Annotated in this window: 31 protein-coding genes and 1 pseudogene; 13 read left to right on the forward strand and 19 right to left on the reverse strand. The window is 40.9% G+C overall.

What is annotated here, in order from left to right; genetic code table 11:
- Nucleotides 1-183: hypothetical protein (locus FBQ94_RS15080; protein WP_285442232.1), on the forward strand; the 183-nt coding region annotated here is incomplete at its 5' end.
- Between the two features lie 268 nt (nt 184-451).
- Here the strand turns inward: FBQ94_RS15080 and FBQ94_RS15085 are convergent.
- Nucleotides 452-775 (reverse strand): hypothetical protein, encoded by a 324-nt coding sequence (locus tag FBQ94_RS15085; protein WP_007221432.1) that lies wholly within the window; start codon nt 773-775, stop codon nt 452-454.
- Between the two features lie 433 nt (nt 776-1,208).
- On the opposite strand from FBQ94_RS15085, the gene FBQ94_RS15090 reads away from it, so the two are divergent.
- A complete protein-coding gene (locus FBQ94_RS15090) occupies nt 1,209-1,679 on the forward strand; it encodes a NanQ anomerase/TabA/YiaL family protein (protein WP_007221431.1) in 471 nt (156 codons plus the stop codon).
- A 135-nt stretch (nt 1,680-1,814) separates the two neighbouring features.
- Nucleotides 1,815-2,219: a surface-adhesin E family protein gene (locus FBQ94_RS15095; protein ID WP_007221430.1), complete on the forward strand. Its 405-nt coding sequence runs from the start codon at nt 1,815-1,817 to the stop codon at nt 2,217-2,219.
- 159 nt (nt 2,220-2,378) lie between these two features.
- On the opposite strand, the gene FBQ94_RS15100 is transcribed toward FBQ94_RS15095, so the two are convergent.
- From FBQ94_RS15100 to FBQ94_RS15110, 3 genes are all read right to left on the reverse strand, one after another.
- Nucleotides 2,379-3,635, reverse strand: coding sequence for a tetratricopeptide repeat protein (locus FBQ94_RS15100; RefSeq protein ID WP_007221429.1), 1,257 nt, complete (start codon nt 3,633-3,635; stop codon nt 2,379-2,381).
- A gap of 242 nt (nt 3,636-3,877) precedes the next feature.
- Nucleotides 3,878-4,594, reverse strand: a complete 717-nt coding sequence (locus FBQ94_RS15105; protein ID WP_007221428.1) for an MgtC/SapB family protein — start codon at nt 4,592-4,594, stop codon at nt 3,878-3,880.
- Nucleotides 4,595-4,622: 28 nt separating this feature from the next.
- On the reverse strand, nt 4,623-5,468 hold the full coding sequence (locus FBQ94_RS15110) for an MBL fold metallo-hydrolase (RefSeq protein ID WP_007221427.1): 846 nt from the start codon (nt 5,466-5,468) through the stop codon (nt 4,623-4,625).
- A 546-nt stretch (nt 5,469-6,014) separates the two neighbouring features.
- Here FBQ94_RS15110 and FBQ94_RS15115 point away from each other — a divergent pair.
- From FBQ94_RS15115 to FBQ94_RS15125, 3 genes are all read left to right on the forward strand, one after another.
- A complete protein-coding gene (locus tag FBQ94_RS15115; protein ID WP_007221425.1) occupies nt 6,015-8,663 on the forward strand; it encodes a peptidase U32 family protein in 2,649 nt (882 codons plus the stop codon).
- An 885-nt stretch (nt 8,664-9,548) separates the two neighbouring features.
- Nucleotides 9,549-11,693, forward strand: coding sequence for a DNA helicase RecQ (gene recQ, locus FBQ94_RS15120; RefSeq protein WP_007221424.1), 2,145 nt, complete (start codon nt 9,549-9,551; stop codon nt 11,691-11,693).
- Between the two features lie 250 nt (nt 11,694-11,943).
- Nucleotides 11,944-12,147 (forward strand): hypothetical protein, encoded by a 204-nt coding sequence (locus tag FBQ94_RS15125; protein ID WP_285442233.1) that lies wholly within the window; start codon nt 11,944-11,946, stop codon nt 12,145-12,147.
- Between the two features lie 482 nt (nt 12,148-12,629).
- On the opposite strand, the gene FBQ94_RS15130 is transcribed toward FBQ94_RS15125, so the two are convergent.
- From FBQ94_RS15130 to FBQ94_RS15145, 4 genes are all read right to left on the reverse strand, one after another.
- Nucleotides 12,630-14,792 (reverse strand): DUF7948 domain-containing protein, encoded by a 2,163-nt coding sequence (locus FBQ94_RS15130; protein ID WP_007221422.1) that lies wholly within the window; start codon nt 14,790-14,792, stop codon nt 12,630-12,632.
- A 98-nt stretch (nt 14,793-14,890) separates the two neighbouring features.
- Nucleotides 14,891-16,276 (reverse strand): nucleotide sugar dehydrogenase, encoded by a 1,386-nt coding sequence (locus tag FBQ94_RS15135; protein WP_007221421.1) that lies wholly within the window; start codon nt 16,274-16,276, stop codon nt 14,891-14,893.
- A 425-nt stretch (nt 16,277-16,701) separates the two neighbouring features.
- Nucleotides 16,702-17,124, reverse strand: a complete 423-nt coding sequence (locus FBQ94_RS15140; protein WP_007221420.1) for a hypothetical protein — start codon at nt 17,122-17,124, stop codon at nt 16,702-16,704.
- 38 nt (nt 17,125-17,162) lie between these two features.
- Nucleotides 17,163-17,462 carry a GIY-YIG nuclease family protein gene (locus tag FBQ94_RS15145; protein WP_007221419.1) on the reverse strand — a complete coding sequence of 100 codons (300 nt, stop codon included), beginning with the start codon at nt 17,460-17,462 and terminating at the stop codon, nt 17,163-17,165.
- Nucleotides 17,463-18,183: 721 nt separating this feature from the next.
- On the opposite strand from FBQ94_RS15145, the gene FBQ94_RS15150 reads away from it, so the two are divergent.
- Nucleotides 18,184-18,756 (forward strand): peptidylprolyl isomerase, encoded by a 573-nt coding sequence (locus tag FBQ94_RS15150; RefSeq protein ID WP_007221418.1) that lies wholly within the window; start codon nt 18,184-18,186, stop codon nt 18,754-18,756.
- A gap of 1,150 nt (nt 18,757-19,906) precedes the next feature.
- On the opposite strand, the gene FBQ94_RS15155 is transcribed toward FBQ94_RS15150, so the two are convergent.
- Nucleotides 19,907-20,392 carry a ferritin-like domain-containing protein gene (locus FBQ94_RS15155; protein ID WP_007221417.1) on the reverse strand — a complete coding sequence of 162 codons (486 nt, stop codon included), beginning with the start codon at nt 20,390-20,392 and terminating at the stop codon, nt 19,907-19,909.
- Nucleotides 20,393-20,559: 167 nt separating this feature from the next.
- Here FBQ94_RS15155 and nfo point away from each other — a divergent pair, with 167 nt between their 5' ends.
- Complete coding sequence (gene nfo / locus FBQ94_RS15160) at nt 20,560-21,405, forward strand: deoxyribonuclease IV (RefSeq protein ID WP_007221416.1); 846 nt, start codon at nt 20,560-20,562, stop codon at nt 21,403-21,405.
- 220 nt (nt 21,406-21,625) lie between these two features.
- On the opposite strand, the gene FBQ94_RS15165 is transcribed toward nfo, so the two are convergent.
- Nucleotides 21,626-23,395: an ABC transporter ATP-binding protein gene (locus tag FBQ94_RS15165; protein ID WP_007221415.1), complete on the reverse strand. Its 1,770-nt coding sequence runs from the start codon at nt 23,393-23,395 to the stop codon at nt 21,626-21,628.
- Between the two features lie 667 nt (nt 23,396-24,062).
- Between FBQ94_RS15165 and FBQ94_RS15170 the strand changes: the two genes are divergently transcribed.
- Nucleotides 24,063-24,521, forward strand: coding sequence for a VOC family protein (locus tag FBQ94_RS15170; protein WP_007221413.1), 459 nt, complete (start codon nt 24,063-24,065; stop codon nt 24,519-24,521).
- Nucleotides 24,522-24,658: 137 nt separating this feature from the next.
- Here the strand turns inward: FBQ94_RS15170 and FBQ94_RS15175 are convergent.
- The 9 genes and pseudogenes from FBQ94_RS15175 to recJ form a co-directional block, all read right to left on the reverse strand.
- Nucleotides 24,659-27,762: pseudogene (locus FBQ94_RS15175) on the reverse strand (efflux RND transporter permease subunit).
- Between the two features lie 8 nt (nt 27,763-27,770).
- Nucleotides 27,771-28,886, reverse strand: a complete 1,116-nt coding sequence (locus FBQ94_RS15185; RefSeq protein WP_007221411.1) for an efflux RND transporter periplasmic adaptor subunit — start codon at nt 28,884-28,886, stop codon at nt 27,771-27,773.
- Nucleotides 28,887-28,908: 22 nt separating this feature from the next.
- Nucleotides 28,909-30,909: an ABC transporter ATP-binding protein gene (locus tag FBQ94_RS15190; protein ID WP_007221410.1), complete on the reverse strand. Its 2,001-nt coding sequence runs from the start codon at nt 30,907-30,909 to the stop codon at nt 28,909-28,911.
- Nucleotides 30,902-32,074, reverse strand: coding sequence for an ABC transporter permease (locus FBQ94_RS15195; protein WP_285442236.1), 1,173 nt, complete (start codon nt 32,072-32,074; stop codon nt 30,902-30,904). The genes FBQ94_RS15190 and FBQ94_RS15195 overlap by 8 nt, the downstream gene beginning before the upstream one ends.
- Nucleotides 32,064-32,216, reverse strand: a complete 153-nt coding sequence (locus FBQ94_RS15200; RefSeq protein ID WP_285442237.1) for a hypothetical protein — start codon at nt 32,214-32,216, stop codon at nt 32,064-32,066. The genes FBQ94_RS15195 and FBQ94_RS15200 overlap by 11 nt, the downstream gene beginning before the upstream one ends.
- Before the next feature lie 196 nt (nt 32,217-32,412).
- The gene (locus tag FBQ94_RS15205) at nt 32,413-33,129 is read right to left on the reverse strand and encodes an ABC transporter ATP-binding protein (protein WP_007221408.1); all 717 of its coding nucleotides are present in this window, start codon (nt 33,127-33,129) and stop codon (nt 32,413-32,415) included.
- Between the two features lie 161 nt (nt 33,130-33,290).
- Nucleotides 33,291-34,493, reverse strand: a complete 1,203-nt coding sequence (locus tag FBQ94_RS15210; protein ID WP_007221407.1) for an efflux RND transporter periplasmic adaptor subunit — start codon at nt 34,491-34,493, stop codon at nt 33,291-33,293.
- Nucleotides 34,494-35,941: 1,448 nt separating this feature from the next.
- Nucleotides 35,942-37,018, reverse strand: coding sequence for a Clp1/GlmU family protein (locus tag FBQ94_RS15215; RefSeq protein ID WP_007221406.1), 1,077 nt, complete (start codon nt 37,016-37,018; stop codon nt 35,942-35,944).
- A complete protein-coding gene (gene recJ / locus FBQ94_RS15220; protein ID WP_007221405.1) occupies nt 37,018-38,751 on the reverse strand; it encodes a single-stranded-DNA-specific exonuclease RecJ in 1,734 nt (577 codons plus the stop codon). Before recJ ends, FBQ94_RS15215 begins: the two co-directional genes overlap by 1 nt.
- Before the next feature lie 470 nt (nt 38,752-39,221).
- Here recJ and FBQ94_RS15225 point away from each other — a divergent pair, with 470 nt between their 5' ends.
- From FBQ94_RS15225 to FBQ94_RS15240, 4 genes are all read left to right on the forward strand, one after another.
- Entirely contained in the window at nt 39,222-41,111 is a 1,890-nt protein-coding gene (locus FBQ94_RS15225) for an ABC transporter ATP-binding protein (protein ID WP_051006169.1), read from the forward strand.
- Nucleotides 41,108-41,965, forward strand: coding sequence for a dTDP-4-dehydrorhamnose reductase (gene rfbD / locus FBQ94_RS15230; protein WP_007221403.1), 858 nt, complete (start codon nt 41,108-41,110; stop codon nt 41,963-41,965). The genes FBQ94_RS15225 and rfbD overlap by 4 nt, the downstream gene beginning before the upstream one ends.
- 113 nt (nt 41,966-42,078) lie before the next feature.
- Entirely contained in the window at nt 42,079-44,949 is a 2,871-nt protein-coding gene (uvrA, locus tag FBQ94_RS15235) for an excinuclease ABC subunit UvrA (RefSeq protein ID WP_007221402.1), read from the forward strand.
- Between the two features lie 7 nt (nt 44,950-44,956).
- Entirely contained in the window at nt 44,957-46,072 is a 1,116-nt protein-coding gene (locus tag FBQ94_RS15240) for a lysylphosphatidylglycerol synthase transmembrane domain-containing protein (RefSeq protein WP_007221401.1), read from the forward strand.
- The last annotated feature ends 255 nt before the right edge of the window (nt 46,073-46,327 follow it).

Below are 46,327 nucleotides of genomic sequence, written 5' to 3' on the forward strand. Positions count from 1 at the left end.
TTCATACTGATATACTTATCCTACAAAATAATTTATGGTACTCTTTCCCTTATTCTCTTAGTATATCAGATATTTATCCGGCTTTGTGCAACAAAGCCACTTCAAATTATGAAATTTTCAGGTGTTGGGTTTGCAAAAGTTGCTTTTCATGATATAATAATTATGGAGTGTGGGGAGTGTTAGATGGGTTAAACGTTCCCAAAGGTGTATTTATACGCAAAAAACACCGATTAAAAGTTGCAGACTTTAATTTGTATAGTAAATTTCAATATCCCCATACTCCATGATTCAATGTTCTCTAAAAACATTCAGTAGCGGTAAAATCAAGACGTAATAAATTTTGTAAAGGGATATAAAGTGCGTTGATAGCAAGTCGCTACTGTTAATTATAGATTAATACGGAATTTCAAGGCCTGATATACCAAATTGATCAATGTATATCAGGCTATTTTTATTTATAGACTATATTCACACGATCGAGATAATTTGTAAGTTTACTCACCTGTTTCCGTATTTCGTGCGGATTTTTGTCTTTTGCAGCCTGATAAAGAGACAGACCGATATCGCATATCGCATCGAACCCATAGCCTTCACCCGCTCCTTTCATACTGAGCCCTACTATCTGTATGGTATCATAATCACATAGTTCCAAAGCCTCCAAAGCAGATTTAATATCATTTCTTCTATTTTTGAAGAATGCAGGTATAAAATTAGCAATGGTGCTGTTCACGAAAACGGTAATCTTTTCATCCTGTTTTGAGTTACTATTTAGCATACCGTTCTCTTAAAATTACGTGATGGAGGCATTTCTCTATTGCAATTCTTTGTAATGTACACATAATCTTCCTGAAAGAACGTTCTAAAAAGCTTTTCATTTTTAAAATATTTGCAGCCAAATTCAGTTAATGAAAAGACTGTCTGAAAAGACAAAGAACTATGATTTATACTAATTAAGAAAAATGTATGCCAATAAAGGAATATGAGATATAATTTATATTCAAATATGAATACAGGGAGAAAAATTGATAGTATACTGTTATAGAATCATCATCAGGGTCTATACAGAGTTGCGACATGATACAACAATGTGATATCGCAGAAATGGGACATGGCACAACAAAAAGAGTAATTTTGCAGATTGATCTTCCTGATTTTTTTATTTTCTTTGGCTATTATTTTTAACTACATATTCTCAATTGAGGTAGGGTATGATTATTGACCGTTTGGAAAATTGGGAAACTTACTTTTCCGGAGCAGCCTGGAAGCGTGCCTTTGATTTCTTAACATCTCTCAAACCCGATGTGGAAGAGAAGGAATATACACTACAAGGAAAGGATATTTTTGTGCGGGTCATGAGTTACGAGACACGTCTCCCTAACATGGCAATGCTGGAAGCGCATCAAAACTATATAGATATCCAGACTGTGCTTATAGGCACTGAAGGTATCGAGTGGTTTCCAATCGATACCCTTCAGATTAAGATACCATATAATATGGAAAAAGATGTAGCGTTCTACCATCGGCCACGAATGTGTCCGGCCCGTGTTGACGCATATCCCGGCACTTTCGTTGTTCTGTTTCCAGGGGATGCACACATACCACAACTGGTTGTAGGAGATTCTACAAAATTAGTAAAGAAAGCTGTAGTAAAAATAAGCGGAGCACTGGTAAAACCTTAGAGAGAATATAAAACCACAGAGCATTCAGGATAAGGCCATAAGCGTGGCATATATTAAATTAACCATGTAGATTTGAACAATCCCATATAAAATTCATTTTTGGAGGAATACTTTATAAAGTATAGAACTTATATCATGAAACCATTCATCAAGCCCGTTATCTTTTTATCTTTACTTTTCAGTGTTATCGTATCTTTTTCCCGTATTGAAGCGGGGGACGAGAAATGGAAGTATTATGCTACGAGTAAAGACAACACCAAACATTACTATGATGTAAAAAGTATAACATATACCTCTGATAATCTTGTTAGAGTATGGGATAAAACGATTGTCTCTGAGAATTCAAACTCTTTAACAAGAGAGATGAGGATGCTGAGAGAAATAGATTGTTCTAAAAGAAGGTACCGCTCTCTTGAGATGCGCGTGGAGTATATAGATGGAAGTGAAAAAGAAAAAATCTATTCCCGCCCTGAATGGATACCTATCACATCTAATACATGGATAGAAGGCCTGTGTGAAATTGTATGTAAGAAAAAGTAACGGATAGATATACTATTCCATTTCTCTGAGGGTAAATACGCCATTAAGTTTTATTCAAAGGAAAAAGAGGATTTTACTCACTCCTTTTCGTAATTCTCTTGTACATTCTTTATCATGAATAGTACCAATAGTTATTATGCCGGTAAACAGTTCCACAATTTACTTATTACACTGTCCTGTTAATTTTTGATATATTGAAAACTCCCGATGCGCCTCTTCTTCCATACCCTTTCGCTTGTAAATCATACCTAAACCATAATGTGCCTTTGCAAAATTGGGATCAATTCTGATCGTTTCTTCGAGCGCTTTCGCAGCGTCGTCAAGAACCTTGCTTTGTGAGTATGCACTGCCAAGATCAAAGTATACGGATGGATCGTAAGGGTTTACCTCTATGGACTTTTGTAATGAGATAATTGCTTCATCAAGAGCCCTTTTATCTGAATAAGGATTCTGGATATTGTAATGTGCCGCCGCTGCCTTTTGAACTGAAGCTATAGCCTTAGCCAACACCCGCTTATCAGCATATGCCTTACCAAGTCTGTAATGGGCTTCTGCGTCATCAGAGTCAAGTTTTACCACTGTACTAAATTCTTCAATAGCATTGTCAAATAATCGCTCATCAGCATAAACGATTCCCAGATTATAATGCACCTTGGGATTCTTAGGGTCAATTTCTATCGATTTCTTGTAGGCATCCATTGCATTATCAGTATCGCCTTTCGCATAATAGGTTAAACCGAGATGATAATGTGCCGGAGCATGATGAGGATTGATATCGGTAACTTTTTTAAATTCAGACAATGCCTCGTCCAGCAGTTTCATATCTAAGTAGACCTGCCCCAGACAAAAATGGGCATCCGTATAATTAGGATTAATCACAATAGCCGCCATAAATGCACAGATGGCCTCTTCTTTCTCATTTTCACCTACATAGGCTAATCCCAAATGATAGTGAGTAACGGCATCTTGTGGATTAATATCTAATACTTTTTTATACTCCTGAACTGCTTCACGAAACATCTTTTTGGATCTATAGATATCGCCTAGTTTGCTATACGCCAATTCATGGTTAGGATCTAATTGCACCACAGATTGAAGCGCGGCTACCGCTTCCTCCCAAAGGCCCTTATTCATATAAAGCAAACCAAGCTGGAAAAATGCATCCTTACAGGTTGGGTCGATCTCGACTGTCTTTTTTAACTCTGCGATTGCCTCATTCGCCATAGTTCTATTATTATAAGCCATCCCCAGATTATAGTGTGCTTCAGCCAGGTTGGGGTTAATATGAATGGCCTTTTGGTATGCAAGTATAACCTCATCGGGCATATCAACCTTAGAACATCCGTATACACCTCCAGAAACTAATACTGCCATTAATATCGGTACCCTGAATGGCGATACTAGATTCTTTATCATTACAGAGTCTCCTATGAAAACTTTTATCGATAAATAAATTATGTATAACGGACTTCAAACACTTATGTCCCATAAAAGTCTTTAGTAACTATCTCCCTTTTTTTTATTACTTTTAAGATAAAAAGCATGGAAAATCATACCTTGCCGCAACTTCGGGCAATCCGATTTTACGGGAAATATATCAAATAGGTTGTATATTGTCAAATGTTTATTGGACAGATATTTAGATAATTAAAGGGCGCCTATTCCCAACCAAATTTCCGAATTTCCTTAATTGACTCTATAATTTCATCAGAAACCTTCGAGACTGATGCATCTTCTCTAAACTTCACACTAATATTATAGAGGATCTCATTTTTCACAAGGTCTCTCTCATACCCGTAATTTTGTAATTGCATGGAGTTCCTGTTTAATATCTCTGTAATCGATGTAAAAAGCGGGCCAGAACCTGATATATAAAGCCGAAGCGTTTTGTATTTATCGTTCTTGATATTCCAATCGAAAAGTGGCAACAATAATAATGAAAAAAGAGCCAAAACGGTGGTGAGTATAGCGGGCATATAGTAACCACTTCCTATTGCCAAACCGATGCCCGCCACAACCCATAAGGATGCAGCCGTTGTCAAACCTCTAACCGATGTTCTAAACTTCATAATAGTGCCGGCTCCCAGGAAGCCAATACCGGTTAGCACCTGAGCAGCAATCCTGGCAGGATCAACCCGTATAACGGAGTCGACAGTATACGCTCTGTATTTTTCAAAAATATGCTCGGAGACTAACATCATCAAGGTTACACCTACGCACACCAGAATATGGGTCCGTAATCCTGCCGGACGTCCCCGTCGCTCCCTTTCCCACCCGAGAATACCACCCAAAAAAGCCGATAGCAGAAGTTTTCCAACAGAAGCATCAATATTCTCTATAACATTTAAAAGATTTTCTATAATAATGTGAGGCATATCTCCTCCTTATCAAAGGTATTAAATATCAATATATCTTTACTTCTTCAGTATCGAACCGATCATCCACTTTCTTAAGATAGCCCATCCGAACTTTAGGATCGTGCTGAAAGATCAGAAGCCACTGTTCATCAAATGCTTGTTTTAGTATGTTTTTCTTCTGCTGCAGGGTTTCTAAAGGAAATAAATCGTATGCAGAAATATAAGGATAACGGAGATGTGCAATCGTGGGAATGAGATCAGCCAGAAAGAAAGCAATTTTCCCTTCGGATTCCATTTTTACACATTGATGATGACGGGTATGTCCCCCAATTCTTACCAGTGAAATCCCTTTATCAATTTCTGCAATCTCATCATCTATCAAGGTAAGATACTTAGAATCACCGATAGGAAGAAAATCCTCCTTTATATAACTTGCCTTTGTCCTTTCATTGACATCCAGGGCTGCTTCCATCTCCCCTTTTTGAATGAGATATTTCGCTTTTGGAAATGCGGGAGTAATTTCACCCTGTTCATTAAAGGTTGTATTTCCACCGGCATGATCAAAATGGAGATGGGTATTAATAACGAGATCGATATTTCTCGGTTGATATCCAAAGCGACATAAGGATTCCAGAAGGTTGGATTTTTTACCGATACCGTAAATCTTGCAAAATTTTTCATCATGCCTTGTTCCAACTCCTGTGTCGATAAGGATATTATATTTCTTCGTTACAACCAAAGGGCAATGGAGAGCAAGCTGTATCCTGTTTTTTTCATCAGGCAGATATATCTTTTCCCATAAGACACGGGGCACAACACCAAAAACTGCTCCACCATCAAGATAAAAGTAGCCGTCATTAACCGGATAGATTTCAAATTTGCCAAGCTTCATTTTTCACGTTTTCAGTAAATTTAGATTATGAAAAGAGTTATCTCCAGGAACTATGGTATACTATTTCCAATTATATAACATTCTCAATATCAGTCAATAACGAGATCCTTCAGAAGTAAGATTTACCAAAGACGCCTTTTGTTGCCATAATAATTTATGATTTATCTTTTGAATATCCCATAAATTTTCTATACTTATAAATAAAGTAATTATTACATTTTAAACAATACTACTCCTCTTATAGAAAAATGAGTAAGTGTAAAGATAAAAAGTACCCATGTGACGACTGTTTTAGTTGTCAGTTTTGCAGTGATGAACGCTGTTCCATGTGTTTGTGTAACAAGCATAAGGCCAGACAATTAAGCGTAGAAGAGCAGATTGCCTTGTATGAAGCATTAAACAAAGATACTTTTAAGTAAGGCCACAATTTCACTATATGTATTCTTACACGGTGAATAAATCTTCCCTGGCGCCTCTTAAATTTTTATATATCCGCATAATGGTGAAATCTGTAGTTACCGGTATTTGGTTAAATGTAAAAATTACATGATCATGATAAAGAACCATTCCCACGCCCTATCATCTTATCCACAATCTCAACGAAAAAAGCCCGAGTTATTATCCCCTGCCGGTACTATGGAATGTTTTTTTGCTGCTGTTGAGAATGGAGCTGATGCCGTTTACCTGGGTCTCAATGATTTTAGCGCCCGCGCCAGTGCAGAAAACTTTAGCCTGAACGATGCCAGCAAGGCTATTGCTTATGCGCATGAAAGGCATATCAAGGTTTATATCGCCCTGAATACCCTGATCAAAACCAGCGAATTGGATAAGATTGTGGACTATTTAATCGCATTGGAAGAACTGCAACCTGATGCCATCATCCTCCAGGATCTGGGACTCCTCTCTTTAATACAATCCCAATTCCCCCAATTTACCGTTCATGCCAGCACACAAATGGCCATTCATACTATTGCCGGAGTCAAACAACTGGAGAAGATGGGGTTTAAACGCATCGTCCTGGCCCGGGAATTATCAATGGATGAGATTAATCATATCTCACAAAATACCTCCGCAGAGATAGAGGTCTTTATCCATGGAGCGCTTTGTTACTCCTATTCCGGATTATGCTTCTTCAGCAGTGTGATAGGTGGCCGAAGCGGAAATCGTGGGCGCTGCGCACAGCCATGCAGGATGTATTACAAGGATCAACAAAATAAAGGTGGATATTATTTTTCTATGAAGGACCTTCTTACACTTCCTTATATAAGCAATCTGATACATGCAGGTGTCCATTCATGTAAAATTGAAGGACGTATGAAATCACCAGAATATGTTGCCGTAGTAACACATGCTTACCGGCAGGCCATTGATGGTAAATTATATGACTACGATGCTGCTGTTCACCGTATAAAAACCGTTTTTAGCCGGGAAACAACCCATTCGTATTTATTGAGAGAAAGTGATTATAAAAATGAAAAAATTATCAGGAATGGTCCGGTAAAGGCGGCAGATATGATTAACTCATCATATCCTGCAAATGTCGGATCTTACGCCGGTGAAGTAATAAAATCAGAAAAGGGATGCCTTACCATAAGGGCAGATACGGAGATTGGTGTAAGGGACCTGCTACAGGTTTTTGAGAATACTTTGGCAAAACCGGCATTGCTATCTGTTAAGACTATCGTGATGAAAGGGAAAAGGGTATTTAGTATAAAGGCAGGTGATATTGCTGCGATTCCTACCGAACACTACTATAGACAAGGCGCAAAGCTCTATCTGCTTTCTTCCCGGAAGGTTCATGAGATGTTTTCCTCAAAGATGCCGAAAAAGCTCGCACCTTCTCAGATACCAGCCGATCTCAAAGTAAGAATAAGGCCAGATGGTATTAGCATACAAGGGGTTGTACAGAACGCCCTATATACTAAGGACTATCCTATAAATCTGGAGAAAGGAATCCATAAGATAATTCAGGAGGAAGATATAAAAAGATGCTTCTCCCGTTCAGGTGAGACGCCGTTTAGATTAGCCAGCATGCATGCCGATATATCCGGGGATTTATTTGTCCCGCTCAGCATATTAAATGATATTCGAAGAGATTATCTCCAAAATTTATCAGCAACATGGATGAAGAATAGGGAGTATAGAGGTAAAAACATAAAGGAGTGGATAAAGGATACCATTACCAGATTCAATATCCCGAACAGCAATATTTTCTTAAATCCCCCTTTTCTAAAACATTCACCCCTTCCCCCTTTTTTAAAGGAGGATCAAGGGGGATTTGGAGGTATTCCCGGCAGTACTACAGCTAAAGAGGCATATTCACAAAGCATTATTTCTGAAAATGAAATGAAACTATCTATCAAAGTTGATAACCTGGATTATTTGAATTACATACCGTTAGAAAAAATGTATAAGATATACATCTTACTAACAGATAAAATCTTCACAAACGATAATCATCCTCAACCCCCCTTTATACAAGAGAAAGTTTATGAAATTTTTACGAAAAGAGGGCTACCGGAAATGAATGATAAGATCATTTTCTCATTTCCTGCTATTATGAGAGATCAAGGGAATGCATCTATCCCCTATGAACATTTTAAAAAGATCCTCAATGAATTGATCTCCCAGGGATTCAGGCAATTTCAGGTTTCAAACCTGGGAGCAATAGGTCTGTTTGAAGGAAAGGATGTCCTATTGTACGCCGATTATCCCTTGTATTGTCTAAATCCGCTCTCTGCAATAAAACTGAAAGGATTAGGATTTAACCGATGCACCTTATCACCCGAAGATGATAAAGATAATTTACAGAAGCTGTTTTCTCCCCATACAGACATAGTTATTTACCAGGATATTCCGCTCTTCATCTCCGAAACCTGCATTTGGGCACATAAGAAGGGGACTTGTCCTGGAAAAAATCGGTGTAATTTCAAGCAAGTGATTGTAGAAAATGAATATGGCGATAAACTCATAGCAATGGACAATGAATGTAAGACCATAGTCATTCATGAAAAGCCATTTTCTCTTATCCACTATATCCCAAAATTCCTTGAGGCAGGACAAACACATTTCAGGGTTGATTTGTGTTATAAGGATTATACCCCTGATATGATACATACTCTATTCTCAAAGATTCAAAACACGAGCAAAATAAAAGATTCATTGATCGGAAATTTTGAAAGAGGTTTACTATAGTACCATGAGGTTATCTTTGGCAGGAGAGACGTAAAATCTTACGTCTCTCCTCATGAAAAAACGGAATCGATGTAGGGCGAGGCTTTAGCCTCATACGCATCAAGCTAAGCGCCGACAGCTTGTTCCCAAACTCTGTTTGGGAACACACATGTACGAGAAACTCCGTTTCTCGAATCAATGGTAGAACAGGCATCTTGCCTGTTCTACCGTGATAAACCTGAATGATAGTGTGTATGATTCCTCAGGAGAGGCAGGTTTCAAACCTATCCCTACTCGAAACAGAGTTTCGAGGCAATTGCGTTCCCAAACAGAGTTTGGGAACGAGCCACTGAGCTTAGCTTGATGCGTATGGGCTTTAGCCTTGCCGCCCCCGCCTGAATAGCGCATGGGGGATGGCAACTCTAAAGGGTTGCCCTACGGAATTGAAATTCCTCAACATTAAACGCAGAGATACACGATGTTGCAATGGTACAGGCGCAGGATTTTGAAGACGCAAGACGTTGCGTTTGTCGGTTGTAGAGACGCAAAATCTTGCGTCTCTACCTAATCCCGTAGGGATGTCATGATTATAGAAAAAGCAGAAACAAGCCCTTCAACCCCGAAGGGGTGACATGGGATATCTGCATTGAGATGTCATCCCTTCGGGATCTGATGGTAGGGTATATTGTACCCAGAATCATTTCGCACTTTCGGGGTTGAATGCGGTATGTTCGGTTTCATACAAAGGGTACTGTAGATTATAGAGTATCTATCATTGCAAGGGCTTTATCCGGAGCAGTCTTTTAATCCCCCTTGATCCCCCTTTAGAAAAGGGAGAAATATGTGAGTGGTTGAGAAAAGGGGAAAAATATACGAGTATTTTAGAAACAGATAATCTAAAGAACTATGTACAAAACATTACAAAAATATTTTGGCTATACAAGCTTTTACCCCCTTCAGGAGGACATTATTAAGGAAGTATTGGCGCAAAGAGATGCCTTTGTCCTTATGCCGACAGGAGGTGGTAAATCCTTATGTTATCAACTGCCTGCCCTGCTTTTTAGCGGTGTGACGATTGTCGTCTCTCCCCTCATTGCCTTGATGAAGGATCAGGTTGATGGATTGCTTGCTAACGGTATCCCGGCAATATTTATTAATAGTTCATTGAGCTATAGTGAAATCGATGCAAAAAGGCAAAGTTTATTAAATAATGAAATAAAGATTCTGTATATTGCGCCAGAAAGATTATTTATGCCGGAATTTCTGCAGTTTTTGCAAGGGTTGAAGATTTCCCTGTTTGCAATTGATGAATCACACTGTATTTCAGAATGGGGACACGATTTCAGACCCGAATATCGTCAGCTGGAGATATTGAAGGAGAAATTCCCCAAAGTACCTGTTATGGCCCTGACAGCTACCGCTACACCTGCCGTTCAGAAAGATATTATCTTACAATTGAAGTTATCAGATTGCAGGATTTTCAAGGCGAGTTTTAACAGGAAAAATCTGTATTACCAGATTAAACCTAAAGATAACCCATATCATCAAATACTCCACTATTTGAAAAGTCGAAAGAAGGACTCGGGAATCATCTATTGCCAAAGCCGTAAAACCGTGGAGAGTTTAACAACAAGCTTGCAGGCAGAAGGATATCGCGTCCTGCCATACCATGCAGGTTTACCCGCTGAAGTGAGAACGGAAAACCAGGAGCGGTTTATCCATGACGATGTTGAAATTATCGTGGCAACGATTGCCTTCGGTATGGGTATTGATAAACCTGATGTACGATATGTGATCCACTATGATTTACCGAAAAGCATCGAAGGATATTACCAGGAAACAGGACGTGCAGGAAGGGATGGATTAAAAAGTGATTGTATCTTGCTCTTTAGTTACGCGGATAAATTTAAAATAGAGTATTTTATTCATCAAAAGATAGATGAAAATGAAAAGCTGATTGCATATAAACAGTTGAGGCACCTAACAAACTATTGTGAGGGCAATATTTGCCGAAGAAAGTTATTGCTGGATTATTTTGGTGAAAAATTCGATGAACCGAATTGTAACAATTGTGATGTTTGTTTAGAGCCAAAGGAACGATTTGACGGAACGATTGCTGCACAAAAAATATTATCGTGCATTTACAGGGTAGGTGAACGATTTGGAGTAAATTACATTATTGATGTCTTACAAGGTTCGAAAAATCAAAAGGTATTGCAGAACCGGCACGATACGATTAAGACATATGGTGTAGGGAAAGAATATACAAAATCTCAGTGGCAGGCGTTTACCCGTGAGTTAATTCAATTAGGGTACATAAAACTTGACGGAGATAAATACCCCGTCTTAAGGCTAAACGAAAAAAGCCAAAAAGTATTATTACGTAACGAGAAGGTATTTTTGACAAAACCCGAAGAACCACTTCACATTCCGAAGGATGAAAGGGATGGGGATTACGATCGTACCTTATTTGAACGTTTAAGAAATCTCAGAAAAACACTTGCTGACAAGGAGTTTGTGCCCCCTTATATTATCTTCCATGATACCAGTCTTAAAGAAATGTCTATCTGTTATCCTCAAAATTTGCCTGATTTGCGGAAAATAAATGGTATTGGGGAACAAAAATTACATAAATATGGAGAGATTTTTCTCAAGGAAATTACTGATTACTGTAAACAACACCATATCGAATCGAAACCAATTATCCATAAACATCCTGAATTTCCTGTAAAACAGCCAAAGACTCTCACTACTCAAACAACCTTAGAACTTTACCGGCAACACCTTACCCTCGGAGAAATTGCGCAACAAAGGGGTTTGGCGTTATCCACTATTGTTTCTCATATAGAAAAACTCATATTAGATGGCGAGGATATTTCAATAGACAGCTTCATACCCCCTGAAAAACAGCAGCATATCAGGCAAACCCTGGAAGCGTTAGGCATGAAGTTCATGACCCCGGTAAAAGAAAAACTTGGAAACGACTACTCCTATGAAGAGATAAGATTGGTTAGGGCAAAAATGATGAGTAAATGCGGAAAAGAGAGATAACTACAGGTAGAAATTGTCAGTTATTATTACAGGAAAGCCCAAAGGTCTCCTATACGATTTTTAGCAATTTTGGGAGTAGTCCTGTGTCATTTTAGGCAATTGATTTTCAGTTGCTCTTATGTATCTTTTTGCGCTATAATATTTTTTTAATGGCCTAATCCTGCAACAAGGCTTTGCCTTGTTTGCAGGATTTATAGCATCCAAGAGATGAGACCGGACAGAATATGGAAAAAACTGAATCTTTGGCTGTATGCAAGTGTATGAAATGTATGGGATTCTTAAAAATATCATTGCGAGGAGTGAAGCGGTTGCGAGGCGAAAGCTGAAGCAAACTCGGAGATTCCTTGCTGATAAGCTCGGAACAGGCTCCACAATCTATACCTTTGGGATTGCTTCGGATAAGACCCTCGCAATGACACATACGAAGAGGGTCTCTTATACGAAATTACATTGACCAGATACTCGATACGTAATGCGCAGTATTTATAAGAGGCCCCTGACATTAATTAGGCCTTCGGCAACTTTTGTTTTGCGGCCAGGCGTAGGGGCGAAGCATTTGCCGTTCAGCGTATACATAGTATTTTAGGCCAATAACGGCAAATGCTTCGCCCCTACAATATAGAAGACAAACCCAACGACTTTTTACCCACCCCTAAATCCCCTCCAGAGAGGGGGCTTTTTGATTCCCCTCTTGAGAGGGGTTAGGGGGTGTGTTAATGGCATAATGATAAACTTTCAATTTCCTATACATTAATTAGGCCTTCGGCAACTTACCTACAAATTTCTCCCCCCTTGATGGGAGGGATTAAGGGAGGGTGATCTGCTTGCTTGTCCACCCCCACCTAACCTCCCCCATCAAGGGGGAGGATCTGGCAATTTGAAATTCCTATACATGAAATAGTGGAATAGCTTCTCCTGCTTCTACAGATATAATCTTTATTCACCAATCTTTGCTATAAAAGCATCACAAATACCATCCAAAGCAAGCTGTAATGGATTTGCAATGGGAAAGCCGGTCGACCTGGTAGAACCCGTTACATAAGCATTCCCTGATGTATCTACGGCAATGCCAGAACCCATGTCGAGGTCACTACCGCCAAGGTACGTTGAGTAAATAAAGACAGAACCGGTAGAATTCAACTTTGTCACAAAGGCATCGGAGGCGCCGCCATAGGCAGGCTGCAGAGGATTTGCAGTGGGAAAATAGCCTGACCTGGTAGAACCAGTTACATAGGCATTCCCTGAAGCATCTACAGCAATACCAAATCCCTGATCAGTTTTACTGCCGCCAAGATAGGTTGAGTAAATAAAGGCAGAGCCGGCGCAGGTTAACCCGGTGGGATTCAATTTTGTTACAAAGGCATCGGAACTGCCGCCGCCATAAGCAGGCTGCAGAGGATTTGCAGTGGGAAAGTTGTATGACTCAGTAGAACCCGTTACATAGGCATTCCCTGAAGCATCTGCGGCAATGCCACAACCTATGTCGAGTTCACTACCGCCAAGGTACGTTGAGTAAATAAAGGCAGAACCGGTGGAATTCAACTTTGTCACAAAGGCATCAGAGGAACCACTATTCGATGATTGCAATGAATTTACTGTGGGAAAATAGCCTGACCTGGTAGAACCAGTTATATAGGCATTCCCTGAAGTGTCTACAGCAATACCAAATCCCTGATCAGTTTTACTGCCGCCAAGATAGGTTGAGTAAATAATGGCAGAACCAGTGGAATTCAATTTTGTTACAAAGGCATCGGAGCTGCCGCCGCCATAAGCAGGCTGCAAAGGATTTGCAGTGGGAAAGTTGTATGACTCAGCAGAACCCGTTACATAGGCATTCCCTGAAGCATCTGCGGCAATGCCAGAACCCGTGTCGAGGCTACTACCACCGAGGTACGTTGAGTAAATAAAGACAGAACCGGTGGAGTCCAACTTTGTCACAAAGGCATCGGAACTGCCGCCGCCATAAGTGAACTGCAGAGGATTTGCAGTGGGAAAGTCGGCAGAATGAGTACGACCCGTTACACAAACATTCCCTGAGGCATCAACAGCAATGCCGAAGCCATGATCGTGACTGCTTCCCCCAAAGTAGGTTGAATAGATAAGAACTGATCCGGTAGGATCCAGTTTTGTCACAAAGGCATCAAAGGAATCGCCTCCGGTTGATTGTACCGGATTTGTAGTGGGAAAATTTGCCGAATAGGTAGAACCGGTTACATAGGCATTTCCTGAGACGTCTACCGCAATGCTAAGACCAGCATCATTACTGCTCCCTCCGAGATAAGTAGAGTAGCTTAACACAGGGTCGATCGTGAGCGGTAATTTCGTGTTATAAGCAGCTACACGAAAACCGATATTCCGATTGCTCTTGAGCATATACTTCGCATCTACAGGTCTGCGCTGGCCATTTTCCTCCTGATAAACAACGGGCTTATGCCACATTACCTCACCACCGTTTGTGTATACTACCAGATTACCCTGAACATCCACTTTAACTTTATCAGCACCTTCAAGGCCCAGGGTGATAGCCTTTGGGTTAAAACCGGGAGTGACAATAAAATCATATTCCAATTGCCGATGATCCCCATAGTAAACCAGGTCTACGCCGGAATACACATCCTGATATTTGATTTTAGCATAGGTAGGAATATTCGTACGCCACTGTCTGGAATCGTTGCCAATACAATAATTAACCTTGCCAGGTTGCTCCTCCAGTCCAATTACTTCAGGTTGTGGATTAGCATCAACGAGTCTCATGCGAAGCACTGTGGATTGTGAATCTTGAATTTCAAGTTTTGGATTTGCAGACGATTTCACATTTCCCTTTTTATTCAAAGCCAATATAGCTTCCGTGGGAGTTAAAAAAAGGGTGCAACCATCACCCCGCAATAAGAACTTTACCCGACTATCTGTTTGTCCCTGGTTTGCCTCAAAGGTTAAAGGCAATTTCCCATAATCCTCTGGTAATAATACTTTTCCTGGTGAAGCGACATCTAAGGTGTGAAGATCGTGTGCATTGAGCACAAATACCGGAGCAAAGAGCAGGCATAACACGAAAACAACACTGCAAATGTACGTTACAATTGTAGAATAACTTCTCATGGTAAGAACCCTCCTTTCTCAAATCATTAAGGATATGTATTCCTTAAGATAACCATTGAGAATCATATTGCCTTAAAAGGCAGAAATACGGTAACAACCTAAAAATGTGTAAGAGCTGGTTTTCCTATCGGATAAACGTTAAAACCGATCTCATAGATTTTCTGATGATCAAGGATATTGCGGCCATCAAAAATAAAGGCCGGTTTCTGCATTTTATCATAAATCCTTTGATAATCCAGCGTCTTATATAATCCCCATTCAGTCATAATCGCAATAGCATGCGCATCCTGCGCTGCTGCATAAGGATCTATTTCAAATTCAACCCGTTCACGGATATCTTTCAAATCATGCCCTGCATTCGTTAAGGCCTCAGGATCGGTTATGATAACACGGGCATGTTCTTCAACTAATTTTCGGGCAATATAAATAGCGGGTGATTCACGGGTATCGCCGGTATTTGCTTTGAAAGCAAAACCAAAGAGAGCTATACGTTTGTGAGCAATGGTATTGAACATTACGTTAATCATATTTTTTACAAAACGCCCTTCCTGATATTCATTAATCTTTACAACACTCTCCCAGTATTGAGCAACTTCATGAAGACCGTAATATTCGCAGATGTATACCAGATTGAGGATGTCTTTCTTGAAACAAGAACCACCAAAGCCAACGCTTGCATTGAGAAATTTCGAGCCAATCCGGGAATCCATCCCGATTGCATGGGCCACTTTTTTAATATCGGCTTCTGTCTTTTCACACAAAGCGGAAATGCTGTTAATCGAGGAAATCCTCTGCGCCAAAAACGCATTTGCCACAAGCTTTGAGAGTTCTGCGCTCCAGACGTCACAGGTAATAATCCGATCTCTTGGAACCCAATTAGCATAAATTTCAACGATTGCCTCTCTTGCTTTCCGTCCTCTTTCGGTTTCCCTGGATCCAATAAGCACGCGGTCCGGATTTTCGAGATCAGAAATGGCGGTGCCTTCGGCTAAAAACTCCGGATTCGATATTACATCAAAATTAAGCCCTTTACCATTTGCGCTGAGAATTCGTTCCATTGCCTCGGCAGTCCGAACCGGCAATGTGCTTTTCTCAATAATAATCTTGTCTGATTCAGCTACCCGGAAGATATCCCGTGCTGTTTTTTCCCAAAATTGCAGATCTGCTGTTTTACCAGCCCCGCCGCCATACATCTTTGTGGGCGTATTGACAGAGACAAAAATAATATCCGCCCCTCTGATATTTTCTTCTATAGCAGTAGTAAAAAATAAATTCCTCCCCAGGGCCTTTTTTACAACCTCCAGCAAACCTGGTTCGTAAATAGGAAGATTTTCTGTTTGCCATGCACTGATCCTCTCTGCATTTATATCGGCCACAGTTACTTTGTATTGCGGACATTTTGCTGCAATCATGGCCATGGTAGGCCCGCCAACGTATCCTGCGCCAATGCATAGTATATTTTTGCTAAACTTCTTATCTGACATAATCTTGTATTCCCTGAGTTAAAATTAGATAAATAAACTATAGTAAATGCTCTTGATATCTCTTATCTCTATAAAGCAGATTTATACTATTATTCAATTTTATGATCGATGAAATAATGAGTGTTAGAATCATACTCAATATCAAGGCTTGTGTCAAGCTGATGAGAGCACTAAAATATATATGAAGTATTTCAAGGATGAAACCGAATATATCCTCAAACAGAGGAAAGATCACCCCGCTGGGCATTGCGAGGGTATTGTCTGAAGCAATCTCTTCTGAAACATGCAAAGGATTGCTTCGGAAAAGACCCTCGCAATGACATGTTTAGGGATTCCGTAACGTTCCATATACCAGTAGTATACAATCAAAGACTCAAATTGCACCATATTCTGTTCGGTTTCATCCATTGGATGCTATATCATAATCATCGAATGCCCGTATCAATACGGACATCGAGGTGTGTTTCTTCATTTTCAGCAACAATAACGGCAGCAGGTAAATCCTTAGTCAAATCCCCGGCAGGCATCTCGATACGATAAGAACCCGGTGATAATATAGCGCTATATTTACCCTCATCATCAGTCACTGCCGACCCAATCTCTTGCCCTTCTTGATTCAATATCACAAGCTTTATACCTGATGCAGGCTCTTCCGAAGAAATACCCTCCCTTTCTATGGGAGAAATTGGCCCACGGGTTACTTTCCCTGAAAGTCTTCCTTTTCCTGCCTTCATGTTTATGCCACGGGTTTTGAGATCAGCACTATTGCTCTGAGCACAACCAACAACCGATACGATCACAGCTAAAGTCATGACGAACATAACAAAACCATGCTGAATAATTTTCATAATGCATCACCTCTTTAATTTGAAGAAAATAAATAGTATCATTGAACCAGTCCATCATATAAATCCTTCCATTGCGGGTTCATCTCTTCAATCAATTCTAATTTCCATTTCCTATTCCATTTCTTTAATCGTTTTTCTCTCTCAATTGCGCTTTTTACATCGTTTGTCATTTCATAATAAACAGGGTGATGAACTTTATACTTTTTTGTAAATCCTTCGACTAAATCATTTTTATGTTCATAAACCCTTCTTATCAAATTGTTGGTAAAGCCGATGTATAAAGTCCCGTTTCTTTTATTTGCCAAAATATAGACAAAATAATATTTATCATAACTCATAAAGATTCCATTTCTGGATTTCAGTTTTTTATTTGTCATTCCCGCGAAAGCGGGAATCCAGTCTTTTGTTACAATTTTACATCTGGATTCCCGATAAAGACATTCGGGAATGACAGCCTTGATTTATTTGGTTATAATTTCATTGCGCATGCCATCCATCTTCCCTGTCATTCCTACAAAACTTGCCCTCCCAAAAATGAGCAGCAGGAAAAGCACATTAGTCCTTTCACCCCTTTTCTCCTATGATTAAAACTCTCTTGAATAGGTAATCCTCATTTACTTGATTCACATACTGTCTGCAATTTTTTCTTTCCTTAGACAATATTTCCAGAAGGATGCAGGCCATGTGGCCTTTTTATCTATGTATCAAAACCATAACTGTAACACTGTAGTTTTTTGAAAAATAACAATGCCAACTATTCTACCAATTTTAATTTACGATACAAATCCTTTTATTAGCTTTTCATGTATCCAGAACTTACGTGTCTGTTAATAAATCATGATAACAACGTATTATGAAAAAAATGTAGATTATTATCTCAAAAATAGTTAAAGTGTGGTGTATCGCAACATCGTGATGGTATAAAGATACTCACGTGCTCATAGCATATCAGGTATATGGTTCCCCAAAAAAGAATCGTACAAATTTATTAGCCGGAAAACTGTTAAAATTTATAAAAACAACAGATGGTAATTATTCCCTCATGAAAGGAGGATCCCTTTGAAAAAAATCGTAGTTATACTCTGTATTACCCTGTTTTATCTTGTCCAATCTGTTTATGCAAACCCGTCTAATCCCCGTGTTCAGTTAAAAACCAATCATGGGATTATTGCCCTGGAGCTTGATCCTCAATCGGCCCCAAAAACGGTGGAAAATTTTCTCCGTTACGCACGTGATGGATTTTATAATGGCGCTATTTTTCATCGGGTAATTAAGGGATTCATGATTCAGGGTGGGGGTTTGACTCCTGATATGCGTGAAAAACCTACCCGCGCTCCAATTACCAATGAGGCGGATAACGGACTCAAAAATAGCCGTGGCACGATAGCTATGGCGCGTAAGGCAGATCCTCACTCTGCCAGCTCTCAGTTCTTTATCAATACAGCGGATAACGACTTCCTTGATCATAAAGGAAAGAACTCTGCCGGATGGGGTTACTGTGTATTTGGCAAGGTTGTAGGTGGTATGAACGTGGTAGATGCCATTGAAAATCAGAGCACTGCATCTAAAAGCGGTTACGATGATGTCCCTCTTTTTCAAGTCATCATTGAGCAGGCAATTGTTGAAAAATAATGCCTATGTGAAAACTATAGCACCTTCTGTATGAGACCGAACATACCGCATCAACTCCGAAAGTGCGAAATGATTCTGGGTACAATATACCCTACCATGAAATTCCGAAGGGATGACATCCCAACGCAGATATCCCATGTCACCCCTTCGGGGTTGAAGGGCTTTTTTCTGCTTTTGCTATAATCATGACATCCCTACGGGATTGAGTACAGACGCAAAATCTTGCGTCTGTACAATCACAAGATTTTGCGTCTCTACAACCGACAAACGCAACATCTTGTATCTTTACCATTGCAACATCGTGTATCTCTGCGTTTAATGTTGAGAAATTTCAATTCCGTAGGGCGCCCTTTAGAGCTTGTGCAAAAAGTCCCAAGCGGGGTCATATACAGTATTGATCTAAATGTGAAAATACCGTATAGTGTGTTGTGACTAAAAATAGTCATACTTTTTGCACAGGCTCTTTAGGGTTGCCATCCCCCGTGCGCTATTCAGGCGGGGCGGCAAGGCTAAAGCCTCGCCCTACATCGACTTCGTTTTTTCATGAGGAGAGACGGTAAGATTTTATGTCTCTCCTGCCGTAACTATTAAGCGTGATTTTCACGAATACAATATATGGCATAAAATAGTCATAATCACAAAAATTAACCATAGGTAGTACCGCCATACATAGGCAGAAAATGCAAATCGAGCGTTTTTTACCATATTTATAGTATTTGTCGCTCAAACACGCTGAATAGTTACCTCCTGCCAAAGATAGCCTCATGTGTGATCTCTGTAACTACAGCGTAAGGGAACAATAATCATGAGATACTATAATCTAAGCCCGAAGGGCTGTCATGATTATAGATAACACACAACCACGAGTAAATAACCCCGAAGGGGTGAAATGATTATAAACTCCATGGATGAAACCAAGTACACCAGCGTGTGTCAGAGCACAACGTAGAGACGCAACATCTTGCGTCTCTACCATTGGGTACATGGCAAACATTGATCACGATACCGCAGAGCATGTGGTTGACAAAACTTTGTCTCCGCCATATGTTGTCTGGTTTCCATCGTTAATCACTATACCAGAAAATCCCTCTTTCAGGCAATTTTTCAATAGCTCTCATAGGTTTTCTGATAGGTTCTTACTCAAGGTGGGTTAATATTCATCAAAACGGTACCATTCAGCATTTTCAAGCCAATTCTCAGCACGTGAAACAAAAACAATGATATTCTCCAATATGAAAAAATGCTTCTTCTCTTCCTCTGCAATCTTCAGGAATGCCTCTTTTTGTGATGGGTCCTTTACCTCATGAGCTTTTTCTCTATAAAACTCCTGGCTCTTCTTTTCAATCTCCTGAGCCTTTTTATACAGTTCTATCTGTGAGGTATGAATGCCCGCAATCTCTTTTTCCTCCTTCATCTTTATAAAGATATTTTTTACCTTTGTTAATATCGGTGTATCAGCCACAAATACTTTTTCATTCTTCTTCATCTTCAAAAAGATCTGATAATGAATTACCTCTGCATCTGCAAGCCCGGTAAATATATAGGTAAGCCCTTTATTATCAATCTTTCCAGCTAGTTCACGATAGTAATTCTCGCCATCCTTCTCCATCTGCATTGCATATTCATATATATCCATTTCCAATCTCCCATTTTTCTGTTTCTATCTTTCGTAATAGCATCCTTTGTATATAGTAACACGTTAATTCCTTGTGTTTCTATATCTTTTTCTTTATTAATATAACGCTCTAAATTCATATGAATCCGTTATTTTGTCCATTCTATCTATAAATAAGGAAAAATTACATGGCCTTGCTTGGCGCACACGTCTCAATCTCCGGTGGTATTGAAAATGCTCCGATGCGTGGAGATACATTACAATGCGATACTATACAGATTTTTAGTAAACAGCAGTTACGGTGGGAAGCAAAATCATTATCAGAAAAAGAGGTTGTTCAATATAAGGAGAATCTTGGGAAATCAACGGTCAGATCCGTAGTAATACACACCTCATATCTCATGAATCTCGGTAGTCCTGAAAAAGAAAAACTAAAAAAATCACGCAATGCCTTTCTGGAGGAGATTATTCGGGCTGAATATTTACATGCGTCGGGGCTTGTGTTGCATCCGGGATCACATATGAACAAGATTTCGGAAGATGTCTGCCTTAACCTTATAGCTGAAAGTATTAACATCATGATTGACCAAACAAAAGGTTCCAAACTGAAATTACTCATAGAAAATACAGCAGGCCAGGGATCTGCTCTTGGCTATACGTTTGAACATCTGGCAAAGATAATCGAGCTTGTACAGGATAAAAGCAGGGTCGGAGTTTGTTTTGATACCTGCCATGCCTTTGCAGCAGGATATGATATGAGAACAGAAAAAGCCTACGCAGAAACTTTCCGGAAGTTTCACGATAGTATAGGACTCGATAAAATAGCAATTTTCCATATCAACGATTCTAAAAAGGGTTTAGGAACACGCATCGACCGACATGAGAATTTAGGGTACGGATGTATCGGAAATGACCCTTTTCGTCTTCTTGTAAACGATATACAATTTAAAAATATACCCATGATACTTGAGACTCCGGGAGGAGACGAGTGGTTTAGAACGAATCTCCAACTATTAAGAGGCATGATTACGTAAATTGTAATTCCTATGCATTTAAAATAGGACTTCGGTGACTTTTTTATAACACCGGCGATGGGCGAGCCTTGTGTTCGGGCAAACGGAAAACAAATACAAACGTTTTGAATCTACAAGGCAAGAGTGAACACAAGTAGGGCAGGTTTAAAACCTGCCCCTACAACAAAACATTGGAATTCCTATGCATTAAATCAGGCCAATGATAATAAGAGGCAGGCCATTATTTAATGGCCATAATAGATTTCTTATTGAATTGTTCTTCGTAAAGCCCCCGGTACAGTCCGTATGATTGCTCCAACAGTTCCTGATGATTGCCAATTTCTACAATTTCGCCATTATCAAAGACAATAATCATATTCGCTGATTGAATTGTGGATAGCCGGTGAGCAATAATTAAGGTTGTCCGGCCTATCATGAGTCTCTTCAATGCCTGCTGTATCAGATTTTCGGCCTTAGAATCCAGCGCTGAAGTCGCTTCATCCAAAAGCAGAATAGGCGCATTCTTTAAGAATGCCCGCGCCAGAGAAATGCGTTGCCTTTGGCCCCCGGAAAGTTTCATACCTCCCTCTCCAATTTCTGTTTGATACCCATTGGGCAATTTACAAATAAAATCATGCGCGTTAGCAGAAATAGCCGCAGCTTGCACATCTTCTTCCGTCGCATTAGGTTTGCCAAACACAATATTCTCATAAATCGTCCCGGAAAACAGAATAGGTTCCTGAGGCACCGTGGCAATTTGTCTTCTCAGGCAATTGAGCTTAAAATCCCGGATATCCCATCCATCAATGGTAATTTTTCCTGATGTGACATCATAAAATCTTGGAATAAGCTTAACGAAAGTAGATTTCCCGGCCCCACTCGGCCCGACAAGCGCCACAGTACAGCCAGCCGGTATATGAAGATTGATATCCTTCAGGGTAGTTTTTGATACCTCATAGGTAAAATGAACATTTGAGAATTTAATCTCACCTTTGACAGGCCCGTATTCCTTAGCAATAGGACTATCCACAACTTCAGGCGAGGTGTTAAATACTTCAAAAATTCTTTCTATTGCAGATTGGGAATTGGCCAGGAGAATATTGAGCTCGGTAAGCCGGTTGAGAGGACCGTAAAACATTCCCAGGTAGGCATAAAAAGCTGTTAACTGACCGACCGTTAGATGGCCATGTACGACTTGTAGCGCTCCATACCAGACAACCAGAATTGGGGCGACAGAAGTCAAAAAACCAATTACGGCCAATGCAGTTGCATTATGATTTATATTTTCCAGCTGATAGGATAAATACTCGCGATTATCATGGAAAAAAAGTCTCTCTTCCGCCTTTTCCCGTGTATAAGATTGTATAATTGAAATTCCACCCAACTTTTCGTGAAGATTCCCGGATATTTCTTCCATTTTTCTCTGCGCTAACATGCTGGTCTTTCTTATTCGGGATTTGAAAAATTTGTTTAAAATAACATAAAAAGGGAAAACAGCAATGGAAACCAGCGCCAGCCGCCAATTCATATGAAAAAGCAAGACGGTAATAAAAATAAGGGAGCTGGCATCCATAATCGTGTTGGTAAAGGCGGCGCCCACAAAGCTCTGGGCAACCGATATATCACCGATCAGGCGTGACGCAACGGAGCCTACCTGACGTTTCTCGTAAAAACTCAGCGACATCCGCTGCAGGTGAACATATAACTCATGCCGTAAATCAAAGATAAGCCTTTGACCAGCCCGATCGGCAAAGAAAGATCTCAAGTACGTAAATAGCGCCCAGAACAGATAGAGCACGATCAGGCCTATCATCATAGAATGGAATCTGGCAAAATCAAATGAAGATGGTAATAACAGACGATCAATCACGTCTTTAAAAACCCAGGGAAGTACTAAAGGAATGTTGTATTTCAATAGCCCGCAAAAAGTAGCGGCTACGATAAACCAGCGATACGGTTTTATATACGATAGAAATTTTTTCAGTGCAGAGTTTTTTAAGATGTTTAGCATGCGTTTATTCCCAATTGTCCTAAAAATAAATTACGTTTTCTACCAAAGTATTATCGAACAAATCTCAGCAGTTGAGCAAAAAGCTCCCTCTTTTTCATAACAATTCGATAGTATTTGGTATGAGCAAAATCCAAAAATGTGCCTTTTTATCAAATGAAGCATTTCCTGTACCAGAATATAAACTTCAGGAGTTTATTTACCACTATCCCTTAATCCCTTACTTTTCAGGCATTACCTTATACGCAATTCCTTTTTCCCTTAATTCACAAAGGGTAGGAATATCACAATATTAGTCGCCTGTGATGATATTTGAAGTGGCTTATCTATGAATCCCGAGGCTTAAACAGAGGATAATGGTTGCAAACTCGTGAAAACAATGACAACATACGTAATGTGCATACTATAGAAAATCACTTAATTTTCAAGTCCTATTTCCAGCTTTATAAAAGCATGGAGCATATCATGAGGAGTATTTTTCCCTAAAAACATACCTTATAACATACATATCTCTCCCTCTGATTTATTGTATTTAAATCTCCGGACCATCTTTAACCTTTGATTTTATTATAGTTTGACGTTAGAATACCGCAAGTTTAGAGAATAAAAGGAATACTATAGTACAGAAAAGCTTTCCATCTTTTCAGAACAGGGAAGTAAGGAGTAATCCATGATCTATGCCGTTGACCACATCAACCTGGTAGTTTCCAATCTGGAACGGTCTGTTCAATTTTATACTGAACTATTGGGGTTTAAAGAAATTCGAAGAGCTCATCTTGAAGGAGACTGGATTGAATCTGTCGTAGGCCTTAAAAACATCCACGCCGATGTAGTCTATATAGTAGCGCCTGCCGGAGAACCACGTTTGGAGTTACTTTGCTATACATCACCTCGGGGTGAGATACTTTCAATAAATTCCCTTGCAAACACTATTGGCTTAAGGCATATTGCCTTTAGAGTAGAGAATATCCACACAGTAGCAAGGCATTTAAAAGAAGCAGGAATCAAAGTCATCAGTAATCCTGTCGCTGTACCAACAAGTACTGTAACTCATGATGCAGGACATAAAATACTTTGTTACTTTCTCGATCCGGACGGGATATTGTTGGAATTAGCAGAATATCAATAACATACACGATTCTTTTTAACTTTGGATTTCCTCTACATTAAAACAGGCCTTCGGCGACTTTAGCAACGTGTAGTGGCAAGGCGTGCCTTGCCACTCCATAGTTAGTTTGAAATTCCTATACATTAAATTTATCATTCTTATAATGTATCATGTCTCACCTTTGTCATATCACACCCCTGTGCCGTGTCACAGGTTATATTTTTCGTTACGGTACCGGATCGTACCCATCTCCCTATCTTTTCTTTCAGAGATTCCAGGTAAATATAATAAACCGGTGTTATGTACAGCGTCACAATTTGAGAAAATAATAAGCCACCGACTACGGCCAGACCTAACGGGCGACGTGATTCAGCTCCTGCGCCAAAACCGAATGCAATAGGTAATGCGCCCATCAGGGCCGCCAGAGTTGTCATCATAATGGGACGGAAACGCACGATGCAGCCATCGTAGATAGCATCAGCGGCATTTTTCCCTTCATTTCTCTGTGCATCCAGGGCAAAATCAATCATCATAATGGCATTTTTTTTGACGATGCCTACCAGCATAATAATTCCTACAAACGTGTAGATATTTAAATCCTCACGGAAAATCAAAATGGTCAATAACGCTCCAACACCTGCGGAAGGAAGGCCTGACAGGATAGTCAACGGATGAATAAAACTCTCATAGAGGATACCCAATACTATGTAAATAACCAGAATAGACAGAATAAGCAATATGCCCAAACCTTTTAATGATGCCTCAAATTCCTGGGCAGTACCTTGAAAACTGGTACTGATAGTATCGGGAAGGATACTGCGCGCGGTTTTCCCCACAACATCCACAGCGTCACTTAAAGCTACACCGGGTCTCAAATTAAAAGAAATAGTAACAGAGGGCAACTGGCCAAAGTGATTTATCGTTAAAGGTCCAACACTTTCTGTAAATTTCACTATTGCACTCAAAGGTACCAATTGTCCACTGACTGAACGGATATACAGCATGGAAAGCGCTGATGGATCCTTCTGATAGTGTGGTTCAAGTTCCATAATAACCCAATATTGATTGTTCGGCGTATAGATAGTTGAAATCTGCCGGGAACTGTAAGCATTGTAAAGGGCATTTTCAATCTGATCCGCTGTGATACCAAGAGTTGAAGCCTTATCACGGTCAATCTCAATACTTACCTGGCGACTTTTGATCTGCAGGTCACTCGTTACATCCTGAAGTTCAGGTAATGCCTGCATGGTATTTTCAAGCAAGGAGGCATAGTGGAATAATTCTTTTGTATCCGGGCACTGCAGGGTAAATTGATAGAGGCTCTTCGTTAACTGCCCTCCAATCCGGATGGGGGGAGGATTTTGCATGAAGACCATAATGCCAGGAATTTTTGCCAGTTTAGAACGAAATTCCTGGATAAGTTCATCAACACTGAAACGGCGCTGGGAACGCGGCTTCAGACGCAGAAAGATACGCCCCTGGTTGCTTGTTGTGACATTTGACGAGTAGGACATGACATTTGGATCATTTTGAAAAACCCTGGCTACCGCTTGCTGATGTTCTACCATGGCATCGAAGGAAATATCCTGCGACGCCTCTGTCGTTATGACAATCTGGTTTCTATCCTCACTGGGAATAAATCCTTTGGGAATTACGCGAAAAAGATACAGGGTAAGAAAGAGAATAACAATGGAGAATAGCATGGTAGCTAAGCGATGTTTTAAAACCCATTGAAGACTCCCTTGGTACACGAAAAGCATACTATCAAAAAAACGTTCAAAAGTGGCATACAAGCGGCCATGTTTCGTCGAATCAGATGACCGCAAAAACCGACTGCAAAGCATGGGGGTAAGGCTTAAAGAGACAAAACCGGAAATCAGGATTGCCATACTAATGGTCACTGCAAATTCATGAAGCAACCGGCCAATAATTCCTCCCATAAAAAAAACCGGAATAAAAACGGCTGCAAGAGAGATTGTCATAGATACAATAGTAAAACCGATTTCTTTGGATCCATGAAGGGCTGCCTGAAACATCCCCTTTCCCATTTCTCTGTGACGGACAATATTTTCCAGCATGACGATAGCATCATCCACTACAAACCCTACCGAGAGAGTCAATGCCATAAGAGAGAGATTATTCAGACTATAGTCCAAAAGGTACATAACAGCAAAGGTACCAATAATTGATAAAGGCACTGCTAAACTAGGAATAACCGTCGCAGAGATGTTACGGAGAAAAAGAAATATTACCATTACTACGAGACAGATAGTCAGGAGCAAAGTAAACTTAACATCTTCGACAGATTCACGAATGATAACGGACCGGTCGAAAAGAATATCAAGGCTAACCGAAGCCGGCAATTGCGCATGAAAGCTGGACATAAGCTTCCGGATGTTATCCACAACTTCCACCGTATTGGTACCTGGCTGCCGTTGTATAGCCAAAACAATAGCACGAGTACGGTTATACCAGTTTGCCACTTTATCAATCTGGACGCTATCAATGACCCTTCCCAGTTCCTGAAGACGCACGGGAGATCCATTACGATAGGCCACGATGAGAGACCGGTAAGCGGCGGCGTTGGTAAGCTGGCCAGTTGCCTGCACCGTAAACGCCTGATGAGTTCCATAGAGTGTTCCTGTGGGAAGATTGACATTACCCTGCCGGATAGCATGCTCCACCTCATCTATTCCGATACCCCGTGTGGCAAGGGCTGTCGGGTCAAGTTGAATCCGGACAGCATATTTCTGCGAGCCGTAGACGAGAACCTGAGCTACTCCATCAATCATGGAAATACGCTGCGCCATAAAAGTTTCTGCATATTCGTTCACTACGGAGAGAAGGAGTGTGGATGAACAGGATTTACCTTCTTATAAGAAGGAGGGGTTAACATCTCACGGGGAAGATTGCCTGATGCCGCTGTAATTGCAGACTGAACATCCAGCGCTGCTGCATCAATATCCCGGTTTAAATTAAATTGTAAGGTAATTTGTGTGCTGCCTAAAGAATTGGATGAGCTCATAGAATCCAATCCGGCAATGGTAGAGAATTGTCTTTCCAATGGAGTTGCAACAGAGGAAGCCATGGTTTCCGGACTTGCACCGGGAAGGCTGGCGCTTACCAGGATGGTCGGAAAATCCACATTGGGTAAATCATTTACCGGAAGAAACCGATATCCTGCAACACCAAAAAGCAAAATAGCAATCATGACAAGGGTTGTCATGACCGGGCGTCGTATAAAAGGCTCAATGATATTCATACGATACGTTACCCATCCTCTTTCAATCCACGCTTCACCTCAACTTTAGTTCCTGAAGTAAGCCGGAGTTGACCATCTACCACAACTCTTTCTCCCGGCTGAAGCCCTTTCTCAACAACACTTTCTCCTTTAAACATCCTGCCCGTAACGACAGGGCGGTATTCTCCTGTCAAATCAGGTCCCACGACAAAGACATACTGACCATGCTGCCCTGTTTGAACTGCCTGTGATGGAACCACAACGGCATCCGGTTGTATAGCAAGATTTACCATGATATTCACAAACTGACCAGGCCAAAGCCGATGATCTTTATTGGTAAAAACTGCTTTGAGCCGTATGGTACCTGTAGTTCTATCAATCTCGTTATCTATAAAAGCAATACTACCTGCCACAGGATGATTTTCATCACCCGGAATAACGGCTTTTACACCAAGCTCTCCGGAATCCATATAGCTCTTAACCCTATGAAGCTCTTGTTCCGGAATGGAAAAAGACACATAGATAGGACTAACCTGATTGATAATTACCAGCGCAGGTTCTTCATTTGCCTTGACAATATTACCTTGATCCACCATAAGAGCGCCGGTACGCCCATTGATAGGCGAACGAATGAAACAGTAGTTAAGCTGAAGTTTCACAATTTCTAAAGATGCCTTATCCGCATTAACAATAGATTTAAGGGCTTCAGCATTGGTATTCGCCTGATCATATTCTTCCTTCGTAACGATTCCTGCTTTTATTAATTCTGTATAGCGGTAGTACTGCGCTTCGGCATTTTTTGCCTGGGTAACATTTTTTTCCAGGTCAGCCTGAGCCTTCTTCAGCGCAACTTCGTATGGCCGGGGATCAATCGTAAAGAGAAGCTGTCCTTTTTTTACATACTGGCCCTCCTTGAAATAGACCCGTGTCAGCATACCTTCAACCTGCGAAACAACCGATACCGTCGAATATGCCTCTACCGTTCCGATACTGTGCAATACGATGGGAACATCTTTTTGAATAACCGTGGAAACGAGCACTGGTACGGCCTGATCTTTTGATTGTTCAGCCTGTTTTTCTGATTTTATACAGCCCGAAACCAGCATAAGGCTGACACAGATAAGGATAGGTATCGTTCTTTTCATTATAAATTATTATCTCTAATTTCTATGACCATTTTGAAGGCTGTGATGATACATTCAAATCGAGGATAGGCTCTGATGAAACGGTTATGCCTGCTTTCCCTGTCTCTCCCCCGGAAATTTCCGGTTTTATCTTCTCTTGTGTGTCAAATTGCATTTCAAACAGTTTTTTATAGAGTCCGCCGTTTGCAAGAAGCTCATGATGAAGCCCCATTTCTACGATCTGACCCTTCTCCAGGACAATAATTAAGTCTGCATGCAATATCGTCGATAACCGGTGTGCAATGACAAAAGTAGTGCGGTCCTTAACCAGACGATAGATAGCATGCTGAATAAGCTGCTCTGTCTCGGTATCTACCGATGAGGTAGCCTCGTCCAGAATAAGTATACGCGGATTGGCAAGGATAGCACAGGCAATAGCAATACGCTGTTTCTGTCCTCCGGAAAGTTTTACTCCACGTTCTCCGATTACTGAATCATATCCCTTTGGCAATTCCACAATGAAATCATGTGCGTTAGCGGCGCGGGCAGCTTCTTCAATTTCTTTATCTGAAGCATCGGAACGGGCATACCCGATATTTGCCTTTACCGTATCATTAAAGAGAAACGGTTCCTGAAGTACCATAGCCATCTGCTTCCGTAAGGAATGAGGTTTAACATCCTTGATATTATAACCATCAACAAAGACATCCCCCTGTGTAGGATCATAAAACCGGGGAATGAGCTTTGTAAGGGTAGTTTTACCGCTACCACTGGGGCCTACAAGGGCAATCATCTGTCCGGGAAGCGCTTTTATATTTATGTTTGTCAGAACTTCCATATCGTTGTTATACATAAAATGGACACGCTTAAATTCTACAACTCCGAGGACAGGGGGCAAGTCAACGGCATCAGGAGCAACCTTCAGGTCACCGGGTGTATCTAAAACCTCAAAAACACGCTCGGTAGAGGCAATGGCGCGCTGTACCTGATTGTAGAAACGCGTAAGACCCGTAATGGGACCGTACATCATCTGAAGATACGGGAAAAATATAACAAAGGTACCGGCAGAAAGTTGTCCTTGCAATACCTTATATCCACCCAGGCAGATAACTACCATAGCGCCGGTTTCGGTCATCAGGTCAACCACAGGCCGCAGGGCAGATACAAGTTTCAGGATCCGAACGTAGAGGGCGTAGTTCTCATAATTCTTTTTCTGGAATCGTTTCATCTCATCGGACTCCTTTGCAAACCCTGCAATGACACGAATACCCGATATATTATCCTGAATCAGGGCGTTAAGCTCGCCTGTTTTATCCCTTAAGGAACGGAAGACTCTTCTGATCCTTTTTCCAAAGTTATAGGTACAGAGAGAGATAAATGGACATACGAATAAGGCGATGACGGTAAGCATCCAGTCAAGTTTTAAGCAAAAATAGAGAATCCAGCCAAATTTGAACATATCAGTAATGAAGGTAATAACGGGGCCTACAATTGCCTGTTCGAGCGAATTGACATCATTCATGATACGGCTCATAATATCGCCTGTCTTGTTATTTTCAAAGTAACTGAGAGGAAGCCCCTGGATATGATTATAGAGCTCATTCCGCAAATCATAAATGAGCCTCTGCCCCAATTCAGAAGTAATGAAGCCATGAATAAGGGTAACAGCTCCGCCAAAGGTATGCAGAATGATAAAACTCATGGCAAAAAAGACCAGCGTGACAAGGGTTTGATTATGGTTTTCAAACCATCGTTCATGGATATAAGCAGAAATGGCGGTCATGGGTTTTGAGAGTGGAATAGGGTTCTTTTGTTCATGAGAATACGGTTTATCATTCCGGAGCGTTTCATCAGAACGATGGGTTTGAACGTAGGTATCAGCTATCTTAATTTCATCTACTGCAATACCTAATATCTGAGTAGGCAAGACTGCGATATATGCGCCAACTGCTGAAAGGATTAAAACAATAACAGACTTATGCCAGTACGGTTTTAGATAGCCCAAAAGCCTTATATAGGTATTTCCTGTATTTGTTCTATTCATATCGGAGCGCATCAATCAGGTTAAGGCGCGATGCCTTTCGTGCCGGATAATAACCAAAGAAAATACCAACCATATTTGAGAAAAGAAAGGCAATAGCAATAGAAATTGGGGAAAGTAATGAAGGCCAGCCCCCGAAATAAGAAACCAACTTTGATAATACAATACCGAAAACAACCCCGATTATCCCGCCAATAGAGCTAAGAACCGTGGCCTCTATGAGAAACTGGAAGAGGATATCCTTCTCTTTGGCGCCGACTGCCATCCTGATACCAATCTCCCGTGTCCTCTCAGTCGTAGAAACCAACATAATATTCATAATGCCGATACCCCCAACAATCAGAGACACCGATGCAATACTCCCCAGAAGCATCGTCATGGTACGGCTCGTCTCCATAATGGTCGAAGCAAATTCTACCTGGCTGATAACGTTAAAATCATTTTCCTCGTTCGGCCTCAAACGATGGCGCTGCCTTAATAAGGTAGTAATCTGGTCAATCGCCTCAAATCGAGCTTCTGTGGTAACCGTGGAGGCATAGACTACGCCAATATGAGTCACCCCCATAATTTTCCTTTGAAGAGTCGTGTAGGGCAATAATACAACATCATCCTGATCCTGACCCATAGCAGATTCCCCCTTAGCGCTTAAAACTCCAACGACCTTAAAGGGTATATTATTCACCCGAACCGATTTATCAACAGGATCTAACGCCCCGAAAAGGTTATCTACAACCGTTTTCCCCAGGATACAAACCTTTGCCATAGTATTTACTTCCTGCTGGGTAATAAATCTTCCGGATTCCATTGACCAATTCCTTATCAGTTGATAATCAGGCCCTATCCCTAACACAGAGGTCGTCCAGTTTAAGTTACCATAAACAACCTGTGTATTTGTCCTGAGACCCGGAGAAACATAACTTATTGCGCTGCATTCCCGCTCTATAGCCATAGCATCATTAACAGTTAAGGTAATGGTTCCCGTAGTGCCTCTGGTAGCAGTATGCGTCGTACTAATAGGAATAATAATGAGTACATTTGTACCAAGGCTCTCGAGTTGTTTTTCAACCATAACCTTTGCCCCCTGTCCGATACTAACCATAGCGATTACAGCGCCCACACCTATAACGATGCCAAGTATCGTCAAGGAGGAACGTAATTTATTCCTCATAATTGCGCGTAACGCTATTTTTAAAAGCGGTGGCATGGGTATAAGAGGCTTCTTTTAGGCTGCCTTCAGCAGCAAACTCATGAAAAAACGGTGTCACCATGGTAGGGCAAGGCTTTAACCTTGCTTCTCCGCCAGAATGCATACTCGGGGATAGCAACCCTAAAGGGTTGCCCTACATAATTGAAATCCCTATACATATACATTACGTTAATGTATATGCTTCTTCATCAAAACTTCTTTAAAGTATATATTATACGGTAAAATTTCTTTTTTCGTAAGTTTTTCTCTAAAATCAGGACGACGCTAACTCTTTCATGGAAACTATACTACCTGAGTAGTTAAGATACGGGTCTGACATAGATTTGTGGGGATGTATCGCTCAATACTTTACCATCTTTGAGAACAATAATCCTGCGGGCATAGCCTGCAATATCGTTTTCATGAGTGACCAGGATAATAGTAATGCCCCATTTTTGGTTGAGGTCATGGAGAACCCTCATAACGTCCATGCTTGTAGCGCTATCAAGATTGCCGGTAGGCTCATCAGCAAGGAGTAAGGTCGGATTATTGATAATAGCGCGTGCAATAGCTACACGCTGTTGTTGTCCTCCAGACAATTGATTCGGATAATGCTCATCGAACCCCTCAAGGCCCAAAGTCTTCATAATCTGATGTATCCTATCTTTGTCAATCTTAGATATTTTTTTGCTATAAATAAGCGGTAATTCAATGTTTTCTATTACGGTAGTCCGACTCAAGAGATTAAAACTCTGGAACACAAATCCTAGTTTCTTGTTGCGGATTTCAGCTAATTCATTTTTTGAAAATTTGGAGATATTAACTCCTTCCAAATAGTAATTCCCGGATGTGGGGCTATCAAGACACCCTATGACATGCATCAGGGTAGACTTACCTGAACCGGAGGCCCCCATAATAGCTACAAATTCTCCCTTTTTCATAGTAAGAGAAATCCCGTTCAAGGCCGTAACCTTAACTTCTCCCATACTGTATATTTTGTAAATCTTATCTAATGATACGATATTCTGATCTTGCATATCTCCAACATGCCAGGATTAAGAACTATAAGAATAATTGAAATCAGAAAAAAAGAGGTTGGAAAGGTAGAAAGTTTCGTTATTCTCAATTTCCGGTTCATAATTCCCGCATAAACAGGTACCTGAAATCCAACTTTATTTTGAGTAACTATGGTACAAAGTTAATAACGGCCGCCACGCCAGGGAACCCTTTGCCCGCCTTTTGGAGATGCTTTAGAATGAGCAATCTCCGAAATAACAACCTCTTGTCCCTCTTTTACATCACCTTCTAAAATTTGGGTAAAATGGTCATCGCCAATTCCCAGCTTTACAGCCACTTGTCCCAATTTTCCCTGTTCCAGGATCCAGATATGTGTGCTTGTTTTCTTGGCAAATTTCCTTTCAACTAAGGTCTTTTTATCTATTTCGCCTTTTAAAACCTCCGAAGGAGTATACCGTAATGCGGCATTAGGAATTCTCAGAACATTTTCTACCCTGGCTACCAGGATGGAAGTATTTGCCGTCATTCCGGGTAAAAGCTTAAGCTCTGTATTATTAACACTAATTATCGTATTATAGGTGACAACGTTTTGGAAGATAACAGGGGACATACGGATCTCGATTACCTTGCCCTCAAAAACATCCTCAGGAAAAGCATCTACTGTAAACTTTGCATCCTGCCCTACCCTGACCATACCGATATCAGCCTCATCAACATTGGTATTTACCTGCATATGCACCAGGTCTGCAGCAATAGTAAATAATGTAGGAGTCTGAAAGCTTGCAGCTACGGTCTGTCCTACATCGACATCCCTCGATATCACGACACCATCCAATGGTGAAATAATTACGGTATGTTCTAAATCCGTTTTTGCAACTCCCAGTGAAGCTTTTGCTTGCAATACCTGTGCTTCTGCTAATTTCACATCAGCTAAATTCGCTTCATAGGTTGCCAGCGCTGCATCAAAATCAGTGTCTGAGATTATCTTTTTTTCGAACAGCTCTTTTAAGCGACGGTAATTTCTCTTGCTATTTTTCAAATTCACCTTCGACTTCTCAAGACTAGCTGTAGCAATGGCAAGGGTCGCTTCCGCATTTTTCACCCGGTGCTCAAAAGGGGTTGGTTCGATCTGTGCAACAATCTGCCCTGCTTTCACCTCAGAATTAAAATCGGCATACAGTTTGGTTATAAGGCCTGAAACCTGGCTGCCAATTATTACCGTTCTTACAGGGTTTACGGTTCCGGTTGCAGTAACATACTTGCTAATATTACCTCTATCAATCTTTTCTGTCTTGTATTGAATAGTGTCTTTGCTGTTAAAGAAATACAGATATCCTATTACCAGGGTAATGAGGCAAAAAATGCCGATGATATACTTTTTCATGAAATAGTATTTACCTTTAAGAAAACAACAAGAGGCTCATAATCGGGGTTAAGAAAATAGCGTGTTGAGAAATTGAAGGGATGGCGATTTCTCAATGCCTTACCTTTCCCTCTTCTGCAATTTTTACCTGTTTTCTCATTGATTTAAACTCCCATAGCTATTCATTATAATAAAATAACGATAAACTGTCTTAGAATAATAAAATTTGCCAGATATGGCAATTATAATTTCATTGTATAGGAATTTTCATGTTATTTAAGCGGGTTTTCGGCAGGGTTGATTAAGCGACAGCGAATTCATCTTTTCTGGAAATAGTATTGGTGGCTTCGGCGTAAAAACCAACACCTTGAAAACAGTATTCTCTGTTGAAATTCAGAAAGGGTTTGACAGGACTTTTATTACTATACATAGCGACATAAGTTTACAACTATCTGTCATTCCGGGCTTGACCCGGACTCCAGTATTTTTCCGGATTCCCGCTTCCGCGGGAATGACATATTCGTATCTGATTAATGACGCTGTGTATATCAGGAGATCTAAGGGATTTTAAGTCCTGGAGATATGAAATATCATCTTCTGTAATTCCCCTTTATCCCCCTTGAGAAAAGAGAAATTTCGTGAATGCAGAGGGATTTTTGTTGCAATCAGATTTGGAAAGGATTTTTTGCAACAAAGCTATAGTGATCAACGATTAAAACCAGACAACATATGGTAGAGACGCAAGATGTTGGAGACGCAAGATTTTGCGTCTCTACCATTGTGCTCTGACACACGCTGGTGTGTTCAGTTTCATTCATGGGGTTTATAATTATGTCACCCCTTCGGAGTTATGTACTCGTGGTTGTGTGTTATCTATAATCATGACAGCCCTTCGGGCTTAGATTATAGTATCTAATGGTTATTGTTCTTTTACGCTGTAGTTACCTAGATCATCCATGAGGCTATCTTTGGCAGGAGAGACGTAAAATCTTACCGTCTCTCCTCATGAAAAAACGGTGTCGATGTAGGGCGAGGCTTTAGCCTTGCCGCCCCGCCTGAATAGTGTATGGGGATGGCAACCCTAAAGAGCCTGTGCAAGAAGTATGACTATTTTTAGCCACGATACACTATATGGTATTTTCTCATTTAGATCAATACTGTATATGACCCAGCTTGGGACTTTTTGCACAAGCTCTAAAGGGTTGCCCTACGGAATTGAAATTTCTCAACGTTAAACGCCGAGATACATGATGTTGCAATGGTACAGACGCAAAATGTTGCGTTTGTCGGTTGTAGAGACGCAAAATCTTGCGTCTCTACCTAATCCCGTAGGGATGTCATGATTATAGAAAAAGCAGGAAAAAAGCCCTTCAACCCCGAAGGGGTGACAGAGGATATTTGCGTTGAGATGTCACTCCTTCAGGGTTAAATGCGGTATGTTCAGTCTCATACAGAGGGCACTGACCAATCTAAGCATAGCGAATAACCTTTATCTTGCCAGTTTCATTTCCACCCTGTCCGATTTTTAATGCCCCCAGATGCACGGTTACTATCTTATGAGTATCCTGTACCGGTGTAAAGAGTGTTAATGTTTCCGTAATAGGGTCTAAATCAACAATTGTGCCCAGTCCCAGGGTATTATTTCTCTTATCATGTAAGCCGACAAGGAGGTCTTTTAATTCAGATTTATTGATACATACCACCGTAGCAATTCCAAAAAATTTTTTCAATTTATCTGCCGGTAGTATCGTATCAGCTTGATCTGCTACTATTAATAGTTCAGATCCGCTCTTTTCCATGTACCAGCAATCAGAAATATTTGCAAGAATTTCTTTTGGTATGTCAGCAGGATATACCCTTTGGCCGACACCCAGGATAGAGGAGGGGAATACAAGTTTGGTAACGGGATACGGTATTACCCTTGCCCGTTTGAAATACGCCCGGTATTTTTCGCTTCTGTATCTCTGCCTTTCAGCTTGCGAACGCACTATCACGTGCTTTGAACTTGCAAGCCGTATGATCTGCCAGCCCATTCTCTCGTATCCTCTCAAAAGATGCTCAATCTCTCCCTGTGCCTGTAATGCAATAATCCATTGAGGTTTGAGCATTTCTATCTTGTAGAATTTCAGAATACGGGCAACGGGGCCATCGATAAAACCCGTCGTGTCTATCAGGGCAATTTCCGAACCCTGTTGAAAACAGGTGTCCACCATGATTCTTAATGCATGGAGGGTCTGTAACAAAAAACCTTCCGGCGAAGTATTTCCTACAAAGTGCAAGCCGTTCGGACGTGAATAATCATCAGGATGGGGAGGATCACGAAAAACCTTCATCGATATCGTGGTTGGCAGGCCTAAAGTGGATTGCCCTACATCACTATCGACATACCCAACGCACATTTTAGATGCCGTCCATTTCCGGACCAGAAATTTACAGAAGGTGCTTTTGCCACTATTAACACTACCGAGAACGATGCAGGTTTTTGCATTTTGTTTTATCCGGTCAGCAACAAGCTCCCACTCTTTTGCAATACAGATATTGTCCATTATTCATTATCAAATTTTATATCTTTAACCTCCAGTTCAAGATTATCACCATCCATCCAATTATTTATTTTTACGGCGAAGGCAAGAGAACATGCCCTCCCGTTTTGTCTCAGCCTGTCTATTTGTCCGCCCATCCCAAAAGCTACAGCCCTGATAGCAACATCTTCCTGTTTCACATAAAAGCTCAGATGTTGCCCCTTTGTACCAATACGGCGTGGCTGACCGACAATTTTTAAATTTGTGGCAGCAAACACAGGGGCGGGGTTCCCTTCGCCGTAGGGGGACAGACGCGCAAGTTCTGTCACTAATGCCTTCGATAGCATCGAAAGGGTAATTTCTGCATCAATATTCAGGACGGGTACCAGATCCGTCTTGTGAAGCCTTTGAGATGTCGCGCTGTTGAGCATATCACGAAATTCGTTGATGTGTTGAGGATGTATCTTTAATCCGGCAGCCTGTGCATGACCCCCTACCGAAAGCAGCTTACTCTTACAAAATTCCAGGGCTTTCAGTATATGGAATGACGGGATGGAACGTGCGGAGCCATGACCCACATCATCGGTAATAGCAATCATTACCGTGGGACGGTTAAACTCTTCCACAATTTTCGAGGCAATAATTCCTATAACTCCAGGATGCCAGGTCTGGTCTGCCAACACGATAGCGCTCGTTTCATCCAGGTTTATTTCATTGATAACCTTCTTTCTTGCCGATACCATGATATCAACCTGGATGTCTTGCCGTCTTTTATTCTCCTGTTCCAGAAAATTGGCAATCTCTACGGCCCTTTCTTTACACGCCGTAGTTAACATCTCCACCACAATACCGGCATTACTTATACGACCCGGGGCATTCAGGCGGGGTCCCAACCGGTATCCCACATGAAAGACATCAAGGTTTGTATGGGAAAGGTCCGCGATATCGAGAAGCGCCCGCAGACCCGGAATTTCAGTATATTGCAATGCGCTAAGTCCGTATTTTGTCAGAATACGGTTTTCACCCACCAGCGGCACTACATCAGCAATCGTACCCAATGATACCAGCCCTATTGCGCTGAGGAGAAAATCTTTGAATTCCGGAGATACCTTCCTGAGAGGAGAAAAATATTGCCCGATAGCCCATGCAAGCTTAAAAGCAATGCCGACTCCGGAAAGATCTCTGAAGACGCCCGGAGATGATTCCAATTTCGGATTGATCACCACAAAAGCATTAGGTATTTCCTGGCCAGGTTGATGGTGATCAGTAATAATCAGATCAATACCATACGCACGCGCGAGATCTGCCTCACGGCAGGCATTGATACCACAATCTACTGTCAGAATAACAGCAGCTCCATCCTCTTTTAATCTTCTAATGGCATCTGCATTGAGACCATACCCCTCTTCCAGCCTTTCAGGGATATAATAACGTACCTGCGCTCCTAATAGTTTCAGGCAACGATACATGACCGCAGTAGCTGTTAGTCCGTCAACGTCGTAATCACCATAGATAACAATCTTCTCCCCTTTACTTACAGCTTTATTAATCCGGATAGATGCCTCTTCCATGCCGTGAAGGAGAGAAGGATCTCCTAATCCCGCAATTTGCGGCTGGAGAAAGTTTCTCGCCGATGTAATATCCAGTATCCCACGATTGATAAGGACTTGTGCCAACAAAGGTGATATTTTAAGTTTACTTGCAATCTCTATCTGTAATGCCTTGTTGAGGGGAAAAAATATCCACCTTTTACTCATAATATATTTTACTCATAGAAGAAAAGGAAGTGTTAGCAATAACAAAATTCCCGAATGTTTACTTATTATAGATAATCAATACAAACTTTCTTGTTTCAATGGTTTATGACGTATTTTTTCTGTTTTTATGTCTTACCATTTTACTTTGATTCCCAAGCCTTTCAAGAAAATTTCATTCTTTTTACCTTGAAGATTATATTTTATCTTCCTCAGTCGGGTCAACACAAAATCTTTTTATTGAAAAACAGATAGCTATGTGATAGCATTTTTCCAGTTGAATAGCGCCTGAAATGTTTTGTAGCTGATGAGTGATGGCAGGTAATATCCCTAAAACATAGCTCGGTAACGAGCGATTATAAAACTCTATAAACAATGTAATACGTGCTTAACACATCAGATTTTATTCTATCACCCCTGCACAACGTATCTTCTTTAATGCCTTTTATTTCACAAAATCAATTGAGGAACCGATGATAAGGAATTCACTTTTCCGTGAGTGCGCCAAGTTATTATCTTTTGCAAAACCCTATTGGAGGATTATGATATTGGCCATTATCAGTATGATACTCTATACATCGGCAAATGGCATTCAGATATCACTGATCAAACCTATTCTGGACAAATTGCTTCATGGGGAAGTACAAGAAATAACTGACTTGCCAAAGATAGATATAGATCAACCGGTACAGGACCAGAAAAGTTCTTCTCCTGCCAGGCAATTTAAAGAACAGGTCTTCAATAAATTTACCTTTATCGAACGAGTGCAGAAACGTGCAACAGGTTCATTTACCAGTATCGGCATAGTAATGGCAATCCTCGCTCCCATTATTTTCCTGTCATCTTATTTTCAGCAATATTTCAGAAACCTTATCATGTGGGCTGTGGTTGTGGATATTCGAAATAAGGTATGTGACCATCTGCTGCCTCAACCCCTCAGTTTTTTTGAAAACAGGAAGAGTGGTGATTTGCTGTCGAGATTAACAAATGATATGGCCGTTACACAATCCGGACTCACCATTCTTTTTGATGAAATATTGCTTCAGCCCATGAAACTGATATGTGGACTGGTCTTAGCATTTTATTTTAGCTGGAAGCTGTCGTTATTCACCCTGATTGTTTTTCCCATCGTGTTCTTCCCGGTACTGATCATGGGCAAGAAGATTAAAAAACATGGCAAAGGGAGCCTCCGGCATCTCTCCGATCTTACGGACGCCTTACGTGAAATGTTTGCAGGTATTCGGATTGTAAAGGCATTCAAAATGGAAGATGAAGAGAGCCGGGAGATACACACGATCAGTGAACGCTTCTACAAAAAAAGGTTAAAAATGGTTAAGGCAAAGGCGCTCAATACCAGCACCAGTGAATTCGTCTATACCTTAGGGCTTGCTGCTTTAATTGCTTTTGGCGGTTATGTAGTCATATCAAAAAAAATCACGCCTGGAGAACTTGCGGGGTTTATTACTGCTACCGGTTTTATGGTAATTACTTCAGTAAAGAAATTGGCGAAGGGTTACGCAAGCCTGCAGGAATCGCTTTCCGGTGTAAGCAGGGTCTTTGAGCTATTAACAATAGAGCCAGATATAAAAGACCATCCTGAAGCTGTGCATCTCGATAGAATAGAAGAAGGCATCTCCTTTAAGAATGTAAGCTTTTCATATGATGGCAGTAAAGAATTTAAATTGAAAGATATATGCCTTACGATTTATAAAGGGGAGGTTATTGCCATTGTAGGTGAAAGCGGGGCAGGTAAGACCAGTCTTATAAACTTAATACCGCGTTTCTATGATCCTGTCGAAGGTAGTATCGAAATTGATGGAATAGATATACGGCAGATCAAACGAGAATCGCTTCTTTCTCATATTGCGATTGTAGCCCAACAGACCTTTCTTTTTAATCGTAGTTTTTATGAGAATATTCTCTATGGAAAAAGGGATGCCTCGATAGCTGACGTTCATGCTGCGGCACAAGCTGCCCATATTCACGACTTCATTATGGAACTTCCCAAAGGCTATGATACGGTGGTAGGTGAATTGGGGGTGAAATTATCGGGAGGACAACGCCAGCGAATTGCCATTGCCCGCGCCATATTAAAAAACGCTCCCATTTTACTCTTGGATGAAGCAACTTCATCCCTGGATTATACATCTGAGAAGCTGGTGCAGGATGCATTAAACAATCTGATTACCGGCAGAACAACCATTATTGTTGCCCACCGCCTCTCCACAATACAACATTGTAACAGAATCGTTGTAATGAAACATGGACGTATCATAGAAGTAGGCAATCATGAGTCCCTCATGTCGGAAGAAGGGGAATATAAACGTGTCTATCAGTTACATTTTAATACAATCTCTCTATGAAAATACTTGTTATTGGCTCTGACGGCATGCTGGGCAGATATCTTGTTAACTATTTGTCCAATCTCTCTCATTCCAAAAGTATTTCCGAAGTAATTGGCGTAAACCATAAGCAGGTGGATATTACTCATCATTCAGACACCTCCAGACTCATCGCTCACATCAGGCCAAATACTATTATCAATTGTGCAGCGTTTACAAATGTAGATGCATGTGAAACACAGATACCTGTGGCTTTTGCCGTTAACGCTGCCGGAGCAAAAAATATAGCATTGGCTGCAAAACATGCAGAGGCAAAGGTTATCCAGATAAGTACTGACTATGTATTTGATGGCACGAAAAATGAGCCTTATATCGAAACGGATCAAACGAATCCCATATCGGTTTATGGTAAATCGAAACTTGCAGGAGAGTTGGCTATACAGGAGATATTGGATAATTACATTATCATCAGGACAGCATGGCTCTTTGGTCCGTGGAGAAGAAATTTCGTAACTACCATGCTTGATCTTGGAAAAAAGAACCGCTCAGTGTCCGTTGTAACTGATCAGTATGGAAGCCCTACGTATACAGCAAACTTATCGCATGCAATAGGAACAATGATTTCGCTGGACCTTCGGGGCCTCTATCATATAACAAATTCAGGGACTTGTTCACGGTATGAATGGGCAAAGAAGATCTTCGAATTAACCGATAGCTCTGTATCGGTACTCCCGGTGAAAACTGCTGATTACAAACGTGCTGCAATGGTTCCTCAAAATTCTTCTCTCAACTGCACTAAATATACCCAAGATAGCGGGCAAACCATGAAACCGTGGCAGGAGGCATTAAAGGAGTACCTGGACAAAAACCTGTAGGTGTTAGCCACGAATGAACACGAAACAGATACAGGGAAATTATTAAGAAATCTATGTTCATCCGTGTCCAAATGAAAATTTCTTTACCATTCAACTAAAACAATTACACAACTATGAAAAAATCCATTATTGCCCGTGGCATACGGGTGCATAATCTTAAGAATATCACCGTTGAAATCCCGCATAAAAAGCTTGTGGTGATTACAGGAGTCAGTGGATCGGGCAAATCAAGCCTGGCATTTGATACCCTTTTTGCAGAGGGGCAAAGGCGATATGTAGAGTCTTTTTCAGCTTATGCGCGTCAATTCCTGGAAAAAATGGATAAACCGGATGTAGATCACATCGAAGGAATCCCGCCTGCAATAGCCATTCAGCAAAAAAATCCGGTAAAAAACCGCCGCTCAACCGTTGGGACTGCCACAGAGATTAATGACTACCTGAGATTACTGTTTGCCCGGATTGGCAAGACCTTTTGTAGCATCTGTAACCGACAGGTACAAATAGACTCTGTCTCTCATATTGTGGAAACCATCTTATCATTGCCGGAAGAAACACGGTTCCTCGTTACATTCCCAATCGTTATGAGTCAAAAAGTTTCAAGTCAGGCACACATTAACCTGCTGAAAGAGCGTGGGTTGGTAAGAATCCTGGCCGATACTGCTATTCTTGACATCACCTCAGAAAAAAACGATTGGGATATCAGATCTGCAAAATTTGTTTATGGAATTATTGACCGGCTTGTCGTTAAAGACGTTAGTAAAGAACGCCTTGTGGATGCTCTGGAAACTGCATACCGCCTGGGTGCGGGACATGCAAGTATTATCTACAATAGTCCTGATTCTTCTCTTTGTAATGATCCGCATATACAAGGCCAGCCTCTTAATATTCAGGGAGCCCCCTGGAGAGAACTCAAATACAGCAAGCAATTCTTTTGCAGTTATTGTGCTATTGAATATCCTGATCCCGTACCTATGCTATTTTCGTTTAACAACCCGATTGGCGCCTGTCCTAAATGTCAGGGTTTTGGACATACTATCGATATCAACCTGGATGCCGTCATACCGGATAAAGAAAAAACGTTGAATCAGGGAGCTATCGCTCCCTGGAAAACACCTACCTACAACTCGATGTTTGAATCGCTTAAAAAGGCATCTGCAAAATATAATATACCACTCACTGTCCCCTTCCGTAAATTAACGAAGGAGCAGGTAAAATTAATCCTGGAAGGCACAGAAGATTTCTGTGGTATCTACGATTTTTTTCACTGGTTAGAACAACGAAAATATAAGATGCACATCCGCGTATTCCTGAGTAAATACCGGGGATATACCCTTTGTCATACCTGCAATGGAAAACGCTTGAAAAATCAGGCATTACATGTTCTGATTAACAATAAGAATATATCGGATATCTGCAACATGACAATTGAAGAAGCTTACCAATTCTTCAAAGAACTTCAGCTTACCGATTATGAAACCAATATAGCTCACTTGCTTTTACAGGAAATCAAAAAGCGGTTAGACTACATGATCCAGGTAGGATTAGAATATCTGACCCTGGATCGTATGACCCGTACCCTTTCCGGAGGAGAAGCACAACGGGTAAACCTTACAACATCTCTGGGTTCTTCACTGGTAAATACCCTCTATATCCTGGATGAACCGAGTATTGGGCTTCATCCGAGAGATACCGACAGGCTCATACAGATCCTGAAACGATTACAGAGTATTGGAAACACCGTTGTCGTCGTTGAACATGAAAAAGAGGTCATTAAGGCAGCGGATGAGATTATCGATATTGGACCGGGGGCAGGTGAAAATGGCGGCATGCTTGTTTATCAGGGTGCATTTAAAGATTTGCCTGCTCATAATATTTCACTGACGGGACAATATTTAAAAGGCGCTAAAGAGATTAAAATACCCCGGAACCGGAAAAAAAGTTCCAAGAAGGCCATTGTATTGAGAGGCGCTTCACAAAATAATTTGAAGGGAATAGATGTTACCTTTCCTCTTAATATGCTCGTATGTGTAACGGGGGTATCCGGATCAGGGAAAAGCACCCTTGTACAAGATACCCTTTACGGGGCAATAAAAGAAAAGAAAAAAGGGTACGCAGGACTCATAGGAAAATACAAGGGTATCGAAGGTACACAATTAATTACTGATGTTGTCCTTGTGGATCAATCACCCATAGGCCGAACCCCTCGTTCTAATCCCGTTACATACATAAAGATATTTGATGAAATCCGAAGGCTCTTTTCATCAACCCGGGATGCAAAAATACGAAAACTGGAAATCGGCTCTTTTTCTTTCAATGTGGCTGGCGGAAGATGCGAACAATGCGAGGGCGCCGGCTATATTATAGTCGATATGCAGTTCCTTGCAGACATTACAATTACCTGCGATAAATGTAACGGGAAACGATTTAATAAAAAGGTGCTTGATGTAAAATATAAAGACAAAAACATCCATGAGGTATTGGAAATGACGGTAGATGAAGCCCTTATATTCTTCCATGATTCAGCGCGAATTACCAAAGGATTAAAATTTCTTCAGGATACGGGATTGGGCTACCTGCGGTTAGGCCAACCTGCAACAACCTTATCCGGAGGAGAGGCACAAAGACTCAAAATTTCATCCTACATAGCTCAGGAAAACACCGACGTGATGCTCTTTATCTTTGATGAACCTACGATAGGACTCCACATGGATGATATTCAAAAATTACTCACATGTTTTCAGAAATTACTTGAGGCCGGACACTCTTTAATCGTGGTGGAACATAATCTGGATATTATTAAATCTGCTGATTATCTTATCGATCTTGGTCCCGAAGGCGGCAATGCGGGCGGATATGTCGTTGGATGTGGCACGCCGGAACAAATCTCTCAAATACAATCAAGTTATACCGGCAGGTATTTGAAGCCTTATTTTTCTCAAACATCAAACGCAGGCAGACGCAAACGGAGCGTTATCTCAAATTGATAAAGCAATGAATTTGAACAAAAAAAATATCTTTTTCATTTTAAGTATTATCGTTAGCGTTGTTTGCTTATGGTTATTTGTCAAAAATATCAAATGGTCACTCCTGGGAAATGCCTTACGGGAAGCAAATTATTGGTTTATCATACCAACACTTATTTTATCCTTGCTATTTTTTGCAGTGAGGACGCTTCGTTGGCAAGGATTATTATCGCACATTAAATCAATTCCTATGATAAACCTGTTATCTATCACCTGCATTGGTTTCATGGCAAACAACATCCTTCCCGCCCGTGTTGGAGAAGTTTTACGGCCTTTTTTATTATATAAAAAGGAGGGTGTAAAATTTTCAACCTCGGTTGCCACCGTAATCGTGGAGCGGATATTCGATATGTTAAGCCTTATTCTCTTTACCGTGGTCGTCATCGCTTTACTGCCACACCCCTCTGCAACGAACCACAATCCCTCTGTTCAGGTTTCACCCCATGAAGTAAACACAATTAAGGAATCCATTATTCCCTCCTTGAAAAAATGGACTGAGGTATTCGCTGTGATAGGAGTCCTTACTACCGTTTCCCTTTTTTTAGTTATTATAAGGCCTGATTTCTTTAGAAAAATACTGCTGAAACTCTGTTCCTTTCTCCCCCACAAATTTAAGGATAAAACTATGGAGTTTTACGAATCCTTTGTTTATGGACTAAGGATACTGGAGAACAAAGCGCAGACCCTATGGATACTAGCGCTTTCATTCCTGATCTGGATTATTGCCGGAGCAGAAATATATCTCCTTGGATTTTCCTTCCATATACATCTTCCTTTCGTTGGCGCATGCCTTATCGCTGTTTGTCTGGCGCTGGCAATTGCTCTGCCTCAAGCGCCCGGGTACATTGGAGTCTTTCATATCGCAATACTAAAATCACTGGATATTTTTGGGATACAGGCGACAGCAGCTCAAAGCTATGCTATTATCTTGTGGGCCATCAGTGTTCTGCCTTCCATAGTTTTGGGTTTTCTTTTTCTCTGGAGAGAAGGTATCGCTTTCCGGGAAGTGGTAAGACTGGAAGAAGAGATTGCTGAAGGAAAGCTGGAAGAATTAGAAGGTATAACAAAAGAAACTCCTCATTAAGAAAACACAGTATATACCTAAACCAGGTCTTCGGCGAATTTTATCTTTATGCAAGATGTAGGGCAAGGCTTTAGCCTTGCTTCCCCGCTGGGGTATACCTGGGTAAGAACAACCCTAAAGGGTTACCCTACGGGATTGAAATTCCTATACATTTATATGGCTTTGTTGCACAAATCCGATAAAAAAGCAGTTTTTCCCTGTAGTATGCAATTTATGAGATCGCATAACTTTCCGGCATTCCTAATTTCATCATAC

It is taken from the genome of Candidatus Jettenia sp. AMX1 (assembly GCF_030263775.1).
Taxonomy (GTDB): Bacteria; Planctomycetota; Brocadiia; order Brocadiales; family Brocadiaceae; genus Jettenia; species Jettenia caeni.

What these genes read in the sequence shown, in the direction of transcription:
- FBQ94_RS15085 (WP_007221432.1), bottom strand. Translation starts at nt 775, where the DNA reads ATGCTAAATAGTAACTCAAAACAGGATGAAAAGATTACCGTTTTCGTG.
- FBQ94_RS15090 (WP_007221431.1), top strand. Translation starts at nt 1,209, where the DNA reads ATGATTATTGACCGTTTGGAAAATTGGGAAACTTACTTTTCCGGAGCA.
- FBQ94_RS15095 (WP_007221430.1), top strand. Translation starts at nt 1,815, where the DNA reads ATGAAACCATTCATCAAGCCCGTTATCTTTTTATCTTTACTTTTCAGT.
- FBQ94_RS15100 (WP_007221429.1), bottom strand. Translation starts at nt 3,635, where the DNA reads ATGATAAAGAATCTAGTATCGCCATTCAGGGTACCGATATTAATGGCA.
- FBQ94_RS15105 (WP_007221428.1), bottom strand. Translation starts at nt 4,594, where the DNA reads ATGCCTCACATTATTATAGAAAATCTTTTAAATGTTATAGAGAATATT.
- FBQ94_RS15110 (WP_007221427.1), bottom strand. Translation starts at nt 5,468, where the DNA reads ATGAAGCTTGGCAAATTTGAAATCTATCCGGTTAATGACGGCTACTTT.
- FBQ94_RS15115 (WP_007221425.1), top strand. Translation starts at nt 6,015, where the DNA reads ATGATCATGATAAAGAACCATTCCCACGCCCTATCATCTTATCCACAA.
- recQ (WP_007221424.1), top strand. Translation starts at nt 9,549, where the DNA reads ATGTACAAAACATTACAAAAATATTTTGGCTATACAAGCTTTTACCCC.
- FBQ94_RS15125 (WP_285442233.1), top strand. Translation starts at nt 11,944, where the DNA reads ATGCAAGTGTATGAAATGTATGGGATTCTTAAAAATATCATTGCGAGG.
- FBQ94_RS15130 (WP_007221422.1), bottom strand. Translation starts at nt 14,792, where the DNA reads ATGAGAAGTTATTCTACAATTGTAACGTACATTTGCAGTGTTGTTTTC.
- FBQ94_RS15135 (WP_007221421.1), bottom strand. Translation starts at nt 16,276, where the DNA reads ATGTCAGATAAGAAGTTTAGCAAAAATATACTATGCATTGGCGCAGGA.
- FBQ94_RS15140 (WP_007221420.1), bottom strand. Translation starts at nt 17,124, where the DNA reads ATGAAAATTATTCAGCATGGTTTTGTTATGTTCGTCATGACTTTAGCT.
- FBQ94_RS15145 (WP_007221419.1), bottom strand. Translation starts at nt 17,462, where the DNA reads ATGAGTTATGATAAATATTATTTTGTCTATATTTTGGCAAATAAAAGA.
- FBQ94_RS15155 (WP_007221417.1), bottom strand. Translation starts at nt 20,392, where the DNA reads ATGGATATATATGAATATGCAATGCAGATGGAGAAGGATGGCGAGAAT.
- nfo (WP_007221416.1), top strand. Translation starts at nt 20,560, where the DNA reads ATGGCCTTGCTTGGCGCACACGTCTCAATCTCCGGTGGTATTGAAAAT.
- FBQ94_RS15165 (WP_007221415.1), bottom strand. Translation starts at nt 23,395, where the DNA reads ATGCTAAACATCTTAAAAAACTCTGCACTGAAAAAATTTCTATCGTAT.
- FBQ94_RS15170 (WP_007221413.1), top strand. Translation starts at nt 24,063, where the DNA reads ATGATCTATGCCGTTGACCACATCAACCTGGTAGTTTCCAATCTGGAA.
- FBQ94_RS15185 (WP_007221411.1), bottom strand. Translation starts at nt 28,886, where the DNA reads ATGAAAAGAACGATACCTATCCTTATCTGTGTCAGCCTTATGCTGGTT.
- FBQ94_RS15190 (WP_007221410.1), bottom strand. Translation starts at nt 30,909, where the DNA reads ATGAATAGAACAAATACAGGAAATACCTATATAAGGCTTTTGGGCTAT.
- FBQ94_RS15195 (WP_285442236.1), bottom strand. Translation starts at nt 32,074, where the DNA reads ATGAGGAATAAATTACGTTCCTCCTTGACGATACTTGGCATCGTTATA.
- FBQ94_RS15200 (WP_285442237.1), bottom strand. Translation starts at nt 32,216, where the DNA reads ATGCATTCTGGCGGAGAAGCAAGGTTAAAGCCTTGCCCTACCATGGTG.
- FBQ94_RS15205 (WP_007221408.1), bottom strand. Translation starts at nt 33,129, where the DNA reads ATGCAAGATCAGAATATCGTATCATTAGATAAGATTTACAAAATATAC.
- FBQ94_RS15210 (WP_007221407.1), bottom strand. Translation starts at nt 34,493, where the DNA reads ATGAAAAAGTATATCATCGGCATTTTTTGCCTCATTACCCTGGTAATA.
- FBQ94_RS15215 (WP_007221406.1), bottom strand. Translation starts at nt 37,018, where the DNA reads ATGGACAATATCTGTATTGCAAAAGAGTGGGAGCTTGTTGCTGACCGG.
- recJ (WP_007221405.1), bottom strand. Translation starts at nt 38,751, where the DNA reads ATGAGTAAAAGGTGGATATTTTTTCCCCTCAACAAGGCATTACAGATA.
- FBQ94_RS15225 (WP_051006169.1), top strand. Translation starts at nt 39,222, where the DNA reads ATGATAAGGAATTCACTTTTCCGTGAGTGCGCCAAGTTATTATCTTTT.
- rfbD (WP_007221403.1), top strand. Translation starts at nt 41,108, where the DNA reads ATGAAAATACTTGTTATTGGCTCTGACGGCATGCTGGGCAGATATCTT.
- uvrA (WP_007221402.1), top strand. Translation starts at nt 42,079, where the DNA reads ATGAAAAAATCCATTATTGCCCGTGGCATACGGGTGCATAATCTTAAG.
- FBQ94_RS15240 (WP_007221401.1), top strand. Translation starts at nt 44,957, where the DNA reads ATGAATTTGAACAAAAAAAATATCTTTTTCATTTTAAGTATTATCGTT.